The organism is Streptomyces sp. NPDC002588 (genome assembly GCF_040295925.1).
In the GTDB taxonomy this organism is placed as follows: Bacteria; Actinomycetota; Actinomycetes; order Streptomycetales; family Streptomycetaceae; genus Streptomyces.
The window spans coordinates 57,325-114,995 of record NZ_JBEOWF010000032.1 but is presented as its reverse complement, the minus strand read 5'-3'; the positions used below and the strand labels follow the sequence as shown (position 1 = coordinate 114,995).

The window sequence follows — 57,671 nt, the reverse complement described above, 5'->3', positions numbered from 1 at the left end:
CCGCAACGACCAGCCCGAAGCGGCGACCGACGCCGGCCTTCGATCCGCGTCGGCCAGCGCCGCCGCCGTCTGACCTCCGCATCCCGTCCCCAGCGCCCCGTCCGCCGACCGCCCGGCGGGCGGGGCGCACCACTTGCCACTTGTCGCCGGTACGTCGACTCCATATGCTCTGACCGTATAGCGGATCAACTGGTCCGCCTGATGGACCTCAGGGAGTTCTGGTGAAAGCAGCCGTCCTGACCACGACGGGCCGGATCGAGACGGTCACCGACTGGCCGGAGCCCGCCTGCGGTCCCCATGACGTCATCGTCGAGATGGACGGTGCCGGTCTGTGCGGCAGCGACCTGGCCGTCTTCCACGGTCGGCGCCTCCCGCCCGAGCTCCCCTGGATCCCGGGCCACGAGGGCTTCGGCCGTATCGCGGCGGTCGGCAGTGCGGTACGCGGCCGGCGCCCCGGCCAGACGGTGGTCATCGAGCCCAACTACGCCTGCCTGAAGTGCGCCGACTGCCTCACCGGTCTGACCTCGGCCTGCCCGCACCGGGCCATCGTCGGCCTGGACTTCCCCGGCGTCCTCGCCGAACGCGTCGCGCTCCCCGCGCACTTCGCCCACCCCGTCCCCGACGGCCTGAGCGGCGCCGACCTTGCCAGTACCGAGCCGTACGCCGTCGCCCGCGCAGCGGTACGCCGCAGCGGAGTCACCGCCGCGGACCGCTGTCTGGTCATCGGCGCCGGCGCGCAGGGCCTGCTGGTCTGCCTCATCCTGACCCGCCTGGGTATCCGGCCCCTTGTCACCGAACCCCACCCGCTGCGCCTCGATCACGCCGAACGCATCGGCGCGACACCCGACGACGGCCGCACGGGTTTCACCTACGTCTTCGAGACCTCGGGGTACGGACCCGCCCTGCGCCCCGCCGTGGACCGCGCCGCCCCCGGCGCCACGGTCGTGCTGGTCGGCCTCAACGGCGATCCGCTCCCGTTCACCACGAACGACGTGGTCCGCCGCCAGCTCGTACTACGCGGGTCCATGATCTACGACCACCCCGGCGACTTCACCGACGCGATCGCCGAACTGGCCTTGGATCGCCCGGGAGTTGTCATCGAGTCCCGCTTCCCGTTGGAAGAAGCCCAGGAAGCCTTCGCCGGTGCCACCGAACGCGCCGGAAAGACCTGGATCAGCATCGGCCAGGCATACGCGAACGCAAGCGGTAACGGGAGCGCGTATGCGTAAGTCCATCGCCACCGTCTCCCTCAGCGGCTCGCTGACCGAGAAGCTGTCCGCCGCCGCGCGGGCCGGCTTCGACGGCGTGGAGATCTTCGAGAACGACCTGCTCGCCAGCCCCCTCACCCCGGAGCAGATCCGTGACCGGGCAGCCGACCTCGGGCTCACGATCGATCTGTACCAGCCCTTCCGGGACTTCGAGGCCGTCCCCGACGACGTGCTCGCGGGCAACCTCCGCCGCGCCGGGCGCAAGTTCGACCTCATGCGACGGCTCGGCACCGACACGCTGCTGGTGTGTTCCAGCGTCTCCCCGCACGCCGTCGACGACGACACCCTGGCCGCCGCACAGCTGCGCCAACTCGCCGAGCGGGCCCACGCGTACGGCATCCGTGTCGCCTACGAGGCGCTCGCCTGGGGCCGGCACGTCAACACGTATGCCCACGCGTGGCGCATCGTCGAGCAGGCCGACCACCCGGCGCTCGGAGTCTGCCTGGACAGCTTCCACATCCTCGCCCGCGGCTCCGACGCCAAGGGCATCGAGGACATTCCCGGCGAGAAGATCTTCTACCTGCAGCTCGCCGACGCTCCGCTGATGGCCATGGACGTGCTCCAGTGGAGCCGTCACCACCGCTGCTTCCCCGGCCAGGGCGGCCTCGACGTCGCCTCCCTCGTACGCCACGCCGTGAACGCCGGATACCGGGGCCCGCTCTCCCTGGAAGTCTTCAACGACGTGTTCCGGCAGGCGGACGCCGGGCACACGGCCGCCGACGCGTTGCGCTCCCTCATCGCCCTGGAGGAGAGCGCGGGGATCGCGGACCTGCCGTCCCCCACCGTGCCGTCCGGTGTCGCCTTCGCCGAACTCGCCACCTCCGACCCGGAACCGGTCGCCGCGCTGCTGGGCGCCCTCGGCTTCGTACGCACTGGCCGGCACACGACGAAGCCCGTGGAACTGTGGGAACAGGGCGAGGCACGCATTCTGCTCAACAGCGGCACCGCCACCCGCCGCGAGGGCACGGCCCTGACGGCCATCGGCCTGGAGACCCCCGGCCCCGGCGCCGCCGTCCGGCGCGCCGAAGCCCTGCTCGCGCCCGCACTGCCGCGCCGGCGCACCGAGCACGACGTACCGCTGGACGCGGTCGCCGCACCCGACGGCACCGAACTATTCTTCTGCGCCACCGGCCGCCCCGGCCACCCCGACTGGACCCGCGACTTCCCGGCCGAACGAGCATCCGTACCGGCCGGCATCACCGGCATCGACCACATCGCGCTGACCCAGCCCTGGCACCAGTTCGACGAAGCGGTCCTCTTCCACCGCAGCGTTCTGGGCCTCCTCCCGCACGAGACCGTCGACGTGGCCGACCCGTACGGCCTGCTCCGCAGCCGCGCCCTGACCAGCGGCGTGTCCGGCGCCGGGGACGGACTGCGCCTCGTTCTCAACCTCGCGCCCACCTCGGTGAACCAGGGCAACCGGGCCCAGCACATCGCCTTCACCACCGGCGACATCACCGACACCGCCCGCCGCATCCGGGCCGCCGGCACCGAGCTGCTCTCCATCCCGGCCAACTACCACGACGACCTCGACGCCCGTTTCGAGTTCTCGCCCGGCGAGCTGGACACCTACCGCGACCTGGGCATCCTCTACGACCGCGACGAACAGGGCGGCGAGTTCCGCCACTTCTACACGGCGACCGTCGGCCGCATCTGCTTCGAGGTCGTCCAGCGCACCGGCGGCTACCGCGGCTACGGCGCCGCCAACGCCACCATTCGCCTCGCCGCCCAACGCGACCAGCGGCGATAGGAGGGCGGCGGAGCGATCGGGCGGCCACTGGCGGCTGCTCCGAAGGGTTTACGGGGCTCCCGCCCCGTCGGGGAGAGCCTGTTCAGCCCAGATGATCTTGCCTGTGCGGGTATGGCGGCTGCCCCAGCGTTGGGTGAGCTGGGCGACGAGCAGGAGACCGCGGCCGCCTTCGTCGAAGGCGCGGGCCCTGCGCATATGGGGAGCGGTGCTGCTGGAGTCCGAGACCTCGCAGATCAGCGTCGCGTCGCGGATCAGCCGTAGCTGAATGGGGGACCCGCCGTAGCGGATGGCGTTGGTGACCAGTTCGCTGACGACGAGTTCGGTGACGAAGGAGAGGTCCTCCAGCTGCCAGGTGGCCAGTTGCTCGCAGGCCAGCTTGCGGGCCTCGGCCACGAACTTCGGATCGGCGGGGACATCCCAGCCGGCGACCTGGTCGGCGTACAACGCGCGGGTCCGGGCCACGAGAAGGGCGACGTCGTCGGCGGGACGGTCCGGCAGCAGGCCTCGCAGGACCGCGTCGCAGGTCTCTTCCAAGGGATGGCCCTGGCCGGCGAGGGCCTGGCGCAGCAGGTCGAGTCCGTCGTCCATGTCCCGGTCGGGGGCCTGGACGAGACCATCGGTGTAGAGGGCGAGCACACTGCCCTCACGGACGTCGAACTCCGCGGTTTCGAAGGGCAGACCGCCCACGCCCAGTGGCGGCCCGATCGGCAGGTCCAGGAATTCGGCTTCGCCGTCCGGGGCGACCAGGACCGGGGGCGGGTGGCCGGCCCGGGCCATGGAGCAGCGTCGCGAGACGGGGTCGTAGACGGCGTACAGACAGGTGGCCCCGATCTCGCCCGGACCGTCCGCGGCCCCGGCGTCATCCGTCGTCGTCTCGGAGGCCATGCGCAGGACGATGTCGTCGAGCCGGGTGAGCAGCTCGTCCGGGGCCACGTCCACGTCGGCCAGGGTGCGTACGGCCGTGCGGAGCCGGCCCATAGTGGCGGACGCCTGCACGCCGTGACCGACGACGTCGCCCACCACCAGCCCCACTCTCGCTCCGGACAGGGGGATGACGTCGAACCAGTCACCACCGATTCCGGCGAGGGAACTGGCCGGCCGGTAGCGGGACGCGACCTCGACGGCCGTATGCCGGGACGCGTGGTGACGTAGGAGGCTGCGTTGCAGTTCGAGAGCGATGGCACGTTCGCGCGTGTAGCGGCGGGCGTTGTCGACGGACACCGCCGCGCGGGCCGCCAACTCCTCGGCCAGCAGCAGGTCGTCCTCGCCGAAGGGTTCCGGTGTGCGGTGGCGGACGAGGATCGACAGGCCGAGGGTGACACCGCGGGCGCGCAGCGGCACGGCCATCGCCGAGTGCATGCCGTAGGTGTCGATGCTGCGGGCCCGTTCCGGCGAGCCCGCGGCCCACTGGTACCGGGTGACGTCCTCCGCCGCATACAGCAGGGCCCGGCCGGTGGTCAGTACGCGGCCCTGCGGCGAGTGCTCGTCGTAGGTGTGCCTGCTGCCGAGCGGGACCACGGATTCGGGGCAGCCTTCCAGCACGGACCGCTGTGCGGTGCGGCGGAAGAGCAGCGGTCCGGCACCGGGCAGAGGGGCCTCTTCCTCGCCGGCCAGCGCGGAGTTCAGCAGGTCCACGATGACGAAGTCGGCGAAGTGATCCGTGCACACCTCGGCCAGTTCCTCGGCGGTGCGTGCCACGTCCAGGGTGGAGCCGATCCGGACGCTGGACTCGTTGAGCAGGCTCAGGCGTCGGCGGGCCAGGAACTGCTCCGTGCTGTCCATCGCCGCCAGGCACACACCCCGCACCTCGCCCACGTCGTCCGTGAGCGGGCTGAGGGACACGAGCCACGCGTGCTCCCGGGGCTCGCCGGGCGCGCGCAGCCATGCCTCGTACGGCATCGGCTCACCCGTGCGCAGCACCCGCAGGACCGCGTCGTCGAGCCCCTCGAAGCCCGGCAGCCGTCGCAGCCCGCGGCCCGCCTCCCCCACCCGTCGGCCCACCAGGTCCGACTCGGGTCTGCCCATCGCCGCTTCCATGGCGGAGTTCACGGACACCGCGAGCCCGTCCTGGTCGAAGAGCGCCATCGGAATGGGGAACTGCTCCAGAGCCCGCCGTCGTAGCTGTGCCGCCGGCTCCGGCACCGTGGCCGTCAGAAACCACTGGGTATCCCCGGCACGGTCCAGCAGCGGATGTGCGTCCAGCTCCAGCGCCACGCTGTGACCGTCCCGATGCCGTACGTGAAGGGGGCCGCGCCAGTCGCTCGCCTCGGCAAGGCAGGTGCGGGCCGAGGCCGGAACGGCACCGGTCAGCAGCGTGCCCACCTCGCGGCCCAGCATCTCCTCGGGCTCGTAGCCGAGCAGGCGACGGGCACCGGCGCTCCACGCGATGACCCGCCCTGCGGCATCCACCGCGGCCGAGGCGACACCGTGCTCGCCCATCGTTCCTTCTCTCTGCACGGCCGGAACCGCCGTCAGTGAGCTCACGGGCCGACTGCACGGTGCTCCGTTTCCCACTCCATTCTGCACCGGCCACTCCACGCACAACGCGCGAATGCATCAGGTAGCCGGTCCCAGAGCGTCGTTTTGGACCGGGGCCGGAGGTTCCCGGTGTTCCGGCATATCGGCGCCTGGGCAGCGCTCAGTGGTGACTGATGGTGATGCAGGCGGGCCTCGGTACGGGTACGGACGTGCCGGTGTCCGTGAGGTGGCCCGACCGTGGGTCGACTGCGAAGAGGTTCACCGTGCTGCTCGCCTGGTTCGCGACGAACAGCCATGTGCCGCTCGGATGGAAGGAGAAGCTCCACGGGGTGAGTCCCGCGCAGGGGATGCGCTGTACCAACGTGAGCAGGCCGGTCGCACGGTCCGCCGCGTAGACGACCAGGGTGTTCTCGCCGCGGTTGGAGGTGTAGACGAAGCGGCCGTCGCGGCTGATGGCCAGTTCTGCGGCGCTCGTGGTGCCGGTGTGCCCGGGCGCGTCGGTCGACAGGCTCTGGAGATGGGTCAGGACGCCGTCTTCGTGGCTCCATCGCAGGGCCTGGACGTCCGCGGACAGCTCGTTCAACAGGTAGACGATCCTGCCGCCCGGGTGGAAGACCACGCGCCGTGGCCCCGACCCCGGCGCCGTCGCGTAGGCGCTCGGGCCGTCGGACAGGGTTTGCGTGGCCCGGTCGAAGCGGTAGACGAAGACCCGGTCGGCGCCGAGGTCCGGGACCAGCGCGAACCTGCCGCTCGGGTCGATGACCACGTGGTGGGCGTGCGGCCCCGTCTGCCGCGGGTGGGGGCCGGAACCGGTGTCCTGCACCCGGGAGACCACGGCGCCGAGTCCGCCGTCCCTGCCGATCGGCACGGAGACGACGGTGCCGGCCGCGAAGTCCGCGGCCAGAAGCGTCTTCGACCGGTCGTCCACTCCCAGGTACGACAGTCCGCCGTTGACCGGCGTCGCCTGTGTCGCGATCTCGCCGAACTGCTCCAGCGCGCCGGAGGACTTGTCGACACGGAAGGCACGGACGGTCCCGCCGGATTCACCGCCGGTGGCGTACAGGACCGCCTTCCTCGGGTGGGCGACCATCCAGTTCGAGCCGGCCTGCGCCACCGGGCCGACCGACGTCAGGGTCGTGCTGGACGGGTCGAACCTCAGCGTGTGCACCTGGCCGAGGGTCCAGCTGCCGACGTGGAGTAGGCCGACCGCCCCACCCGGCGCGGCCTCGGACGGCGTGGCGGATAACAGCGGCAGCCCCGCCACGGCGGACGCCGCCATGGCTCCCAGCAGCGTTCTGCGGGACGGTGTTCCGGATCTTGAGTCGTTGCTCATCGAGCGCATCTCTCCGTCTCTGGGGTCACACTGTCACGCATATTGCTCACAATATTGCTGCCGCTGGCTCAGTACTCCGTCTTCTGCGACTCCAAGTAGCTCGTCAGGAACGCGTACTTGGCGTCGGTGTCGGCCGCCGCGCGGGGCGCGAAGGTGTCGCCGAGTTCCATCGAGAGCGGCCTCGTCGTGCGCAGGGCGGGCCAGGCCGGCAGGGAGCGGCTGTTGGGGTTGCCCGTGGCGGCGAAGTTCGCGACGTAGGAGGAGGTGATGTCGGCGATGGTGTGGTCCTCGTCGGTCCAGGGCCGGTCGGTGCCGTAGAGGTTGCCGAAGAGGTAGTACTTCTCGGCGCCGTGGTAGGCGCCGGCGCCGTTCGCGGGTTCGATCGGGTTGGTGGTGTCCGAGCCGGGCGGCGCGTGCGTCCACCAGTAGTTGTAGACCGGGCTGCGGCTGCCCGCGGCGTTCCTGAACTGGGTTCCCCACAGGAAGGTGGAGACCCGCTCCTCGTCCCGCGCGTAGGCGTTGTACTGCGCGGCCGCCTCCGTGTCGGTGGCCGCCTGATAGAGCGTGAGGAACTCCTCCGCCCGGTCGCCGAAGGTCGACGCCGCGAAGGCCCGGTAGGCGGCGGCTGTCATCGTCAGCGTGGGTGAGGCGCCGTTTTCGTCCTTGTTGTTGCCGGTCAGGACCGGTACGTCGTACTCGGCCCGGGACGTCATGGCGTCGGTGTACGTGGTCGGCAGGACGTAGCCGTCGAGGACGTTGCCGAAGTCGGTTCCGGCGGCCGGGGCCCCGGGGGCGTAGACCTTGGCGACGATCCCGTCCGCGGACAGGGCCCGCAGGTCGGACAGTGAGGACGCCCCCATGTAGGCGGTGAACGCTGAGCCGTTGGCCTCCGCCGTGGCGAGGGTGTCGTAGCCGCCCGCCACGCGGCCGAGCGCCGGGTCCTTGGTGTACTGCACGCCCGCCGCCAGCAGCGCCCGGTGGAACAGGCCCCGGGCCAGCTTCGAGATCATCAGGATGTTCACGAACGACGAGCCGTGCGACCAGCCGGCCAGGGTCACCCGGTCCGGGTCGCCGCCGAACGCGGCTATGTTGCGCCGGATCCACCGCAGTGCCGCCACCGTGTCCAGGACGCCCCAGTTGCCCGAGCCGCCGTGCCCCGACTCCGCGCTCAGTTCGGGATGGGCGAGGTTGCCGAACGCGCCCACCCGGTGGTTGAAGGTGACGACCACCGCACCCTTGGCGGCCAGGTTGGCGCCGTCGTAGACCGGCTGCGAGGCCCACATCGCGCTGTTGCGGCCGCCGTAGATCCACACGAAGACCGGGCGGCGCTCGCGTGAACTCGCCGCGCCCGTCCAGATGTTGAGGTTGAGGCAGTCCTCGCTCAGCGACGGCACCTTGTCGGCGGCGATGCCGGTGACCGGCTGGGGGCAGGCGGCGCCCCAGGTGTCGGCCGGGCGGACGCCCGTCCAGGACGGCGCGGGTCGCGGGGCGCGCCAGCGGTTCTCGCCCGCGGTCGAGGCGGCGTAGGGGATGCCCTTGTAGACGGTGATCCCGTCCAGGGCGGCCGGTACGCCGACGACCAAGCCCGACTGTGTCCTCACGGGGATGCTCCTGGGCGCGGCCGACGCCGGAGCTGCCGTCAGGCCGCCCAGCAGTGCCGCGCCCGCCGTCGCGCCGACGGCACCACCGAGGAAGCCGCGGCGGCCGAACCCGGCCGGTTCGTCCGGTGCTGCGTCGGCGGCCACGCGCGGGTGCCCGGTTCGGACAGGTTGGATGTCTCGCGTGCTCAAGTGAGTCTCCCGGTGGAAGAAGTTCGCGGTGCCAGGCGCAGTGCGACGACGGCGAGTACCGCGAGTGATGCGGCGACGAGCAAGGGGTGGGCGACCAGCCATGTCTGGACGCCTTCGAACGGGTCGGAGGGGGTCAGGGCCGCGCGCTCCAGCATCCAGGAGGCCGCGAACAGCAGGCCGAGGGCAGCCAGCGTGAGGCGGAACGCCGGGTAGCAGGCGGTGCGGGCCAGGACGAGCAGCGACGGCATGATCAGTGCGACGACGAGCAACTGGGTCAGTTCGATGCCGAGGTTGAAGCCGAGGAGTGTGGTGACGAGTGATCCCCGGTCCAGGCCGAGGTCGCCGATGAGCGAGGCGAACGCCAGCCCGTGGACGAGCCCGAAACCACCGGCGATGAGCACCTCGCCGCGCGCCACGAGGGGGCGTACGGCGTGGACTGCGGACACCCCGATCGAGAAGGCGATCAGCGTCTCCACCGGCCGGGACGGTACGTGGATCACTCCGGCCGCCGCCAGGGCGAGGGTGAGCGAGTGGCCCGCGGCGAACGCGGAGACCACGTGCACGACACGGACGACCACCCGCCGCCTCGACGCGCCGGCGGCGCGCCACCGACCTCCGGACGCCACCAGCGGGGCCGGGACCAGCAGCATGAGAAGGAACAGCAGGTGATCGGCTCCCTCGCCGACGTGCTCCGTGCCCAGGCCCACGGTGGTGACGAAGCCCCGCAGCCATGAGCCTTGCCCGGCAGGGACGTTCAGGCTCGTGGTGTCCCAGTCGAGGACCCCGAGGGTCTCGGCGTCGTCCGTCCTGAGGATGCCGCGGTCGAAGTCGTACCGGACGGTGGCGATGACCCGGTGGGTGACGAGTTCCTCGACGATGACGTCGTAGCGGAGGTCGAAGTCGGTGACACGGCCGTCGGGCGGGCGGATCTCCAGCGGGTAGACGAGATGGGCCGTCGCGTCGATCGTACGGACCGTCGGGGTGCCGAGCGTCACCGTCCAGGGGGTGCCGTCATCGCCTACGGCGGCGATGTGCCCGGCCGTGTAGGCGCCGAGGAACGACCGGTCGGTGCCGAGGACGCTCGCGGAGGTGAGTTCGCGGTGCACGGCGATGGCCAGCCGGTCGATCGGCAGCTGTACCTCCCCCTCGACCCGGTCGTCCCGGACGTCGAGGAGGACGGCGGAGGTGCTCATCGGGTGCGCGCCGGCCGGCGACGCGAGGCCGCCGACCAGCAGGAACGCCGTGAGTAGCAGGGTGGAGAGGAGACGGCGCACGGATGTCATCGGGAGGTCATTCCCAGCCGTAGTCGGCGGTCTCGTCCCGGAAGATCGTGTGTTGGTGGATCCCGTCGGTCGAGGCGCCGGGCTGGTTGGAGAACTCGACCCAGGCTGACGGTCCGTCAAGTCGTACGTAGGTCTGGCTGTTGTCCAGGGTCGTCCCGCCGCTCCAGCCGATGTACGTCTCGTCGTACTCCGAGACGTACTTGGCCAGCAGCCGTGCCGCCGCCTTCTCGTCCAGGTCGTCGACCCATGCCCTGAGCATCGCGGTGACCTTCGCCCGCTGCTTCTTGGTGAGGCTGCTGACCAGGACGCCTTCGGGCTGGGTGGGGAAGGGGCCGTCGTGGCCGGGGCCGAGGTAGAGGTCGTCGAAGCTGCCGTCGATCTCGGCGGCGGTCAACTCCTCGGCGGTGAGGGACTGGATCGCGGCGATCGTGGAGGTCCGCTTGTCCTCCAGCGGGGCGTAGTACAGGTTCTCCCAGTCGAACTCCATCGGCTCCACCGCGGTGAGCGTGGGCGAGATGCTCACGCTGCCGCCAGCGTACGTGAGGTTGTAGGCGGCGTGGTGACCGCCGTACTGGAGCGTGAACTGCCCTGACTTGCTGGGCGTTCCGAAGAAGGAGACGTAGTACCACTCCGAGCCGAAGTTGGCGCCGCCGCCTCCGCCGGGGGGACGGCCACCGCCGGTGGGTGTCGCGGTGGGGGTGCCTGTCGGAGTGCCTGTAGGGGTGCCGCCTCCCGGTCCGCCGGTGTCCGGGAGCGAGGCGAGATAGTCGTCGGCCTTGCGGATCTCGACGAGTTCCTCGTAGCCCTTCTTGCTGAGCGCGGCCTCCATGACCTTCAGGGCCGCGGCCTCCTGCGCGTCGGTGAGGTCGCCCAGCTTCAGGCCGTTGCGCTCGACGACGGGTGTCGGGAAGTTGGACCAGCCGGTCTTCTTCGCCGGGTCGTCGAAGTCGTAGAGGGCGGTGTCCTTCTGCTCGTCGGACAGCGTGGCGAGGAAGGCGTTCGCGGCGGCCACGACCTGAGCGGTGTTCGCGCCGCCGGCTCCGGTGCGCAGGGCGGACGCCGGGACCGGTTGCGGCTTCGTCAGCGCCGCCGACGACGACGCCGGGTCGACGGTGCCGCAACCGGCGGCGCCGAGACCGAGGCAGACGGCGAGCGCCACGGCACGGCGTACACGTAACCGCCCACGTTCCGGCGCGATCGGTACGGGCACGGGGTGGGGAACGGAGGACATGGGACTCCTGTGGGGGGTGTGGGTTCAGGTGCGGCCCCATGCTCCGCGAGCGATCTCAGACCCGGTCGGGAGCCGGTCCGGAATTCGATGAGAACCGGTACCAGGAACGAGAACCGGTGACCGGAATGCGAACCAGCGCCCGGAAGCGGTGTGCCATCATGCCCGGATGTCTGATCGTGTCCTCATCGCCGACGACGATCGCGCGGTCCGTGAATCCCTCGCGCGCGCACTGGAGTTGGAGGGATACGACGTCGCCACCGCCGCCGACGGGGTCGAGACGCTGACCCGGGTCCGCCGGGAGTCCTTCGACGTGCTGGTCGTCGACGTGATGATGCCCCATGTCGACGGCATCGCCGTGTGCCGCGTCCTGCGCGCCGACGGTGACCGCACCCCGGTCCTCATGCTCACCGCCCGGTCCCGGACCCCGGACCGGGCGGCCGGCCTCGACGCCGGTGCCGACGACTATCTGCCCAAGCCCTTCGCGGTGCCCGAACTGACGGCCCGGCTGCGGGCGTTGCTGCGCAGAGCCGCCCTGACACCGAAGCCGGTGCGGGAGCCCGAGGACACGGACTGGGGCGACACCGTTCTGCGTATGGCTTCGCTGCGGATCGCTCCGGCGGCCCGCCGTGTCTGGTGGGGCAAGGAGGAAGTGCGGCTCACTCGGACCGAGTTCGACCTGCTGGAACTCCTGGTGCGCAACGAGGGACTCGTGCTGGATCACCAGACGCTCTACCAACAGGTCTGGGGTCGCGACGCCGGCGTGGACGCCAAGAACCTGGCGGGCTACGTCGGATATCTGCGGCGCAAGCTCAGCGCGGCCGGAGCGCCTGAACTGATCCACACCGTGCGCGGCGTCGGGTACGCAGCACGGTCATGACCCTGCGTTCGCGGTTCGCGCTCGCCTTCGCCGCCATCGGTGCCGTGGTGGCCCTCCTGGTCGGAGCGCTGAGTTATCGCGCCGCCTCCGACCGGGTCATCGCCGAGATCGACCGGACCCTGCGGTCGGCCACGGTCGCCCTGGCGCACGCCAAGGAGCGCGGCGGGCAGCCACTGGTCTCCGAGGTGATCGCCCAGGTACCGGAGCTCTTTCCCGGCCCTGACCGTCCCGGTCCCGGGGACGAGCCGGAACGACGGATGATCCTGCAGTCAGTCGCCGTCGACGGAACCGCCGCCCGCCTCGGTGGCCCGGGCGTGCCACTACCGGTGTCCGACACCGGGCGGGCCCTGGCCGCCTCGGGCAGGGCCGGGGACACGGACATCGCCGAGGTGGTCGTGGCGGGCCGCACCTACCGTCGGCTGACCACCGCCCTGGGCGGGAGGCGGGGCGCGTTGCAGGTGGCGGTCCGGATCGACGAGACCCGTCGGGTCCTGAACGGTATGGCCATGGAGATCGCGGTGGTCAGCCTCGCGGTCATGTTGGTCGCGGCCGGCGCGGGTCTGCTGGTCGCGGGACACATCACCCGGCGCCTGGTACGGCTGGCCGAGGTCGCCGAAGAGGTCAGTGCCGACGGGCGAGCCGTGCTCGGACACACGGACCTGACGGGCGGGCAGGACGAAGTGGGCCGGCTGTCCACGTCGTTCGGCAGGATGCTCGGGCGGATCGCCGCCGCCCGTGACGCCCAGGAGAGACTGGTGCACGACGCCGCCCACGAACTGCGGACCCCTCTCACCAGCCTGCGCACCAACGCCGCCGTGCTGCGCCGCGTCGCCGAGCTCTCCCCACAGGCCCGCGACCGGCTCCTCGACGACGTCGAGGGCGAGACCAGCGAACTCGCGCACCTCGTGGAGGAACTCGTGGAGCTGGCGCTGGCCGGCGCACAGGAAGAGGCCGAGGAGGCCGTGGAACTCGCCGCGGTGGCCCGCCGTGTCGCGCGACGCGTGTACCGGCGCAGCGGTCGCCTGGTCCATGTCGACGCCGACGGCACCATGGTCCGTGGCCGCCCACAGGGCCTCGAACGCGCACTGGGCAACCTGATGGAGAACGCCGCCAAGTTCGACCCCGATGGCGACGATCCCATCGAGGTACGCATCCGCCGTGGCGCGGTCACCGTGTCCGACCGCGGACCGGGCATCGCCCCCGACGCCCTCCCCCGGGTGTTCGACCGCTTCTACCGCGCCGACACCGCTCGCGCCCTGCCCGGCTCCGGACTCGGCCTCGCCATCGTCCGCGACGTCGCCGAAGCCCACGGCGGCACGGTGACCGCGGGCCCTCGCCCCGGCGGCGGCGCCTGTATCGGCTTCACCGTGGCCGGGTCGCGCCTACTGCCCGGAGCCGAATGACCTTCTCGTGAAGGAACGTTGGCGCCTGAACTCAGTGAACGACCAGGTCGACGGTGAAACCAGGGTGGGCCGCCTGACGGAGGGTGTTCAGCCGGGCTGCCGTACCGGGAGCAGCACTGCCGAGGGATGCTCGGGGTCGTGGAAGACCTGCTGGTCCGCGGCGCGGAGAGTGGTGGCGGTGGCCCTTGGCTCGCCGGTGCCGGGGTTGCGGGCGTAGCGGGGGAAGGCGCCGCTGGAGACCTGGACCCTGATGCGGTGGCCGCGCCTGAAGCGGTGGGCGGTGGGCCACAGCCGGACGGCGGCGCGGGAGAGTTCGTCCGCGTCGGTGAGGCTGACCAGGCCGTCGCACAGGTTGGTCGAGCGGCCCTTCTCGTCGACGTCGCAGAGCCGTACGAAGACGTCGGCGTGGGGCCGGCTGGAACGGAACCAGATCTCGGCCTCGACCTCACCGATCACCTCCACGTCCTCCTCCAGGACGGGGGTGGTGTACGTGAGGACGTCCGGGCGGGCCTCCAGGCGGGAGTTGTCCACCCGGCCCCCGTCGCCTGGGGCGAATCGCACGCCGCCGCGGGCAGGGGTGGGGTCCGCCGGGTCGTAGCGATAGCCGTCGGGAGACGATTCTCCGGGCAACTGCGGTGACAGCGCGCCGGCCGCCTGGAGGTGGAAGCGTTGCGGAGCGTACCCGGCAGGCGGCCAGGAGGCGAAGCCCCGCCATTTCTCCTCGCCCATCACGTACAGGCGCACGGGTGCGCGCTCCGGCGGCTGCTCGCCCTGGGCGTGGGCGAGTCCGAACTCCAGAGTCTGCGCCGCGGCCTGGGCGAAGACACTCATAGCCGTGTGCGCCCACGGGCCGACCGTGAGCCGAGCCTCGCTACCCGCCGCGCGCAGAGCCTGGTAGTCGCGGAGCTGGCCGGGCAGGAAGATGTCGTACCAGCCGCCCACCGAACTGACCGGCACGCTCACCTCCGCCACCCGCGCCCGGTGGTCGACCCCGGCCCAGCGCGGGTGATCAGCGCCGTGGACGAGGATGTCCTGGAGGTACTGCGAGCGGCGGCCGAGCGCGGCGGTGTCGGCGTCGGCGAGCGGCAGGGTGAACTGGGCGCGGTGCGTCTTCCTCGCGCTGAGCAGCTGGCGGACCAGCGCCCCTCGGCGCTCCTGGCCCGCCACCATGACTCCCCAGCCGAACGGTGTCTCCAGCGAGAAGCCGTCCTCGCGGAGGAAGTCCAGCGAGAGCGCGGCCTCGGTCACCACCGGGATCATGGCCTTGACCTGCGGGGGCAGCCGGTCGGCCACGGCCCACTGCACGTAGCCGAGGTAGCTGCCGCCGGTGAGCACGATCGCATCGCCGCACCACGGCTGTTCCAGCAGCCAGTCGAGGGTGGCGAGACCGTCCTCGCGTTCGTGCCGGAACGGGTCGAAGTCGCCTTCGGAACCGAAGGTGCCGCGGGCGCTCTGGACGACCACCTGGAAGCCGCGTTCGGCCAGGGGCGGGGCCGACAGCGCCACTATCGGACCTCGGCGGCCGTACGGTGTGCGGATCAGGGCCGTGGGCAGGCCGTCGCCGCCCTTGCGCGGCGCCCACCGGTCGGCAAGCAGCACGGTCCCGTCGGGCATCGGCACCCTGAGGTTCCGCTGGACGACGACATCCCTGGTGAGCGGGGGCGTCAGCTTCAGGAGCCGCTGGACGAGGCGGCTGCCGTGTCCGGCCCGCCTTCCCGACCGCGTACGGCCGGTGGCTTCGCCCGCCGCTCGGGGACGGTCCTCGATGTCTGCCATGGTGTTCACTCCGCTTGAGCAGGGGATCCGGGGCGGTGCTCGGTGAGCATCGCGAGGGTGTCGGGCGGCCCCTGGACGGCGGTTCGCTGCATGTGGTGCAGCACACTGCGGATGCCGCCCAACTCCTCGCCGCCGCCCGCCCGGCCGGGGCCGCCGTGCACGGTGTGTGGGAGTGGCGAGCCGTGGCCGGTGGACTCCGCGGCGTCGGTGCGGTCGAGGAGATGCAGGCGACCGTGCCAGGGGGCCGCCCCGAGCAGGATCTCGCGGGCGAAGCCGGGGTCGTGCGTGACGACCGAAGCGACGAGGCTGCCCTCGCCTCGCGCGGCCAGGTCGACCGCGTGGGCGGCGGTTCCGTCGTACGGCAGCAGAGTGGTCACCGGGCCGAACGCCTCGACCTCGTGCGGCTCGGCCCGGTCGGGGTCGTCGCAGCGCAGCAGCAATGGGGGGAGGAAGGCGCCGCGTGTGCGGTCACCGTCCAGGACGTCGAACCGGTCGGGGTCTCCGTGGACGACGCGGGCCGCCGCTGTGAGCGTCTTGAGCGCGCGCAGTACTTCCTCCCGCTGCCCGAGCCCGGCCAGGGGGCCCATGGCGATCGTGGGATCGGCGGGATTGCCGACACGTATCCCGTCCAACTCCTCCGACACCGCTTCCTGTACGGCGTCGATGAGTCCGGCCGGCACGAGGGCGCGGCGGATCGCGGTGCACTTCTGCCCTGCCTTGACGGTCATCTCGGTGACCAGGGTCTTCGTGAACAGGTCGAACTCGGGGGTGCCGGGAGTGGCGTCGGGCCCCAGGACGGCGCAGTTCAGGGAATCGGCCTCGGCGTTGAAACGGACGGCGCGGCCGACAACCGCGGGGTGGCTGCGCAGAGTACGGGCCGTGGCTGCCGAGCCGGTGACGCTAAGGAGGTCCTGTCCGGCGAGTGCGTCGAGGATGCCGTCGGGCGGTGCGCAGACCAGCTGTACGGCGCCTTCGGGGAGGATGCCCGACTCGATGATGCGGCGGAACACCAGTTCCGTCAGATAGGCCGTCTGTCCCGCGGGTTTCACCACCGAGGGCAGGCCCGCCAGCAGGGCCGGCGCAAGCTTCTCCAGCATGCCCCACACGGGGAAGTTGAACGCGTTGATCTGAACGGCCGCGCCCAGCCTCGGTACATGGATGTGAAGTACGCCGAACGTGCCCTGCCTGCCGACCGGTTCCGTGTCGCCGTCGGGCAGGACATGGCCGTCCGGCAGTTCCTTGGCACCCTTGCTGCCGTAGACGAACAGCACCCCGATGCCGCCGTCGATGTCGAGGACGGAGTCGCGGCGAGTAGCTCCGGTGCGGGTCGACAGCGTGTGGAACTCGTCCGTGTGCGCGGTCAGGTGCTTGCCCAGCGACTTGAGCAGGCGGGCGCGCTGATGGAAGGTCAGCTCCCGCAGAGCGGGGCCGCCCACCTCACGCGCGTGACGCAGCGCGGCCACGGCGTCGACGGGGCGCCGTGAGAGCCGGGCCACCTCGGCTCCGGTCGCCGCGTCCAGCAGGGGGCGGCCCTCGTCGGGTGCCTCGTACCAGGCGCCGGCGAGGTAGCTGTGCAGTTTCGCAGGCATGGGAGGGCCCACCTTTCCGTGCTCTCGGGTTCAGCGGTCGATGCGCCTGAGGTCCCGCCGGTAGCGGGTGGCCGCGTCGACGTAGGTGCGTACGGCGTACTCCACCCAGGAGGGGTCGACTTCTGTCCCGCGCAGCCGGACCGGGACACCGAGGGCCATGGTCTTGGCCGGGATCTCGAAGTCCTCGGGCACGAGCGCGCAGGCGCCGACCACGGCCCCCTCGCGCACGGTGACCCGGTTGAGGACGACGGAGCCGGAGCCGATGAGGCAGCGACGCTCCACCGTGCAGCCCTCCAGGTGAGCGTTGTGTCCGACCACGCACTCGGGGCCGATCACGGTCGGCCACTGCTCGGTGGTGTGCAGGACGGTGCCGTCCTGGATGCTGGTGCGGGCGCCCACCTCGATGCGTCCGCCGAGGTCTCCGCGCAGTACGGCACCGGGCCAGACACTGGCTTCCGCGCCGATCCGCACGCTCCCGATCACGACGGCGTCGGGGTGGACGAAGGCACTGGGATGGATGTCCGGCTCGCAGGGCCCGAGGGCGTAGACCGGCATGGCTGCCACCTCGCTCGCGTCCTGGTCGGTCACTCGCCGACCCGACCCACACTCTACTGATAATTTTCGTGACGACAAGATATTGTCTAAAGACAGGAAAGGCTCAGCGGTCCGCTACCGGAATGCCCGGATACGCTGGTGAAGCCGGTGTCGCACGACGGCGTGACAGATCGGAATGTCCGGCAGCGAGGGAAGTGAAGAACCATGGTGGAGGGCGCTTCGCGCGGACCGGCCCGCAAGACTCGAGCCAGTAGAGGCACGGCGGAAGGCACACGGCCGGTGGTCAGTCGGCGCCGTGAGCTCGGTGACGTCAGCGCGCGCTCGCTGCTGATGACCATCCTCGGCGAGTACGTGCTCCCCCAAGGCCGCTCGGTGTGGACGTCGGCGCTGGTGGACGCGTTGGCCAAGTTCGGTGTCGAGGAGAAGTCGGCCCGCCAGGCGCTGGCCCGCACCGCCGCGGAGGGCTGGCTGGCTTCGGAGCGGGTGGGCCGCCGGGTGCGCTGGGCACTCACCCCTCCGGGCCGGCGGATGCTGACCGAGGGCGCGCAGCGCATATACGACTTCGGCAGCGGCGAGCGCGTCTGGGACGGCACCTGGCTGGTGGTCCTGGTCTCGGTGCCGGAGGCCAAGCGGGACTTGCGGCATCGGGTGCGCACCCGGCTGACCTGGGCAGGCTTCGGCTCCCCGGAGCCCGGCGTGTGGATCACCCCCCGCACCGACCGCGAGCCGGAGGCCCTCGGTGTCCTGAAGGAGCTCGGGCTCGCCGACGACGCGATGTCCTTCACGGCCACATACGGCGCCGTCGGCAGCGAGGCGGCCATGGTGGCCCGTGCCTGGGACCTCAGCGAAGTCGAGGAACGCTACGAGGAGTTCATCGACGAGTTCACGGGGCTGCGCCCCGCCGACGGCGACGCCGTCCTGCACGCCCAGACCATGCTGGTGCACGAGTGGCGCCGCTTCCCGTTCCTCGACCCTCGCCTGCCTCCGAAGCTGTTGCCCGCGGGCTGGAGCGGCGCCAAGGCAGCCGAACTCTTCCACAGCAGGCATGCCGAATGGAGCCCGGCGGCTTTGGAGCGGTGGAGCGAGCTGACCGAGGATCACGGACATGTCTGACACCGGTGCACGCGCGGCAGGGTGCGGGATCAGACCCCGAGGCCGGGAAAGACCTTGGCCGCGTTGCCGGACAGCACGGCCCGGACGGTGTCTGCCGGGAGGCCCAGCGCGCGCAGCGCGGCGACGTTGCGGGAGGCGCCGGGTACACCGGGCCAGTCGGTGCCGAAGATCCACCGGGTGGCCAGCCTCGGCAGGTCGAACCGGGCGTAGTACTCGGGCAGTTTGCGCGGCGGCAGTCCGGCCAGGTCCAGCCAGACGTTGGGCTTGGCCAGCGCGAGGAACGCCGCGGTGTCGTACCACCAGCCCCGCCCTCCGTGGGCGAAGACGAACTGCACGTCGGGGAAGTCCTCCACGGCATCGAGGAGGAGCTGTGGATCGCCGAACCGGGCGCGGGCGCCCGGGAAGCTGGAGGTGCCGGAGTGCACGACGACCGGGACGCCCCGCTCGCCGCAGAGCGCGTACAGCGGGTACAGCTCCTTGTCGGCCGGGTCGAAGCCGCCGTGCACCGGGTGCAGTTTGACGGCGACCGCGCCCAGGTCCAGCTGGCGTTCGGCCTCCGCCACCACCGGGTGGTGCAGGTGGGGGTTGACGTTGGCCACCAGCCGGAAGCGGACCGGGTTGTGCGCGAGGATGGGCAGCAGGTCGTCGATCGGCTGGATGCCGGTGGCGCGTGGGCTGTACTCGCAGAACAGCAGCGCCCGGTCCACCCCCTGTGCCTCCAGCAGGGCGTCCAGCCGCTCGGGGACGGGGTCGCCCCGCTGGTCGTAGGCATCGCGCCACGGGTGGTCGCCGCTGAAGCTGTCCGCCCACTCGAACCAGGCCGGCTTGAGCGTGGACAGCCGTGGGACGTGGACATGTGCGTCGACCACGGTCTCGCCGTCGATCACGGCGCCTCCTTCGCTCGTGTGCTCAACCGCGCGGGTCGTACCCGGCGACGAGTTCGGTGTCCGCGCCGGCCGGGCCGTGGCCCGCGGCGCCGCCCGGTGCGCCGATCGGCGCGTCCCGGCCCGGCAGGGGCTCGGTGAAGAACCGCCTATTGTCGGCGACGAAGTCCTTCAGCTCCAGCGGCACCCGGCGGTCCTGCGAGATCGCCTGCACCGGGCAGACGGGCTCGCAGTTGCCGCAGTCGATGCACTCCAGCGGATTGATGTAGAGTTTGCGGTCGCCTTCGTAGATGCAGTCGACGGGGCACTCCTCCATGCAGGAGCGGTCCGTGATGTCGATGCACGCTTCGGCGATGACGTAGGGCATGGGAGTTCGGTCCCCTTCGGTGCTACGCGACGGCCGGGGCCGTAGTCGGGACGTCGGTGGAGTGACCGGGGAACACCGGCTGCTCGGGATCGATGTGGTGCGCCGCGTTGTTGACGGCGGTCGCGGCCTCCCCGAAGCCGACCGCGATCAACCGCACCTTGCCGGGGTAGTCGTTGATGTCGCCCGCCGCGTAGATCCCCGGCACGGAGGTACGCATCGCAGGGTCGACCGGGATGTGCCGTCTGTTCTCGATGTCGATGCCCCAGGCGAGGAGCGGGCCGAGGTTCGCGGTGAAGCCCAGGGCGGCGATGATCCCCTGACAGGGAAGGTGGCGGGGCGGCGCGTCGTCGTGGGCCCGCCGGATGATCTCGACCGCCTCGACGTTCCGGCCGTCGCCGATCACCCGCGACAATTCGGCCTCGGTGATGATCTCCACGTCCGTGTCTCGTACGGCGGCCACGGTGGCCGGGTGCGCGCGGAACGCATCACGACGGTGGACCAGCGTCACGGAGGCTGCGATCGGGAGCAGGGTGAGCGCCCAGTCGAAGGCACTGTCGCCGCCACCGACGATCACGACGTCCTGGCCCGCGTAGTCGTCCGGCCGACGCACGAAGTACGCCAGCCCGGCACCCTCGTACCCGGCCGCGGCCGGCAGCGGGCGCGGGGTGAAGGTGCCGATGCCGCCGGCGATGAGCACGGCCTTGGCCCGTACCCGCGCGCCCTGGTGCGTGGTCACGACGAAGGTGCCCTCCGCGGTCCGGTCCAGCGTCTCGGCCCGGTGGCCGAGCAGGTGGTACGGGTCGTAGGGCGCCGCCTGTTCCAGGAGCCGGTCGACGAGTTCGCGCCCCCGGACCGCGGGGAATCCGGCGATGTCGAAGATCTGCTTCTCCGGGTACATGGCGTTGATCTGGCCGCCCGGCTCGGGCAGCGAGTCCAGCACGGTCACGGACAGGCCGCGGAAACCGGCGTAGTAGGCGGCGAAGAGACCGGTCGGGCCGGCTCCGACGATGAGCAGATCCGTGCGGTGATCCGCGGGGGGCGTGGACACGCACGTCCTCCTTGAGGGCGGGGAAAGTCAGTGGGAGAAGGGGAGTTGACGGTGACTGGGCAGAGGATCAGCTCGGTGCCGTCGGCGCGGACGGCGTCTCCGCCCAGGAGCCGTCGCGGGCCATCGCGCGCAGCACATTGCGGCGGATCTTGCCGGTGGGCGTGCGGGGCAGCTCGGGCAGCCCGATCACGCCGCGCGGGCGCTTGAAGGCGGCCAGGCCCTCGCGGCACCACGCCACGAGCGCCTCGGGATGGACCTCGTGGCCGGGCCTCGGCACCACGCAGGCGACCGGTTTGTCCAGGCCGTCCGCGTCGGGTACGCCGACCACGGCGACTTCGGCCACGTCCGGGTGGGCGAGGAGGCGTTCCTCCACCTCGGCGGGCGAGACCCAGATGCCGCCGGCCTTGAGCAGGTCGTTGGTGCGGCCCATGCAGGTGTAGGTGCCGTCGGTGTTGCGGACGTAGGTGTCGCCGGTGCGCACCCAGTCGCCGAGGAAGACCTGGCGGCTGGTCTCGGCCCGGCACCAGTAGCCGGTGGCGGCGGACTCCCCGCGCACGTACAGCTCGCCCGGGGTGTCGTCGCCCTCGACCACACGGCCCTCGACGTCACGCAGCTCGACCTTGTACCCGGGTACGGGTTCGCCGGAGGAGCCGGGGTGGACCCGGCCCGAGCGGTTGGAGATGAAGATGTGCAGCATCTCCGTGGAGCCGATGCCGTCGAGCACCTCCACGCCGAAACGCTGCAGCATTCCGTCGTACATGCGCGCGGGCAGTGCCTCACCGGCGGATACACCCATCCGTACGGTCGCGAAGGCGTCGTCCGGGATGTCGGTGCTCGCGAGGAGGGGCCCGAAGAAGCCGGGCACGCCGAACAGGACGGTGGCCCGGTCGCCGGCCGCCCGCTTCGCGAACAGCGTGGGGGACGGTCTGGAGGGTTCCAGCAGTGCCGTTCCGCCCGCCGCCAGCGGGAAGAACAGGGAGTTGCCGATGCCGTAGGCGAAGAAGAGCTTGGCCACGGACAGACAGCGGTCCTCGGGACCGAGACCCAGCACCCGCTGCCCGTACTTCTCGGCGACGAACTTGATGTCGATGTGCCGGTGCATGGCCGCCTTGGGCATGCCCGTGGTGCCCGAGGTGTAGAGCCACAGGGCGGGCGAGTCCGGCCAGGTCGGGTACGGCCCGTCGTCCGTGCCGACGCCGCCGTCCAGCAGCTGCTGCCAGGTGTGGCCCTCGACGTGACCCGGGAGTCCGGCCGTGTCATCCCCTGTGAGGACGGCGTGCTCGACCTCCGGGGCCTGCTGGAGCGCCGCCCTGACGACCGGTCCGAACTCGGCGGAGCCCAGCACGACCCGGCAGCGCGAGTCGGTCACCAGTTTGCCCAGTTCGGGGCCGGTGAGCATGGTCGAGGCGGGGAGGGCCACGGCGCCGATGCGGAAGGCGGCGAGGATGCCGGTGAAGAGCTCCACGTCGTCGGCCATGCACATCAGGACGCGTTCCTCGGGGCGTACTCCGAGAGCCCGCAGTCCGGCCGCCACCTGGCGCACCTCGGCCGCCAACTGGTCGTAGGTCAAGGCCTGGACAGGGGTGACGACGGCCGTGCGGGAGCCGTTGCCCTCCCGCACGTGCCGGCCGACCAGGTAGTCCGCCGCGTTGAACACTTCGGTCATGTGGCTCACGCACCCTTAGACGAGGCGGACGTACTCGTAGTCGAACGGTTTGCCGTTGATGCCGTTGACCGGCGGCGCGACCCAGTGGGCGATCTTCCCCCGCTCGTACACAGGCTGCATCAACGACCGTACGAAGGCGAGGTCCTCGGCGGTGGGCAGCCAGTGGTGGCGGCTCGCCTCCCAGGTCTGCTCGTCGACGATCGTGCCGTCCGGGGTGATGTGGTGCCCCGAGGCGATACCGACGCTCCGGTTGAAGCCGGGGTGCGGCAGCCTCAGCCGGAAGTCGATCCCGTGGTCGTCCAGGATCCGGTTCCAGCGCTTGAGGCCGTTCTCGCAGTCCGCGATGTACTCGTCACGCAGGTCCAGGTTGAGGGCGAGCAGCGCGGGGACCTCGTCCACCGCCCAGGTGCCGTCCCCGGCCGGCTTGTCCAACAGGACGCCGCTCTCCGTGAGTTGGTGGTCGTCCTTGCGGCGCTCCTCCTGCCAGCGGCCCTTGAGCCCGGCGGTGTAGTAGTTCGCCGCGTTCGTCGAGGTCTCGCCGCCGAAGAGGTCCAGGGACACCGTGTAGTGGAAGTTGATGTACTTCTGGATGATGTCGAGCGGGATGCCGCCACAGGCCGCGATGTCCAAGGTGTCGTGCTCGCGGACCAGTTGGGCGCTGCGGGTCACCACGCGGTCGATACCGGTGGTGCCGACCATCATGTGGTGGGCCTCCTCCTTCAGCATGAAGGTGCAGGTCCGCGAGAGCGGGTCGAAAGCGCTCTCCTTGAGCGAGCCGAGCTGGTATTTGCCGTCCCGGTCGGTGAAGTACGTGAACATGTAGAAGGCCAGCCAGTCGGCGGTCTCCTCGTTGAACGCCCCCAGGATGCGCGGCGCGTCGGGGCTGCCCGAGTTACGGAAAAGCAGAGCTTCGGCCTCCTCGCGACCCTCCCTGCCGAAATAGGCGTGCAGCAGGTAGACCATCGCCCACAGGTGCCGGCCTTCCTCGACGTTGACCTGGAAGAGGTTGCGCAGGTCGTACAGGCTCGGCGCGGACAGGCCCAGCAGGCGCTGCTGTTCGACGGAGGCCGGCTCGGTGTCTCCCTGGACGACGATCAGGCGCTGCAGGTCGGCGCGGTACTCGCCGGGCACCTGCTGCCAGACCGGCTCGCCCATGTGCTCGCCGAAGGCCACCCGGCGGTCGGGGGTGGGCTCGGCCAGGAAGATGCCCCACCGGTAGTCGGGCACGTCGACGTGGTCGAAGTGGGCCCAGCCGTCGCGGCCGACGGCTACGGCGGTGCGCAGATAGACGCCCTGGTTCTCCAGGGTCGGGCCCATCTCCCCCCACCAGTTGAGGAACTTGGGCTGCCAGCCCTCCAGGGCCCGTTGCAGTCGACGGTCGTCGGCGAGGGCGACGTTGTTGGGGATCCTGGAGTCGTAGTCGATCCTCGTGGGCATCGGGGTCACACTCGCTTCCGGTCGTAGACCGCCTTCTGACCGGTGCCGTAGCGGCGCAAGGCGCCTTCGGGGCCGGAGGCGTTGGGGCGTATGAAGATCCAGTTCTGCCAGGCGGTGAGTCGGCCGAAGATCTTGGTCTCGATGGTCTCCGGGCCGACGAACCGGTGGTTGGCCTCCATGCCGGTGAGCGCGTCCGGGCTCAGCGCGGCACGGCTCTCCAGGACGATGCGGATCTCGTCCTCCCAGTCGATGTCGTCGGGTGCGTCGGTGACGAGGCCGAGTTCGCGGGCCTGGGCGGGGCCCACGGGCTGCCCGGCCCCGCCGTGCAGCCAGTCGAGGTGGTCGTCCTGCTGGTAGAAGCGGGACTGGAGGCGGGTGAGGCCGTTGCCCATCGGGAAGGCGCCGAAGTTCGCCTCGGAGAGGGTGAGATGGGCGCGTGCGTCGCTGTCGGGGTCCTCGATCGGCGGGCCGTCCAGCATGTACTGCAGGTCGCAGGCGAGGGCCAGCTCCAGCAGCAGCCCGGCGAAGCAACTGCCCGGTTCGATCAGGGCGATGAGGCTGCGGCTGGTGACGTCGAGACGTTTGAGGGTGCGCTTGTAGTAGTGCAGGATCTCGTTGCCGAGCCAGTCCCGGTCACCCAACACGGCCTGCTCATGGGCCAGTACGCGTGCAGGGTCGCCCTCCGTGCGCAGGACCCAGGTCCCCAGCTCGGGCTCGTTCGTCCTCAACCGCAGGATCAGGTCGTCCAGTTCGCGGGTCATGGCCAGCAACCAGCCGTCGGCACCTTGGCCGTGCAGCGAGGTCGGGGCGTCCTCGTCGGGTCCTCGTACGGTGATCCGGACCAGGCCCAGCGGGCGGTCGTACTCCGCGCGCACGTGGCGGTAGGCGATGCCGTCCTCGGTGACCTCGCGCTCCAGCGGGGTCAGGGCGATGCCCCGGGCGTCCGCCGGGCGGGAGCCTCGTTCGGCGGCCTCCACCGCGCGCTGCTCGACGATCGTGCGGAAGTCGCGGCGCGGGACGACCTCGTCGACCAGCCGCCAGTCCACCGCCGTCTTGCCACGTATGCCGTCGCTGCGGGTGGCGAAGAGGTCGGCGAGGTCCTTGCGGACGCGGCGCTTGTCGGTGACCCGGGTCAGGCCGCCGGTGCCGGGGAGCACGCCGAGGAGCGGGACCTCGGGCAGGGCGACCGCCGAGGAGTTGTCGTCGATCAGCAGGATCCGGTCGCAGGCCAGGGCGAGTTCGTAACCGCCGCCCGCGCAGGAGCCGTTGACGGCGGCGATGAAGGTGATCCCCGAGTGTTCCGAGGCGTCCTCCATGCTGTTGCGGGTCTCGTTGGTGAACTTGCAGAAGTTCACCTTCCACTGGTGCGAGGAGCCGGCCAGCATCCGGATGTTCGCCCCGGCGCAGAAGACCTTCTCCTTGGCGCTGGTCAGCACCACCGAGCGCACCTCGGGGTGCTCGAACCGCAGCCGCTGGAGGGCGTCGTAGAGCTCGATGTCCACGCCCAGGTCGTAGGAGTTGAGCTTCAGCTCGTACCCGGGGACCAGGCCGCCCTGCTCGTCGACGTCCATCTCCAGCCACGCGACCGGACCGTCCGTACTCAGCTTCCAGTGCCGGTACGCGTCCGGGCTTCGGTCGAAGGACACCACCACCATGACGAGCTCCTCCTCGCGTCGGCGCGGATACCGACAGGGAAATCTTCTACAGAAGAACCTATATACGTCAAGGTTCTGTAGAACGTTGATGTGAGGGTTACCGGCGCTGTGGGCCGTACGCTGCGGCGCAACGGAAGTTGGCGGCATCGGACGTACTGCCGTGGCCCGTGTAGCGGGGAACGGAGGGCCAGCGGCACAGCGGCCGGGTGAGCTCCCCGTTGGCGCCCGCCAGGGTGTTCGGCGCCTTGCCCTCCTCGACCCACTTCACCAGCGCGGCGAGCGGATCGACCGGGGCGGCGCCGGGACCGCCGGAGCAGTGCGCGACGCCCGGGGCCATGAACAGCCGTGCGAACCGCTCGGTGCGGTCCAGCCCGCCCATCCTGGCGGCCACCCGCTGGTAGTAGTCGATCGTGCCCTGCGGGAAGATCAGCTGGTCGGCCCAGCCGTGCCATAGGACGAGCTTGCCGCCCCCGTCGCGGAAGGCGCGAAGGTCGGGGTCGTCGGTGCCGATCACGTCGTGGTACTCGGTCCGGGACCGGTCGAACCAGTCGGCGAAGCCGGCCGTGGTGACGGTGCGCCAGTCGAAGTCCGGGTTCTTGGCCAGCCAGTACGTGAACCAGTCGGCCGTGATCGGGAACGGCGCGGCCTGGCCGGTGGAGGTGCTGCCGGCGAGCCCGGCGAACGAGGTGCCCGGCGTCAGCCCGTACCAGAGGAAGGAGCCGTTCTTGCGGCGCGGCCCCTGCCAGATCTTCTTGACCACGGCCGCGTCCTCGGCGGTGACGGTGCCGCAGGGCGTCGTTGTACCGATCAGCTTCGACGGGTCGAAGCGGCAGGTACGGGGGTCGACGATCCCGTCCGTGACGCCGTCCTGGCCGTCGCAGGCGGCGACGACCGCCTTGTTGACCGCTTCGAAGGTGCAGGAGCTGACGACATGGCCGCTCTCCCGCATCACGACCTGGGGCCACAGCTCCGCCGGGATGAACCGGTCCCAGTTGATGGCGGGCGCCGCGGAGAGGATGCCGTCGTAGTCCTCGGGGTGGCGCTGGGCCTCCATCAGGCCCTGCCGGCCTCCGGTGGAACAGCCGTTCCAGTACGAGTGGTCGGGGGCCGTTCCGTAGTAGGCCCGCGTCACAGCCTTGCCCTTGACCGTCATCTCGTGCACCGAGCGCTCGGCGAAGTCGGTGATGAGGTCCTGCTTCATCCCGGTCGGCGACCACGCCCACGCGCCGGACAAGGGCGATCCGGTGTGGCCGGTGTCGGTGGCCGCCGCGGCGTAGCCCGCTCTCGCGGCGGCGTCGGGGGGCGTGAGGACACCCGCGTACCCACCGCCTCCAACGCCCTGGAAGCGTCCGTTCCAGCCGTGCGCCGGGAGGGAGACCGCGATGTTGACACTGCCGGGTACGAGCAGCCGTACGTGGCAGATGGCGTCCGTCTCCTCGGCGCCGGTGACGCGGGTGCCGTCGGCGAAGGTCAGCTCGGGCAGGCTCGCGCAGGATCTGACCGGTTCACCGGAGGCCGGGGAGGCCGCCTGGCCGGTCGGCGACATGGCCGTGAGACCGATCGTCAGGGCCAGGCCGGTCAGTAGGGCACTCAAGGAACGGCGGGTGGAACGGGCCGAACCCGCTGTGGATGTGGGGGGTGTCATCGCCTCTGCTTCCTTCTGGTCGCACGTTCGATGCCTGGTGGTACGCGTGTCGTGGTCAGCCCACGCCGAGGAGGCTGTGGGCCCGGTCCCGGTCCTGACGGAACTCCGCTGTGGAACTCCGGTGCACGATGCGGCCCTTCTGCATCACGGCCACCTCGTCGGCGAGGCGGAAGGCGAGGTGCAGGTCCTGCTCCACCAGTACGGCCGCTATGCCCTCGCCGCGCAGGCCCTCCAGCACGTCGGCGACCGCGTCGACGACCGCGGGGGCGAGACCGTCCGAGGGCTCGTCCAAGAGCAGCAGCCGGGGATTGCGCAGCAGCGCCCGGCCGATGGCCAGCATCTGCTGCTCCCCGCCGGAGAGTTGGTCCCCTCGGTTGCCGCGCCGCTCCGCGAGGCGGGGCATCAGCTCGTAGACGCGCTCCTGAGTCCAGGGGCCTCGTTCTCCCCTGACGGCCCTGGCCACGATGCTCAGGTTCTCCTCGACGGTGAGCGGGGCGAACACGCGGCGCCCCTGAGGCACGATCGCCACCCCGCTGCGGGCAACCCTGTGCGCGGCCTCTCCGGCAAGTTCACGGCCGTCCACGCGGATGCTGCCGGAGTACGGCTTGAGCATCCCCATCACCGTATGGACGAAGGTGGACTTGCCGACGCCGTTGCGGCCGAGCAGCGCCACGACAGCGCCGGCGGGGACGGTGAGGTCGACCCCGTCGAGCACGGTCGTACCCGCGTATCCCGCGCGCAGCCCACGCACGCTGAGCAGTTCGGTCATCGCGGTCCTCCTGTGTCGGCGAACAGGTCCTCGGTCCTGGCCGAGCCGAGATAGGCCCGCCGCACCGCCGCGTCGGCCCGGATCTCCTCCGGCGGCCCGGAGGCGAGGACCTTGCCCAGGTGCAGCACGGTGATCCGGTCGGCCAGCCGGAACACCACGTCCAGGTCGTGCTCGACGATGAGGACGGTCAGGTGCTCGGGAAGCTGTTCCAGGAGGGCCACGAACCGTTCGGTCTCGGCTGCGGACATCCCCGCGGTGGGTTCGTCGAACATCACCAGGGAGGGTTCGGCGGCAAGCACCATGGCGACCTCAAGCTGTCGCCGCTCGCCGTGGGACAGCGCGGCCGCCTTATCCCGCATACGTCCGGACAGCCCGACCGAGTCCAGATGGCGCCGCGCCTCTGCCTCAGCGCGCCGGAAGCGCCGCGTCGCCCGGTCGAACCGATGGGCCACCCCCTGGACCCGCTGCACCGCGAGGGCGACGTTGTCCAGCACCGAGCAGTCGAGGAACAGGCTGGAGTGCTGGAAGGTGCGCACCATGCCGCGCCGGGCCCGCTCCGCCTCCGGCAGTGACGTGACGTCCTGCCCGGCCAGCACGATGCCGCCGGCGGAGGCCCGGAGTGTCCCGGCCACGGTGGCGAACAGCGTGGACTTGCCGGCGCCGTTGGGGCCGATGAGTGCGTGCCGCTCACCCTGGGTGATCGTCAGGTCCACCTGGTCGACGGCGGTCAGCGAGCCGTAGAAGCGGGTCAGTCCGCGCAGTTCCAGGAGAGTGGTCACGACGGGTTCTCCTCCCGGCTCCGGCGACGAGCTCGGCCGAGGTTTCTCAGACGGGTCCCGATTCCCGGGCGAGCGCCGGTGAGGCCCGCCAGACCGCGCGGCAGCAGAAAGACGACGGCGACGAACACCGCGCCCAGCACCAGCGGGCCATGGCCGCCGATCGACGCGGAGAGGTTGTCGCGGACGTACAGGACGAGCGCCGCGCCGAGACACGGGCCCCACAGGCTGCCCGCGCCGCCGATGACCACGCTGAGCAGCGCCAGCGCCGCGACCTCGAACCCCATGTCCCCGGGCGAGACGAAGCGGGCCTGCTGCGCCCACAGGGCACCGCCCACTCCGGCGACGGCTCCCGCCAGACAGAAGACGCCGTACCGGGCGAGCGCGGGGCGGTAGCCGAGGGCCCGCATCCGGGCCTCGTTGTCCCGGATGCCCCGCAGCGTCCGGCCGTAGGGTGAACGGACCACCAGCGCGACCGCCGCGAACACCAGGACCGCCACGGCCAGCGCCCACCAGTACACGAAGCCCGCGACCATCAGCGGCGATCCGCCGAACAGGCTGATCGGAGGCATCCCGGCGAGGCCGTTGCTACCGCCCACCGCCGACCAGGTGTCGGCCACCTGGTGCACCGTCTCCCCGATCGCCAGCGTGAGCATGAGGAACACCAGTCCGCCCGCGCGGACGGCGACCCAGCCGGTGACCGCCGCCGCCAGCAGCCCCATGACAAGAGCAGCCAGCACCTGCACCATCGCGTCCGACGTGACATGGATGCCGACCAGTACCGCCGTGTAGGCACCGACTCCGAAGTACGCCGCCTGGCCCAGCGTGGGCAGGCCCGTGACGCCGGTCAGCAGGTCGGCGGCGAGGACGAGCACCGCGAACGCCAGCATCCGAGTCATGGCAGACACCGGGTAGGGGGCGAGCATCAGCGGGGCCGCCGCGAGCAGGACTACGACCGCGACGGCGGCCGCGGCCCTTCGGCGCTCCGGTCCCCTGTCACCGGTGCCGGGCCCACGTCCGCTCTCGTCGAACGGTTCGCGTACAGGGGTTGTATCGTGCGGCACGGGCGCACCGCCTTCCGCCGCCTTCACGGTCATGCGTGCACCGCCGTCCGTGCCGGGAGCAGACCCGCCGGGCGTACCAGCAGGACCAGGGCCATCGCCGCGAAGACCAGGAACGAGGCGTACTCGGGCAGCAGCGCCGTCCCGAGCGCCTGTACCTGTCCGATCAGTACGGCACCGAGCAGTGCGCCGCGGACCGACCCCAGGCCGCCGATCACCACCACGACCAGGGCGAGCAGCAGCACCTTCTCGTCCAGGCCGGGCTGGGCCCCCAGGATCGGCCCGGCCAGGACGCCGCCGACGGCGGCCAGCGCCGCGCCGGCCGCGAAGACCCCGACCAGTACCCGGCCGGTGTTGATGCCCAGCGCCGCCACCATCGCGCGGTCGGCGACGGTCGCGCGGATCACCGAGCCCAGCGGGCTGCGCTCGACGAGGAAGTAGACGGCCACCGCCAGCACCACGCCGAACCCGATCACGAGCAACCGGTAGACGGGGTACGTCTCGCCGAGCACCGTGACGCCTCCGCCGACCGGCGCGGGCGCGGCGATGGAGTGCACGTCGTTGCCGAAAGCGAGCGACAGGACCTCGGCGACCACGAGCGCCACACCGAGCGTCAGAAGGGCCTGGTCGAGATGGTGGGGGGTGGCCCGCGTCAGGCCGGCCAGCAGACCTCCGAGAAGGGCCCCGGCGGCCGCGGCGGCCACCACGGCCAGGACGAAGGCCGCCACGCCCGAGCCGTCGGACACGAGCGCCACCGCCACATAGGCGCCGACCAGGTAGACCGCGCCATGGGCGAGGTTCAGCACGTCCATCATGCCGAACACCAGGGACAGGCCGAGCGCGATGGCGAAGAGCAGGGAGCCCATCGCCAGCCCGTTGAGGACACTCACCAGATGCGTCGTCATACCGGGCGCGCTCAGTCGAGTTCGCGGACGACCGCGTTGACGGCGGTGTCTCCGTCGGCACGGACTTCGCGCAGGTAGTAGGTCTGCTCCGGGTTGTGGTCGGCGCCGAACTTCCAAGCGCCCCGGGGGCTGTCTATCGAGCCGACCGCGCCCAGCGCCTTCACCAGCGCGTCGCCGCTGTCGCCGCTCGCCTCGGCCAGCGCCTTGTCGAGCACGGCGGCGGTGTCGTAGCCCTGCACGGCGTAGACCGTCGGGGCCTTCCTCGCCGCTGCCTGGTAGTCGGCCACGAACTTCTTGTTGACCGGCGTGTCCAGCTCCGTCGAGTAGTGCAGGGAGGTCTTCACGCCGACCGCGGCCGTGCCCTGCGCGGCGAGCACGCCGCCCTCGGTGAGGAACCCGGTGCCGTACAGCGCCGTCTTGCCGGCGAGCCCGAACTGCTTGTACTGCTTGACGAAGCTCACCGCCTCCGCGCCCGCGTAGAAGGCGAAGACGGCCTCGGCACCGGACTCTCGGATCGCCGAGAGGTAGGGCTGGAAGTCCTGCGTCTTGCCGAAGGGCGTGTACTTCTCGCCCGCGACCTTGCCCCCGGCCGCCTCGAAGGTCTTGCGGAACCCCGTGACCATCTCCTTGCCGGCGGCGTAGTCGGCCGCGATGAGGTAGACGCTGCCCTTGGCCTCCTCGGCGACCGCCGGGCCCAGAGCGGCGGACACGTCACCATTGCTGAAACTCGTCCGCCACACGTACTCGGACTTGCGTGACCCGGTGATGTCATCTGCCCCCGCGTTCGCGACCAGCAGCGGCTTCTTCGACTCGTGGAAGAAGTCCCGCAGACCGAGCGCGGTGGCCGAGTTGACCACTCCGGCGACCGCGGTGACCTGGTCCTGCGTCACGAGCTTCTGGGCCGCGGGCACTCCGGTCTGTGGGCCTTCACCCTCATCGGCCGTCACGAGGTCGACCTCGCGTCCGCCGAGCTTGCCGTCGTGCTGGTCGAGATAGAGCCCGAAGCCCGCCTTCATGTCCTCGCCGAGCGGCGCGTAGACGCCCGACAACGGCACCAGCAACCCGATCTTGACCTTGCCGCCGGACCGGCCCTCTGCCGTTTCACTCCCGGTGGACTCGCCGAGGCTCGACCCGCAGCCCGCCAGCACCAGGGCGCTGACGGCGAGTCCGACGACACTTCTGGACAACGAGAACGCAGAGACAGCACCCATGGCAGCTCCTGAGGTGGGCCCGGGGCGAAAAGGTTGGGCCAGAATCTACAAGTTCTCAGCGCAACGTCAATACTCTGTAATAGATTGGGTTGGCATCGGCATGCCTCGGTCACCAGCAAAGTTCCTCAAGCCGGAGCTGTCGGAGACCTGACTGATCACAAGGAGACGGCCGACTGCGCGGACCCGGCGCAGAACCTGTTGGGGGCGGCGTTCGGGTCGGGGACCGGCCGGGAGCCCTTGGCGCCGAGAGGCCTACGAAGGGCCCGATCCGCATTCATCGAGCCCTCAGGCTTCACGCCGCCGGTTCGGTGACGCGACGGCGTCGTTCGCGTTGACGTTTCACTGCCTCACAGGGCAAACACCCAAGATCCGGACCACGTACGGGCCAATAGCGCGTCCACCGCAGTTCTGCACCGCATTAGCCCTGGTCACAGTCACGCCGTGGCTTCTGATCACGCCGTTGACCTGCAACAAGCTACCGAACAGAGCGAAAGGAAGGCATATTCGACCCGGATTCGACCCCGCCCCCTCCCCGCACGGCACCGACCAACCTTGATCTGCAACTCTGCGCATTCTGCCGCTGTACCAGACGTATGCAGCCAGGGAATCGCCACAAAGAATCTAAATCGCTCACTCGTTGTAAATCATCGATGCTGCAGCGACACGAGCTGTGGGCGAAGAACAGAAGGCACGGCGGCACCTTCCACTGAGGTCAAGCACCGAGGCGTATCCAGATCAACCCTCTGAACAGGCCTTTCGCATCGATCCTTCCGTGAGACGGAAGCCGTATTGCGCCCCCCTGACCCCCTTCCGGACGATGTCGCCATCACCCAACGACGGGAGCCGCAGCCATGCCGCACATGACGAGTTTCGCCAGGAACCAGTGGTACGTCGCCGCCTACAGCCACGAGGTCGGGCGGGAGGAACTGCTCGGCCGGACCATCCTCGGTGAGCCGCTCGTCTTCTACCGGACCGAGGCGGACGGCACGCCGGTCGCGCTGCACGACCGGTGTGTGCACCGCCGGTTCCCGCTGCACGAGAAGCCCAGCCGCCTCGACGGCGACCGCATCGTGTGCGGCTACCACGGGTTCACGTACGACACGACCGGCACCTGTGTGTACGTCCCGGGGCAGAAGCGCGTCCCGCGCACCGCGCGCGTCGCCTCCTACCCGGTCGTCGAGCAGGACTCCCTGGTGTGGGTGTGGATCGGCGACCCCGCCCTCGCCGACCCGCAGACCGTTCCGCGCGCCCGCCACCTCGACGCCCCCGGCTGGACCACCGTCCGCGGCATGGAACCCATCGACGCCGACTACGGTCTCCTCGTCGACAACCTCCTCGACCTCTCCCACGAGACGTATCTGCACGGCGGCTACATCGGCACCCCGGAGGTGGCCGAGACGCCGATCACCACGGAGGTCGACGAGGGCGCGGGGATCGTGCGGGTGAGCCGGCACATGGACGACGCCGAGTGCCCGCCGTTCTACGCCCGTTCGACCGGGATCGAGGGCCGGATCACCCGCTGGCAGGACATCGAGTACCACGCCCCGTGCCTGTACCTGCTGCACAGCCGGATCGCGCCGGTCGGCGTGCTGCCGGAGGCGGACGGCAGCGACCCGAACGGCTTCCACACCGAGATCACATACGCGATCACCCCGTCGTCCGACGGCAAGGTGTACGACTTCTGGATGGTCTCGCGGGACTGGGCGACGGACGACGACGAGGTCACCGAGTTCCTGCGGGCCAACAACCACACCGTCGTCATGCAGGACGTCGACGCGCTCAACCTGCTGCAGAGGACGCTCGGCACGGAGCGCACCGGCTACCAGGAGCTGAGCATCAACATCGACACCGGCGGCCTGGCCGCCCGCCGTATCCTCGCCCGGCTGGTCGAGGAGGGCGACAAGCCGGTGGAGCCGGCGCTGTGAGCAGGCTCGTTTCCGGGGTGCCGCGCGAGATCTACCGCATCGACTGGCTGCCGGGCACCGACGTGCTGCACGGCACCTGTCACTGCGGTGCCGAGCACAGCTCGCAGGACCCGGTGGAGATGTGGGAGTGGATGCTCGGCCACCCCGAAGGGCACCGGCCGCGACCGGAGTTGCGAGGAAGCACCTCATGAGTGACCTGTACGAAGCCGAACTCGTCGTCGAGCGGCGGGAGTCCGCGGCCGACGGCGTGCTCGCCCTCACCCTGCGCCACCCGCTCGGCGAGCCGCTCCCGGTCTGGGAGCCCGGCGCGCACGTCGATCTCGTCCTCGGTCCGGGGCTGGAGCGCCAGTACTCGCTGTGCGGCGACCCGGCGGACCGTACGGCGTGGCGGGTCGCGGTGTTGCGGGAACCGGCCGGGCGGGGCGGATCCGCCCATGTGCACGAGCAGTTGAGGCAGGGCGACAAGGTACGGGTGCGCGGCCCGCGCAACCACTTCCGGCTGCGCCCGGCCCCCCGGTACCGCTTCATCGCGGGCGGCATCGGCATCACCCCCGTCCTGCCGATGCTGGCGGCGGCCGAGGCCGCGGGCGCCGAGTGGACCCTGCTCTACGGCGGCCGCAGCCGCGATTCCATGGCGTTCACCGAGGAGTTGGCACGCTACGGCGACCGGGTCACCGTCGCCCCGCAGGACGAGACCGGACTGCTCGACCTCGGCCCGCTGCTGGACACGCTGCCCGAGGGGACGCTCGTCTACTGCTGCGGTCCCGGCCCGCTGCTCGACGCGGTGGAGGAGCGCTGCCCGGCCGGGGCGCTGCACGTCGAACGCTTCCAGGCGAAGGTCCGGCCCGCGGGCGAGGAAGCCGAGTTCGAGGTGGAGCTCGCGCAGAGTGGCCGTACGCTGACCGTCGCCCCCGGTGTCTCGGTACTGGAGGCGGTGCGCGGCGCCGGGATCGAGGTGCTGTTCTCCTGCGCCGAGGGCACCTGCGGCACCTGCGAGACCGACGTGCTGGAGGGCACCCCGGACCACCGGGACTCCGTGCTGACGGCCGAGGAGCGGGAGGCCGGGGAGACGATGATGATCTGTGTGTCCCGGTGCCGGGGACCGAAACTCGTACTCGACCTCTGAGCGCGAGGCCTCCGCACGGCGAGCGAACTGTCAACAATTTCGTCAGCCAAACCCATTGACCGCGCCGGACGACGGGATCTACGTTCCCTGCACGCCAGTTGAGCACTACTGTGCAAGATGCGCACAGCCTGTCGGAACACCGTTGTCTCTGCACAGGGGGAGCCATGCGTCGTCTGTTCGCCGGTCTCACGGCCGGAACCCTCCTGCTCGCCGCCGCGGCCTGTGGCTCGTCCGACGACTCCGGTTCGTCCGGCGGGAGTTCGTCGGCCGGTGGCGTCACGACCGTCGAACTCGGCCTCATCCCCATCGTCGACGTGGCGCCCGTCTACCTCGGCGTGAAACAGGGGTTCTACGAGAAGCACGGTCTGAAACTGTCGATCACCACCGCGCAGGGCGGCGCGGCGATCGTGCCGGGCGTGGTCAGCGGCCAGTTCCAGTTCGGCTTCAGCAACGTCACCTCGCTGATGGTCGCCCAGTCCAACAGCCTCCCCGTGAAAGCCGTTTCGAACGGCATCGCGTCGACGGGCTTACAAGGCAAGGACTTCGGGGCGATCACCGTGAAGAAGGGCAGCCCGATCAGGTCCGCGAAGGATCTGGAGGGCAAGAAGGTCGCCATCAACACCCTGAAGAACATCAACGAGACCGCGGTGCGGGAGTCGGTGCGCAAGGCGGGCGGCGACCCGGACAAGGTGAAGTTCGTGGAACTCGCCTTCGACCAGATGCCGGCCGCCCTGGACAGCGGGCAGATCGACGCGGCGATGGTGGTCGAGCCGGCGCTCGCCACCGTCAAGAGCCAGGGCGGCGTCGAGATCGCCTCGCCGCTGGTGGACGTGGCGCCGGACCTGACCGTCGCGCTGTACTTCACCTCCACGCAGTACGCACAGAAGAACCCCGGCGTGGTGAAGAAGTTCCAGGAGGCCACGGCGGAGTCCCTCGCGTACGCCGACTCCCACCCGGACGCGGTCCGGCAGATCGTCACCACATACACCAAGATCCCCGCCTCGGTGCTGGCCGGGGTCACCCTGCCGAAGTGGCCGGCGGAGGCGAACCGTTCGTCCATCGAGGCGCTGGAGAAGCTGGGCGAGCAGGACAAGCTCTTCAAGACGGCCCCGGACCTGGACAAGCTGCTCCCGTGAGGGGCTCGAACGCCGTCCTCGGCGCGGCCGGCCTCGCGGGCTTCCTCGCCCTGGGCGAGGCGGTGCCGCGGCTCGGCCTGGTCAAGGAGGCCTACTTCCCGCCCACGAGCCGCATCGCCCGCGCCCTCGCAGGGGAACTCGCCGACTCCGCCTTCTGGACGGCGCTCGGCGACACCCTCACCGGCTGGGCGCTGGGCCTCGCGATCGCGGTCGCCGGGGGGATCGCGGTGGGCGTGGTCGTCTCGGTCGTGCCGTATCTGCGCGAGGCCACGGCCTCCACGATCGAGTTCCTGCGCCCCGTCCCGTCGGTGGCCCTGATCCCGCTCGCCGTCCTCCTCTACGGCACCGAACTGCGCTCGGTCCTCCTGCTGGTCGTCTACGCCGCCTTCTGGCAGGTCCTCATCCAGGTCCTGTACGGCGCCCGGGACGTCGACCCGGTCGCCGAGGAGACGGCGCGGTCCTACGGTCTCGGCGCCTGGGCGCGGGTCCGGCACGTGCTGTGGCCGACCGCCCTGCCGTACGTCATGACCGGTGTGCGGCTCGCCGCCGCGGTCGCGCTGATCCTCGCCGTCACCGCCGAACTCGTCATCGGGGCACCGGGGTTGGGCGCGCGCATTGCGGTGGCCCAGACCTCGCAGGCGGTGCCCGACATGTACGCCCTGATCGTGGTCACCGGTGTCCTCGGGGTGCTGATCAACGTGGGCGCGCGGACGGTGGAGCGCCGTGCGCTGGCCTGGCACCAGTCGGTGCGCGGGGAGGTGACGGTGTGAGGCGGCTGCTCCTGCGGCTGGTGTTCGCCCTCGCCCTGCCGGCCGTGCTGGTCACGGTGTGGTGGCTGGCGTCCGACGGCAGCACCGCCGTGTACTGGCCACCGCTGCGGACGATCCTGAAGGCCTTCCCGGACGTGTGGACGCCCGAGCGGCTGCGCACGGACGTCCGGCCGAGCGTGCTGCGCCTCGCGGGCGGCTACGCGACGGCGGCCGTGGCCGGGATCGCGCTCGGCACGGTCATCGGCTCCTACCGGCGGGTGCGGGCGGTGTGCGAGCCGGTCCTGGAGTTCCTGCGCGCGGTGCCGCCCCCGGTGCTGGTCCCGGTGATCATGCTGTTCGCGGGGATCGGCGACACCATGAAGGTGGTCGTGATCGCGAGCGGCTGTGTGTGGCCGGTGCTGCTCAACACCGTCGAGGGCGTGCGGGCGGTGGACCAGGTGATGGCCGAGACGGCACGGTCGTACGGCATCACGGGGATGGCCCGGCTGAGGAGCGTGGTCCTGCCGTCCGCGAGCCCGCAGATCTTCGCGGGACTGCGGCAGGCGCTGTCCATCGGGATCATCCTGATGGTCATCAGCGAGATGTTCGCCGCGAGCAACGGGCTCGGCTTCACCATCGTGCAGTTCCAACGGGGCTTCGCCATCCCGGACATGTGGACCGGGATCCTGCTGCTCGGGCTGCTCGGTTTCGTGCTGTCGGTCCTCTTCCGGCTCCTCGAGCGGCGGGTGCTCGGCTGGTACCACGGTCTGCGCGCATCCACCCGGCGGTCCCCGTGACCCTCGTGAAAGGGCGGTCCATGCTGGAAGTACGCGGCCTGCGCAAGGTCTACGAGGGGTCCGGGCGCCGGGTCGAGGCGGTGCGCGACCTGACCTTCGACGTCGGGGCGGGTGAACTCGTCTGTCTCGTCGGCCCGTCGGGCTGCGGCAAGACGACCCTGCTGAAGTGCCTGGGCGGACTGCTGGCGCCGACCTCCGGCGAAGTCCTGCTCGAGGGACGGAAGGTGAGCGGTCCGCCGCCCGGGACGGCGTTCGTCTTCCAGGAGTACGGGCGCAGCCTCTTCCCCTGGATGCGGGTCGGCGCGAACGTCGAACTCCCGCTGAAACAGAAGCGGATGGACAAGGCGCGGCGGCGGGGACTGGTGGCCGACGCGCTGGAGTCGGTCGGTCTGGCGGACGCCGCCGGCGCGTATCCGTGGCAGTTGTCGGGCGGGATGCAGCAGCGGGTGGCGATCGCCCGGGCGCTCGCCTACGAGCCCCGGGTGCTGCTGATGGACGAGCCGTTCGCGGCGGTCGACGCGCAGACCCGCGCCGACCTGGAGGACCTCGTACGGGGGCTGTGGCGGCAGCGCGGGATCACCATCCTGTTCGTCACCCACGACATCGACGAGGCCGTCTATCTGGGTGAGCGGGTGATCGTGCTGTCCGCCTCGCCCACCGTCGTCCGGGAGCAGCTGAAGGTCGACCTGCCTGAGGAGCGCGACCAGCTGCACACCCGGGTCGCCCCGCGTTTCGCCGAGTTGCGCACCCATGTCTACGAGCAGATCCAGGCGGCGAAGCGGGGCACGGCGCCCGAGCCGCGGGACGCGGTGGTCAAGGACTTCCGGAAGGCGTAGGGGGGCACCGACCAGGGCGCCGTCGGCGACCTGAACGCCGACGGTGCCCGGTCAGGCCCTGGGGGCGGGAACCACGCTGAGGTGGCCGGCGCCGCGCCGCGGGGCGCGGGGTCTGCGGGGTGCGGATGCCGGGCGGGGCTCGCGCAGCACCATGGTCAGCCGCGTGTACCCCATGTCCTGGAGAGTTCTCGGGGTGTCGCCGACGATACGGCACTCCGTGGCGCCCCGGCGCGGGTCGGGGTGGTGCAGCGGGCGGACCGCGCCGTCGTGCTCCACGGCGCCTTCGCCGACCGCGCGGATCCAGTGCGGCAGGCCCTGCCGGTAGGCGGCCTCCATGATCGGGTCCTGGGCGATCTCACGGCGGATCGCCTGCAGCCCGGCGTCGTGGCCGTGCCGCTCCACGGCGGCGGCGAAGCAGGCGAGCATCGGCAGGCACCAGCTGGACTCGTGGTCGCCGAGGACGGCGCTCGCGTCCGGATGGAACAGCACGAACCGGAGGAAGTTGTCCCCCGGCAGAGCCGTCGGATGGGGGCTCACGTCCCGGAAAAGTGTCTCGAAAGCGGTGTTGGCGAGGACCACGTCCCAGCGGTGGTCGAGGACGACGGACGGGAAGGGAACTGCCTCCAAGTAGGCCGCGTAGTCCTGGAAATAAGCCTGGGCCTCGGGACTGTCGGGGACGGGCCGCGGTGCGGACCGCTGCCCTCCTGCCTGATATGCCATCGGGAGGTCACCCCTCTTGCCTGTGCCGCCTTCACGCGGCGACCCGATCCTGCGGCCCGGACGCCAGGCATGTCAACTATCGTGGCATTCCGCGCTCGTTGACGGCTGAAATAGGCCACAGTTGTGGCGAGACCTGGATGTGAGTTCGAAACACCCGCTACTCTCCACGCAGTTCACGACGATCCCCTGTGCCGGTGAGAGGGACGTGAGAGACCTAGGAGACCTGTCGGTGTCGGATGGCTTCGAGGTTCCGGGCGCCACGGCGACGGTACTGCTGTCGGCCGTAGTCATCCGTGTCGCCGCACTCGCCGACCGGCTCGGCGTGCCGCACTCGGAGGTCTTCGACACCGGGCGGCTGTCCGTCGCCTCGGGTGTCCCGGAGTCCGTGGTCAAGGCCCTGCTGGGCGGCCGCCCAGCAGGCGAACCGGATGTCCAGGCCCGCTTCCTGCAGCGCCTGGACCTGCTGCGCCGCACCCGGCTCAAGGCGAACGGCCGCAAGTACACCCAGCAGGAGATCGCCGACGGCGCCGGCATGTCCCGGCAGCAGGCGGGCGCCCTGATCAACGGCGACCGCCGCCCCACGATGGAGCACTGCGACGCCATCCAGCGCTTCTTCCGCGTCCACGCCGGCTTCCTGACGGCCGAGGACCCCGAAGCACTCGCGGGCGCCCTCCAGCACACCGAGCAGGAGCTGCTGCAGAAACTCGCCGCCCGGGAGGCGGCCGCGCAGTCCTCGGACCCGCTGGAGCGGCTGCTGCAGGACCACGGCGTGCGCGGAATCGCCTGGCGGGCGGCACAGCTGCCCACCGACCAGCACCGGGACAAGGTCGCCGAGTGGCTGGACATGCTTCTGGAGAGCGTGAAGCGGCCCGAGTCGTGATCCGGGGGAGAACTGTGGGCACTGCCAGGGAAATGCGCCGCCTCAGCGGCGCACTCGTCGCCGAGCTCAGCCTGTCGGCCCCCGCCGCGCCGGCCGAGCTGTACACCGCCCTGTGCTCCGGGATGAGCAGACGCCGGGGCCGCCCCGTCCACTTCCGCATGGCCCCCTTCCCCGCCGACACGGCGAGCGGACTGTGGCTCGACATGGCCGACCAGGACCTCGTCGTCATCGAGGAACGCACCGCGCCCGACCACCAGTTGGTGATCCTCGGGCACGAGCTGTGGCACATGAACGCGGGCCACAGCGGCCACCACGTCGAGGGCGCCTCGGTCGCGGCCCGTTTACTCACCGACGGCGCCGACCTCCGCGCGACGGTCCGCAGCGTCGCCGCGCGCACCCGCTTCGACCTCTCCGACGAGAAGGACGCCGAGAGCTTCGGCCTGCTGCTGGCCAGCAAGTGCCGTGCCTGGCTTGCGGGTTCGTCACCACGCGGCCGCGGCCGGGACCACCTCGCGGGCCGCATCGAGGCCTCGCTGGGCTATCTCGGCCCCCAGAGCTGACCGGCGCGAGCCGACCGGCGCCGGCCGGACGCCCCTCGCAGGGACGTCCACGCTCAGGTCGCGCTGCGTTCGCTCGCCTCCCGGAGTTCCGCCACGGCCCCCTCCGGCGCGTCCGGGTACGCGCCCGGGCGGCCCTCGCGCAGGAGAGCGCGCCAATGGTCGCGGCTCCAGTCGGCCGGGGCGGTGGTGGACGTGAACTCCTCGACCAGGGCCAGGAACCGGGCGGGGTCGGTGTGGAACGGGAAGTGACCGGCGCCCTCGAAGATCTCCAGCCGGCTGCCCGGCATCGCCTCGTGGGCGCCGTACGCGTGCCGGACCGGCACCACACTGTCCCGGTCGCCCCACAGCAGCATGGTGGGCATCCCGGCGGTCAGATAACAGCGGTCGAGCATGGTCACCACCTGCCCGCGCCAGTCGACGACCGCCCGCAGGGTGCGGATGAAGGCGTTGCGGGAGGTGTCGTCGGGCAGCGCGTCCACGAGGTGCAGCAGGTCGGGTGCGTCCTGGCCCAGATCGGTGTTCAGGATTTTCATCAGGCGGATGGCGAGTCCCACCTGGAGCCGCATCCCCGGCAACCGGAGGGCGGACAGCGCCAGATGGGCGCCGGGCAGCGAGACCAGCCGCAGGGCGGGGTTGACCTCGCGGCCGACTCCGCCGGCGCCGACCAGGATGAGCCGCTCGGTGCGTTCGGGGAACTGGTAGGCGAACTGCATCGCCACTCCCCCGCCGAGCGAGTGCCCCACCAGCGTCGCCGACTCGATGCCGAGCGTGGTGAGCAGGTCGCGCACCCCGTTGGCGTACGCCGCGACCGAGTAGTCGGCGCGCGGTTTGTCGGAGGCGCCGTGGCCGAGCAGATCGGGGGCGATGACGGTGTGGGTGCGCGCGAGGCCGGGGATCAGCTCCGCCCAGGTCTCCGAGGAGTCCCCGATGCCGTGGATGAGGACCAGCGCCGGGCCCCGGCCGGCCATACGGAAGGCGCGCCGGTAGCCGTGCACGACCCGGTACCGCAGCTGCGGCCCGGGGTCGGCCACCGGACGCAGCCGCGCGGCGCGCGCCCGGCGCGCCTCGGGGAAGTCGACCACCCGCTCGCCTCCCGTGTCCTGTGTCCCGCTGTCTGGATTCTTGCCGTCCCGCGGCCCCCGGTACCTGGCCGAAAGCGCTTCAGTCCAGCGTAGGGGCCCTTGTCCCCAGGGGATTTCGGGGAGGTTTCACCTCCGCTAAGCGGGCGAACCGGCGGCCGGCCCGGCCGGATTGTCAGTGGTGGGCGGCAAGCTGGGAGGTGCGCCGTCACGGGGCGGCGCACGCGCCGGCCGCGGCGCGTGGGAGACGACGCCGACACGGGGAGAGCCGACCGATGCCCACTGCCGTACTGACCGACCGCGAGCGCACCGCCGTCCAGGCCTATCTGCGGCTGCTGCACACCGTGCGGGCCGCCTTCGGCGACGAGTTCGGGGAAACGGGCGGTGACACCTCCGGTCCACCGCACGACGGACTGCCTCCGACGGTCCCGCCCGCCGTGCTGGCCGAGGCGGACCGGGCCCTGGCGGAGGCGGGCCTCCTGGGCCACGAGGCGGAGTTCTTCGAGCTGCTGGGCAGCTGGTGCCCGACGCCCTGAGGCGAGGGCGCGGATTCAGGCGTGGTGGACGGTGACCGCCGTGGCCACCAGACCGCCGCGGACGGTCCAGCGGCCGTCGAAGTGACCGAGCCGGTGGCCGCCGACCACCGGTCCGGGGACGAGGAGGCGGGCGCGGAAGGTGCCGTCGGCCCGCCCGGCGGGGCCGGCCACGACGTCGATGTCGGCCTCGCTGAAGTCCAGCCACTTCCGGGTGAGGGGGAACCACGCCTTGTAGACGGACTCCTTGGCGCTGAACAGCAGCCGGTCCCAGTGCACGTCGGGCCGGTCGCCGCCGAGCCGGCCCAGCCGCTCCACCTCGGCGGGCAGCGCGACGCTGGAGAGGACCCCGTCCGGGAGCGGCGCGTGGGGTTCCGCGTCGATGCCGAGGGAGGCCAGGTCGGCGGCGCGGACCAGCGCCGCGGCGCAGTAGCCCTCGCAGTGGGTCATGCTGCCGGTCAGCCCGGCAGGCCACCGCGGGGCGCCGCGCTCGCCGGGCAGCACCGCCTGCGCGGACACACCGAGCTTCTCCATCGCGCGCCGGGCACAGGAGCGTACGACGGTGAACTCACGGCGCCGTTTCGCGACCGCGCGTGTCACCAGGGCCTCCTCCTCGGGGTACAGGGGGCCGGCGCCGAACTCGCGCATCCCCTCCTCCCCGAAGGCCTCGACGGCCACCACGGACTCCGGCAGCAGTTCCCCGATCATCGGTGGAAGCCTCCCTTCGCCGGCGTCCCGCTCTCCGGGTCCGCGGGCAGGATGCGGCGCAGCCGGCCCGGTGGCGTCGACCGGGTGCGCCACTCGCGCGGGTAGCCCACCGACACCTCCTCGAAGCGGACGCCCTCGTGCCAGGTGGTCCGCGGGATGTGCAGATGGCCGTAGACCATGGCGGCGACCGGGAAGCGGCGGTGCCAGTCCGCGGTCAGCCCGGTGCCGCACCACATGGCGAACTCGGGATGCCACAGTACGTCCATCGGGTGGCGGTGCAGCGGATAGTGGTTGACGGGGACGACGGGCAGGCCGGCGGGGAGTTCGGCGAGCCTGCGTTCGGTCTCGGCGACCCGGGCCCGGCACCAGGCCTCGCGGGTCGGATAGGGGTCGGGGTGCAGCAGGTACTCGTCGTTGCAGACGATGCCGGTCCCCTCCGCGTACGCCAGCCCCTCCGCCTTGGTGGCGCAGCCCGCCGGGAGGAACGAGTAGTCGTACAACAGGAACAACGGCGCGACGGCGACCGGGCCGCCCGGGCCCTCCCAGACCGGGTAGGGGTCCTCGGGGGTGACCACGCCCAGGTCGCGGCAGACCTCGACGAGATGCTCGTAGCGGGCGACGCCGCGCAGGGTGACGGCGTCCTTGGGGTGGGTCCACAGTTCGTGGTTGCCGGGGGCCCAGACGACCTTGCGGAAGCGGCTCGCGAGGGTCTTCAGCGCCCACCGGATGTCCGCCACGTTCTCCGAGACGTCCCCGGCCACCAGGAGCCAGTCCTCGTCCGTCTCCGGCGCCATGCGCTCGACCAGGGCGCGGTTCTCGGGATAGCTGATGTGGAGATCACTGATGGCGAGCAACCGACCCGCTCCACCGGCCGTCGACGTCACCCTGTGCCCCCGTTCCCGAACTCGCGAAGGTCACCACGACAACACATTCACGTGCCCGGGACAAGGCAGAACCCGGTCGCCGACGGTCGGTTCACTACCCCAGCTCTCGACATTCGTGAACAAGATCAGAAAATCCGTAACACGGGCGTTGCACGCGGGACCCCCGGGAAGCCGTATGATCGCCCCAACACCACCGCCATGGATGCCCCTTCAGCAGGGCGGTTTGGTGACCCTCCATTCCCCCTGCCCGGGCCGGGCCTGCTTTGCCCTGCCCGCGAACCGTGAAAGGCGGCCTCGCATGGTCTCTCGCGTACGCGTCTGGCTCAACCGCACGTACGCGGAGAACGTCTTCTTCGTGGATCAGCTGCGACGAAATCCGAGCGATCGCGCGGTCGAGATCCATGCGACGCACGGCGACGCCGACTCTCCCGTCCTGGCCTCCGCCGACACCGCCGAACTCGAGCCGGAGGGCCTGTCCCCCGCCGCCTACGTCGAATACGCCCTGGACCAGTGCCAGCGCCGCGGCATCGACGTGTTCGTGCCCCGGCTGCAGCAGGCGGCGATCGTGGCGCACCGCGCGGACTTCGAGGCGATCGGGACGGCCCTGCTGGCGCCGACGCCCGAGGCCGTTGCCGTGTTCGAGGACAAGGTGACCGCCTACGAGGCGGTGCAGGCGATCGATGTGCCAGTGCCGCCGTGGTACCGGGTCCGTACCGCCGACGAACTCGTCGTCGCCGTCGAGGAGTTGGAGGAGGCCGGGCACAGGGCGTGCTTCAAGCCGGCGTCCGGCGCGGGCGGGGTGGGCTTCCGGGTGATCACGCGCTCCCCGTTCTCGCTCATGCACCTCAGCGGCTTCCCGACGCCGTACGTCCAGCTGGACCTGGTCGTCGAGGCGCTGAAGCAGGCCGAGGAAGGCGTGGACTGGCTGGTGATGCCCCGTCTGGAGCAGCCGGAGGTGTCCGTGGACTGCCTCACCGGCCCCGACAACCGCCTGCGGATGGCGATCGGCCGCACCAAGAACGGCCGCCGCCGCGGCTTCACCCTGCACGAGCAGTGGCTCGAGCCGGCCCGGCGCATCGCCGAGGGCTTCGGACTGCACTACCTGTCCAACATCCAGTTCCGTATGTTCGGCGACCAGCCGGTCCTGATGGACGTCAACACGCGTCCGGCCGGCGGGCTGCACCAGCTGTCCCTGTGCGGGGTCAACGCCCCCTGGGCCGCGGTGCAGTTGGCACTCGGCGAGGACCCGGGCGAGGTCGTGCCGCCGTTCCTCGGCCAGGACTACACGGTGGTGTCGGGGCCGCGGCCGCTGCGGGCGGTCTCGGTGCCGCACCAGCGGCTCGAGGAGACGGAGCCCCTGCTGCCGGCCGTTCCCGCCCCCGCCGACTCCGTCGAGGTGAGGTCGGCCGGAGCGGCGCAGGCCCTGCCGCTGTAGGTCACCCGCGAGAAGTACTCGTCTCACCGGTATGGACCAATCTCGCCCTTCTTCTTGACAGGCGGATTGGTCCATACCAACTTTGTTTGCGCACCCCTTTGCATCTTCTGCACTCCCGAACGCCCCCACCTCTTCAGGGAGATCGCGTGCGCACCACACTTCTCCGGCGTTCCAGACGCCGTCTCCTCGCCCTCCTCGCAGCCGCCGCACTCGCCGTCACCGGGGCGATCGCCCTGCCCGGCACGGCACAGGCCGCCAACGTCCTCACCAATCCCGGCTTCGAGTCGGGCAGCCTCTCCCCCTGGTCCTGCACCGGGAACCTCGGCTCCGTCGTCTCCTCACCCGTGCACGCCGGTTCCAAGGCCCTCGCGGGGGCGGTGAGTTCGAGCGACAACGCCCAGTGCAGCCAGACCGTCTCCGTGCAGCCGAACACCGCGTACACCCTGAGCGGCTGGGTCCGGGGCTCCTACGTCTACCTCGGCGTCGACGGCGGCGCCTCGACCTGGACGACGTCGCCGTCGGCGTACAGCCAGCTGTCGGTGGCCTTCACGACCGGTGCCTCGCAGACCAGCGCCACGATCTATGTGCACGGCTGGTACGCCCAGGGCACCTACTACGCCGACGACATCGGCCTGGACGGCCCGGGCGGCGGCGGAGGCGGCTCGGACACCCAGGCGCCGAGCGCGCCCACCGGCCTGACCTCCACCGGCAAGACGTCCTCGAGCGTGTCGCTGTCCTGGAACGCCTCGAGCGACAACGTGGGCGTCACGGCGTACGACGTCTACAGCGGATCCGCGCGGGTGCTCAGCGTCTCCGGGACCTCGGGCACGGTGAGCGGGCTCTCCCCGAGCACCGGTTACACCTTCTCGGTGAAGGCACGCGACGCCGCCGGCAACACCTCGGGCTCCTCGAACCAGGTGTCCGTGACGACGAACGCCGGCAGCGGCCAGACCGCCTTCAAGCAGGCCGCGCCCTATCTCTACGAAGGATGGGGCGACCCGCCGAACGTGAGCACGGTGATGAGCGCGACCGGCGTCAAGTGGTTCACCATGGCGTTCATGCTGGACGGCGGCGGCTGCAACCCCATGTGGGACAGCACCCGTCCGCTGACGGGCGGCGTCGACCAGAGCGTGATCAACCAGGTCCGTTCGGCGGGCGGTGACGTCGTACCCTCGTTCGGCGGATGGCAGGGCAGCAAACTCGGCGCCGGCTGTTCCTCCGCGAGCGCGCTCGCGGGCGCGCTGCAGAAGGTGATCGACGCCTACTCGCTCAAGGCGATCGACATGGACATCGAGAACACGGACGAGTTCGAGAACGAAGCCGTGCAGGCACGGATCCTCACCGCGCTCAAGACGGTGAAGGCCGACAACCCGGGCCTGAAGACCATCGTCACCTTCGGAACGTCGACCACCGGTCCGACGTACTACGGCAACCGCCTCATCGAGCAGGCCAAGTCGCTCGGCGCCGACATCGACGTCTTCACCATCATGCCGTTCGACTTCGGCGGCGGCTCGGACATGTACGGCAGCACCGTGAACGCGACGGAGGGGTTGAAGACCAAGCTGAAGTCCACCTTCGGCTGGGACGACGCCACCGCCTACGCCCACATCGGCATCTCCGGCATGAACGGCCTGTCCGACCAGCAGGAGAACACCACCCCGGCGATCTGGACGCAGATCCGCGACTGGGCCAACTCCCACCACATCGCCCGGCTCGCCTACTGGGCCGTCAACCGCGACCGGTCCTGCCCCGGCGGAGGTGTGGTGAGCAACTGCTCGGGCATCAGCCAGAGCACCTGGCAGTTCACCTCCATCACGGCGGGCTTCACCGGCTGAACGGCCGGAACCGACCGCGAAGTCCCCCGGATCCGGATCCGGGGGACTTTTTTTCCGCAGGGGTGTATCAGGGCCCCGGCCGCGTGCTCATAAGGGTGTAGCCGTGAGGGCCACCGGGGATCAACGGGGGCACGGGGGAGTACGGGGGACCCCGGTGGGCCCGCGGCACAGCACAGTGGTTACAGCGATCCATGGGGAAGCACCGAGGGATCGACGGGGAAGGCCGGGGACCGACGGGGGTTCTCCGGTCACGGGGGATGGGGTGGGCGGCCGTTGTCACGGGGAGCGGCCGCCCACTCCTCTTTTTTGCGTCCCGCACCGGACCCGCTCTTGCCGCATCAGAAGCGGCCCGCTCCCCGGTACAGCTCCAGTTCGCCGTCGAGCTCCACCGCCAGCACCGTGGCGTACGGGTCGAGGTCGGCCTCGGCCGGCGGGTCGATCCACAGCACACCGACCGCCTCGTGCAGCCCGCCCACCACCCGGTGGCCGAGTTCCGTGCCGGTACCCAGGACGGTGACCCTGCGGACCGGCGTCACCAGACCGCGCACCCCGATCTCCGCGCGCGGGATGTCGAACAGAGTGAGATAGAGGGTGCGTCCGTCGGCGGACAGGGTGCTGGGCCCGTAGTGGTGCCCGGCCGGCAGCCCCCGTACCGTCCCGTACACCGCGTCCGCGTGCTTGCGGATCCACTCCCCCAGCCCCTCCAGGCGCTCGACCTGCGGCTGCGGGATCGTGCCGTCCTCCATCGGGCCGACGTCGAGCAGCAGATTGCCTCCGCCACCGATGGTCTCGGTGAAGTAACGCACCAGCTGGGCCAACGACTTGTGGTTGTGGTCGTGGTGCTGGTAGCCCCAGGAGTCGTTGATCGTCAGGCACAGCTCCCAGGGGCCGTCCGGCGGCACGATGGGGGCTCCCTGCTCGGGGGTGGCGTAGTCGCCCTCGCTGAGCATGCGCGCGTTGAACACGACGTGCGGCGAGTACGACCGGATGAGCGCGGCGAGTTCGGGGATGCGCCACTGCTCCTCGCTGCGGTCCCACTCGCCGTCGAACCACATCAGATCGGGCCGGTAGCGGGAGGCCAACTCCCGGATCTGACCGTCCCGGTAGGCGATGAACCGCTCCCAGGCCTCCAGGTCCTCGTCCTCCGCGGAGCACTCGGAGTAGCGGTTGTCCTCCATCTCCGGCGGACGGCCCGGCTTGCGGGTGGTGGCGTAGTCGGGGTGGTTCCAGTCGGAGTGGGAGTAGTAGAAACCGACCTTGAGACCCTTCTCCCGCACGGCGTCGACATAGCCGGTGAGGTAGTCCTTGCCGAGGTTGAGGTCCCCGAACTCGGTGTCCCACAGCGCGACACCGTCGTGATGACGGGTCGTCAGGACCGCGTACCGGGCACCCGCCCGGGCGAACAGGTCCGCCCAGGCCTTCGGGTCGTAGTGGGCGCCGGTGAACCGGTCGAGCTGGGACATGTACCGGTCGTGCGGCACGATGTCGTCGTAGAACGACCAGGACTCCTGGACGCCGTCGACGGCGTAGATCCCCCAGTGAACGAAGATCCCCAACTTGGCGTCGGTGAACCAGGGCTGCATGGGCACGGCTGAACTCCTCGGCGGGACGGGCGACTTCGGACGCGAGAGAGGAAGAGGAGGCAGTGGAGGTAGAGGAGGAACGCGGGCGGGCACGGCGGACCGTGCCCGCCCGCGAAGGGCCGGGCCCTACCGGCCGCGCCGCAGACGCAGCGTCAGGACCTGGAAGGGGCGCAGGGACACCGCGACGCCGCCGTCGCCGGTGACCACCGCCGTCTCCCCCTCGAGGGGCCGCTCCAGCAGGTCGGTGACCTCGGCGCCGGCCAGCGCGAACCCGGCGCGCAGCACGCCCTGGGCGCGGCCGCCGCGGGACTCGTACAGCCGCACCACCACATCGCCCGACCGGTCGTCGGCCAGCTTGACCGCCTCCACGGTCACGCCGTCGCCGTCCACCGAGACCACCGGCTGCGCGGCGCCCGCCGACTCCGCGACGCGCAGCGGCAGGTTGAGGGCGTAGCCCTCGGCGACCGCGTCCCCGATCGTGGCGCCCGGCAGCAGGGAGTACGTGAACCGGTGCCGGCCCTGGTCGGCCTCGGGGTCCGGGATGCGCGGGGCGCGCACCAGGCTGAGGGCGACCGTGGTCGTCGTACCGCCGTCCTCACGGACCGTACGGGAGACGTCGTGGCCGTACGTCGAGTCGTTGAGGACCGCGACGCCGTAGCCGGGCTCGGCGATGTGCACCCAGCGGTGGCCGGAGACCTCGAAACGGGCCGACTCCCAGCTGGTGTTGGTGTGCGTGGGGCGCTGGACGTGCCCGAACTGGATCTCGGCGGAGGAGTGCGCGGCCCGGACGTCGACCGGGAAGGCCGCCTTGAGGATCTTCTCTGCCTCGTGCCAGTCGATCTCGGTCTCGATGTCGACACGGGGGCTGCCGGCCCGGACCGTGATCCTCTGGGTGAGGGTCGAGCCCTTCCCGAAGGAACGGGACACGCGGATCGAGCCGAGCAGCGGGTCGTCCTCGACGACGGTGACCGAGTCCGGGTCCAGGAGGTCGGTGAAGCGGTTCTTGTAGTGCTTGTCGATGTCCCAGGCGTCCCAGTAGTTGGGCAGGTCGGTGTGCAGACGGAGCAGGTTGCCCTGGCCGGCGAGGACCTCGCGGTTCGCCCGGATGTCGTATACGGAAGACAGTGTGCCGTCTTCCGCCACCTGCACACGGACCAGTCCGTTGTCGAGGATCCGGCCGTCGGAGACCGTCACCGGCTGCGGCGAGGCGGCCGTGGCGGAGGCTTCGGCGGAGACGGCTAGGGGCGCGCTGCCGCTCGCGGGCACCTCGACGTACGCCGGTGCGCCCGCGGAGGTGCGGATCACCTCGGCGCGGCCGTAGGGGCTGGTGTTGAACACCCGGGTCCCGCCCGCGCCGAGCGCCGCGACCGCCTCGGCCGTCAGCGCCTCCAGTTCACCGGCGACGCGCGCGTACTCGGCCTCGGCCTCGCGGTGCACCCAGGCGATCGACGAGCCCGGCAGGATGTCGTGGAACTGGTGCAGCAGCACCGTCTTCCACAGCCGGTCCAGCTTCTCGTACGGGTAGGCGTAGCCGGGCGCGTGCAGGGCGGCCGTCGTCGCCCACAACTCGGCCTCCCGCAGCCTGTGTTCGCTGCGCCGGTTGCCCTGCTTGGTGCGGGCCTGGGAGGTGTAGGTGGCGCGGTGCAGCTCCAGGTAGAGCTCGCCGACCCAGACGGGGGCGTCCGGGTACTCCTCGCGGGCCTTGGCGAAGAACTGGTCCGGGTGCTCGACGACGACCTTGGGCGAACCCTCCAGGTCGGCGAGCCTGCGCGCCCGCTCCATGATCTCGCGAGTGGGGCCGCCACCCCCGTCGCCCCAGCCGAACGGGGCGAGGGAGCGCGTACCGCCGCCCTTCTCGGAGTAGTTGCGGACCGCGCGGTCCATCTCCTCGCCGCTGAAGCGGGCGTTGTAGGTGTCGACGGGCGGGAAGTGGGTGAAGATGCGGGTGCCGTCGATGCCCTCCCACCAGAAGGTGTGGTGGGGGAACTTGTTGGTCTGGTTCCAGGAGATCTTCTGGGTGAGGAACCAGTCGTTGCCGGCGAGCTTGGCGAGCTGCGGGTAGGCGGCGGTGTAACCGAAGGAGTCCGGCAGCCAGACGCCCTTCGTCTCCACGCCGAAGTGCTCGATGAAGAACCGCTTGCCGTGGATCAGCTGGCGGGCGATGGCCTCGCCGCCGGGCAGGTTGCCGTCGGCCTCCACCCACATGCCGCCGACCGGCGCCCACTGGCCCTTCTTCACCGACTCCTGGATCCGGGCCCACACGTGCGGGTAGTTGTCGCGCACCCACTCGTACTGCTGCGCCTGGGAGCAGGCGAAGATGAAGTCCTCGTACTCGTCGGCCAGCGAGGTGACGTTGGAGAAGGTGCGGGACGTCTTGCGCTTGGTCTCGCGGATCGGCCACAGCCAGGCGGAGTCGATGTGCGCGTGTCCGACGCCGGAGACGGTGTGGGCGCTGGCGTGCGCAGGGCGGGCCAGGACGGGGGCCAGTACCTCGCGGACGGCGGCGGCGCTGCCGGAGATGTCGTCCAGGTCCAGGGCGTCCATGGCCCGGTCCAGGGCATGCATGATCTCGTGGCGGCGCGGCTCGTGCTCGCCGAGGTGGACCATGAGCTCGCGCAGCACCTGGAGGTCCAGGTCGAGGTGCCAGACCTGCTCGTCGAGGACGGCGAGGTCCGCGCGGCGGAATGTATACAGTGGACGGTCGCCTGCCGTCAGTACATCGCCGAGCGGTGTCGGCTCCGCGAAGTCGTTCGCCAGGATGTCCGGGTTGGAGGCCGCCTCGACCAGGTAGTCGATCTGCTCGCCGCCCACCACCGGGTTGCCGATCGGCACGTACTGGTTGAGCGGGTTGACCGCCTTCAGCGGCGTCCCGTCGGTCAGGTGGACCAGGGCCTCGGCCTGGTTGCCGGGCCAGTCCCCCACGAACCCGAGGTCGATGACGGCCTCGACGCGCCGCCCCGCCCACTCGGCGGGCACCTGTCCGCGCATCCGGAACCAGGTCGTGCCCCACGGCGGACCCCAGGGGGTGTCCATCGCGAAGGGCGCGTACGGCGCGGCGGCGGCCTCCTCGAACGGAACCGGCTCCCCCGGCGCCTGCCACGCCTCGACCTCGAAGGGGACGGTGGCCGCGTAGATCGCGGGCTTGACGCGCTGGTTGTGGACGCGCTCGACGCGCTCCTCGATGCGGCGGCGTTCGTCGTGCATGAAAGTTCTCCAGGGAGGGAGAGGGCGAGCTTGAGGGAGAGAGCGGTTGTCAGGGAGGGCGGTTGTCAGGGAGGGAAAGCCGGGGAAAGCGCTTTCTGGGCGGTCGCTACTTAAGGTACGCCAGACCGGGATGGACCTCGGTGTAGCCCTCGACCAGCTTGCGGGCGACGTTCACGGAATCGACCAGCGGGTGCAGCGCGAAGGCCTTGACCGCGGCGGCCCGGGAACCGGACCCGGCGGCCGCCAGCACCTCGCGCTCCACCGCCTTGACCGCGCACACCAGTCCGGTGGCGTGGCCGGGCAGCGGATCGACCGCGACGGGGTGGGCGCCGTTGGCGTCGACGAGGCACGGGACCTCGATCACGGCGTCCGCGTCGAGCGCCGACAGGGTGCCCTGGTTGCGCACGTTGAGGATGAGTGTGGTGCGCTCGTCGCGGGCGATGGCCCGCATCAGCGCGAGGGCCACCTTCTCGTAGCCGCCGGAGAGGTCGTCGGCTTCGCGCTCGCCGGCGCCCGCCGTCTCCCGGTTCTCCGACATGTAGGTGGCCTCGCGCTCGGCGCGGGTGCGGTCCCAGGCGGTCAGGGCGGCCGCGCCGGGGTCGCGCATCTCCTCGTAGAAGCGGTCCTGCTGCTCGCGCAGGAACGCGCCGCGGGTCTTCTCGGCCTGCTGGTAGGCGCGGACGGCCTCGCGGTTGAAGTAGTAGTAGTGCAGGTACTCGTTCGGGATCGCGCCGAGCGACTGGAGCCAGTCGACGCCGAACAGCTTGCCCTCCTCGAAGGAGCCGAGCAGGTCGGGGTCGGCGAGCAGCCTCGGCAGCTCGTCCCGGCCCGCGACGCGCAGGCCGCGGACCCAGCCGAGGTGGTTGAGGCCCACGTAGTCGATCCACGCGTCCTTCGGGTTCGCGCCGAGCACCCGCGCGATACGGCGGCCGAGACCGACCGGCGAGTCGCAGATGCCGATGACACGGTCGCCGAGGTGGCGGGACATGGCCTCGGTGACCAGGCCGGCCGGGTTGGTGAAGTTGATCAGCCAGGCGTCGGGGGCGAGGCGGGCGACGCGCCGTGCGATGTCCACCGCGACCGGGACCGTCCGCAGACCGTAGGCGATACCGCCCGCACCGACCGTCTCCTGGCCGAGGACGCCCTCCGCCAGGGCGACCCGCTCGTCGTTCGCGCGGCCCTCGAGGCCGCCGACGCGGATCGCGGAGAAGATGAAGTCGGCGCCGCGCAGGGCCTCGTCGAGGTCGGTCGTGGCGGTCACGGTGGGGGCACCGGGGACGTCGGCGGCCTGTTCGGCCAGTACCCGGGCCACTGCATACAGTCGACTGTCGTCGAGATCGTGCAGAACGACCTCCGTGACCCGCCCCTCGCCCCGGTCGCCCAGCAGCGCCCCGTAAACGAGCGGCACCCGGAACCCTCCGCCGCCCAGAATCGTCAGCTTCACGCTTGCACCTTTCCTGCCACGATCACCTCGACGCCCGCCTCCTCCAGGGAGGACCGGGTCACCGGGTCGACCGGCGCGTTCGTCACCACCACGTCCAGGTCCTCGGGACCACAGACCTTCGCCATCCCCGTACCCGGGAACTTCGCCGCGTCGGCGAGCAGCACGACCTTCTCGCTCGCCTTGATCATGGCGCGCTTGACCGGCACCTCGACGACCGTCGTGTCCATCGCCTGCCCGCCCGGGCGCACTCCACTGGTGCCGAGGAAGAGCCAGTCGGCATGCAGCTGCCGCAGATTGTCCTCGGTGAGGAAGCCGACCAGGGAGCGGTACTCACGGCGGACCATCCCGCCGAGCAGCACCAGCTCGATGCCCTCGTCGTCGGCGAGCTCCTCGTAGACCACCAGGTTGCTGGTGATCACGGTGAGCCGCCGGCCGTGCAGACAGCGGGCCAGCCGGTAGGCGGTGGTGCCGATGTCCAGCAGCACCGACTGACCGTCCTGCACCAGGGCCGCCGCGCGCGCGGCTATGGCGTCCTTCTCGGTCACCCGCACCTCGGCGACCTCGGCGAAGGGCTGGTCGCCCTCGTCGACGACGGCACCGCCGTGGACCCGGGTGAGCAGCCCGTCCTCCTCGAGTTTGACCAGGTCGCGCCTGATCGTGGCGGGGCTCACGCCCAGCTGCTCGGAGAGATCGGTCACGGCCGCGGGGCCACCGGAGCGCAGAGCCCGCAGGATGAGTTGATGTCGTCGTTCTGCCAGCACGCCGCGAACACTACTCGTCATCTTCAATCATTTCTATGCTCAGTTCTGCTCGGGTATTGACCAACGGCGACGATCGGCGCACGATTCCGGTCACCGAATTGAAGAGTTTTGACGATCTACCCCCACGCTCCCCCCACGCACCCGACATCCCGAACCCGAACCCGAACCCGAACCCGACGAGAGGACGTTCCCGTGGACGACGACCGGCCCGATGTGCTGCTGACCGGGCTGCTCTTCTACGATCTCGTCCTCACGGGGCTGGGCGGGCCGCCCACTCCGGGTGAGGAGATCTGGACGTCCGGCATGGGCTGCGGCCCGGGCGGGATCGCCAACCTCGCGGTGGCCGCCTCCCGCTTCGGCCTCAGAACCTCCCTGGCCACGGTCTTCGGTGACGACTTCTACGGCACCTACTGCCACGAGATCATCGGCGGCAGGGAGGGCGTCGACCTCTCGCTGTCCCGCGTCGCCGAGAACTGGCCCACCCCCGTCACGGTCGCCCTCGCGCACGGCAACGACCGCGCGCTGGTCACCCACGGCCAGGAGCCGCCTTACTCTCAGGACGTGCTGGTGGGCGACCCGCCCGAGGCGCGCACCGCCCTGGTCCACCTCGAGGCCGAGCCGCGCGCGTGGCTCGCGAAGGCGGCGGCGAACGGCACGCAGATCTACGCCGACGTCGGCTGGGACCCCACCCAGGAGTGGTCCACCGACCTGCTCGAGCAGCTCGCCCTGTGCCACGCCTTCCTGCCCAACGAGACCGAGGCGATGGCCTACACCCGCACCGACAGCGCGGTCGCGGCCCTCGGCACGCTCGCCGAACTGGTGCCTGTGGCGGTGGTCACCCAGGGCGGCGACGGCGCGATCGCGGTCGATCAGACGACCGGCGAGTACGCGGAGGTTCCGGCCCTTGACATCGATGTCCTGGACGCCACGGGCGCCGGTGACGTCTTCGGCGCCGGCTTCGTCGCGGCCTCGCTCGGCGGGTGGCCGCTGGAGGAACGGCTGCGGTTCGCCGTCCTGTCCGCCGGCCTGTCCGTCCGCCACCACGGCGGGGCGCTCGCGGCGCCCGGCTGGTACGGCGTCGACCGCTGGTGGCGGTCGGTGACCGATCCCGAGCTGAAGCGGGCCTACGGCTTCCTCGCCGACCGCATCCCGGCGGACGTCGGGCCGCCCGTGCGGTACGCGCCGGTCACCCCGCCCGCCCCGCGGCCCTGACCGTCCCACGATTCATCCCCCTTTGCTTGCCCCTGGTTGTACAACCCGTCTGCGAAGACGCGAACAGATCCGAAAGGCGGTGGGAGCGTTGCGGCTCTCACGAAGAGGCCTCCTGCGCGCCGGACTGGCCGGTACGGCCGCCACGGCGCTCGGCGGCCTGACGTCCGGCTGTGCCGTTCCGACCGGTTCGACCGGCCGGAACATGGTCCTGTGGTACTGGGACGGCGGCCTGGGCGACACGGTCGTCGAGAAGGCCAAGGCCCGGTACGGCAGCTCGGTCGACCTCAAGGCCATCAAGATCGGCGGCTACTACCGCTCGAAACTGATCACCACGATGGCCGGCCGTGCCCACGTCCCCGACGTGGCGGGCCTCAAGGGCGAGGACATGGCGTCCTACCTGCCCAACGCGGACCAGTTCGTGGACCTGCGCACACTCGGCGCGGAGAAGTACAAGAGCCGGTACCTGGACTGGAAGTGGAACCAGGGCATCGCCGACGACGGCACGATGATCGGCTTCCCCATCGACTGCGGCCCGGTCGCACACCTGTACCAGTACGACGTCTTCCGCAAGGCGGGGCTGCCGTACGAACCGGCCGACGTGTCACGGGAGTTGAACACCTGGGAGAAGTTCTTCGCGGCCGGTGAGCAGCTGAAGCAGCGGATCCCGGGAACCTATCTGCTGACCGATGTCCAGTCCGTCTTCGAGAACGTCGTGCAGCAGGGCAGCAGACGGTACGTCGACAAGGACCGGCACTTCATCGGCGACCAGGAGCACGTGCGCGGCGCGTGGGCGCTCGCCGTGGAGGCCAAGCGCCGCCGGATCGTCTCGGACCTCGTCACCGGCACCCCCGACCAGCTGTCGGCGATCCAGGACGGCAAGCTGCCCAGCCAGCTCGGCGCCTCCTGGGCGACCAACGACCTCAAGAACGGGGTCCCGAAGACCAAGGGCCGCTGGCGGGTGGCCGACATGCCGGTACGGCCCGCCAACAACGGCGGTTCCTTCCTGTCGATCACCAAGGCGTGCCGGGAGCCCGAGCAGGCCTTCCAGATCATCAGCTGGATGCTGGACGCGGCCAACCAGGCGCAGGGCTACGTCGACGCGGGCCTGTTCCCGTCCACCCCCGCCTCCTACAGCCTGAAGCAACTGCGCGAGCCCGACGAGTTCTTCGGCGGCCAGGTCACCATGGACGTCTTCGGGCCCGCCGCGCAGAAGATCGTGGTCGCCTACAACAGCCCGTACGACGTGGCGCTCGGCCAGCCGATCAAGGACGAGATCAAGAACGTCGGCGTCCTCGGCAAGAACCCCGACCAGGCCTGGAAGGACGCCATGAGCAAGTGCCGGCGGATCGCGGACCACCTGGGGGTGAGCCACTGATGGCCACCGCCCTGGAGAAGCCCACGGTCACCGTGGAGCGGAGCTCGACTCCCCCGCCCCGCAAGGGATTCCGCAAGTACTGGCATCTGTACGCGGCGATCTCGCCGTTCTATCTGCTGTTCCTCTGTTTCGGTCTGATACCCGTCGGCTTCTCGCTGTATCTGTCCTTCCACCGCTGGGACGGGCTCGGCTCGATGGAGTGGGCCGGTCTGTCGCAGTACAAGTACCTGCTGAGCGACAGCGACTTCTGGAGCTCGATCGGCAACACGATCATCATCTGGGCGCTGGCCACCTTCCCCATGCTCTTCCTGGCGATGGTGACGGCCGTGATGCTCAACTCGGCGGTCCGTTTCAAGAACGCCTACCGCCTTGCGTTCTTCCTGCCGAACGTGACCTCGGTCGTGGCGGTCGCGATCATCTTCGGCTCGGTGTTCTCCACCAACTTCGGCCTGGTGAACGCCCTGTTGCAGGCCGTGGGGCTGGACCAGGTGGCCTGGCTGAACACGCCGTGGGGCATCAAGGTCGCCATCGCGACGCTGATGACGTGGCAGTGGACCGGCTACAACGCGATCATCTTCCTGGCCGGACTGCAGACGATCCCCGGTGAACTGTATGAAGCGGCCCGGATGGACGGCGCCGGCCCGGTGCAGACGTTCTTCCGGGTGACGCTGCCGCTGATGCGGCCGGTGCTGCTGTTCGTGCTCGTCATCTCCACGGTCACCGGTCTGCAGAGCTTCTCCGAGCCGCAGGTGCTGCTGCAGAACACCTCCAACGACTCGACGTTCTCCGGCGGTCCGGACCACGCCGGCCGGACCATGGTCCTGTACTTCTTCCAGCAGACCTTCGACAACAACGACTTCGGCTACGGCGCCGCCGTGGCGTGGGGCATCTTCCTCGTCGTCGTCCTCTTCTCGATCATCAACTGGCGCCTGGTGCAGCGCCGGGGCGAAGACTAGGGAGGCCTCACCACCATGGCATCCATCAAGGGTTCCCGGCGTCGCGGCGTCGCCCTGCACGCG

General features: G+C 70.8%; 50 protein-coding genes (2 of these 50 only partly in view). 22 read left to right on the top strand and 28 right to left on the bottom strand.

The window, feature by feature from the left end:
* The 3 genes from shiA to ABT057_RS31890 form a co-directional block, all read left to right on the top strand.
* Window positions 1-73: the final stretch of a shikimate transporter gene (gene shiA / locus ABT057_RS31900; protein ID WP_352347112.1), read on the top strand. Its footprint begins 1,295 nt before the window's first position; the window shows 73 of its 1,368 coding nt (coding positions 1,296-1,368); the start codon falls outside the window, past its left edge; it ends in the stop codon at window positions 71-73.
* Between the two features lie 148 nt (window positions 74-221).
* The gene (locus ABT057_RS31895) at window positions 222-1,229 is read left to right on the top strand and encodes a zinc-dependent alcohol dehydrogenase (RefSeq protein WP_352347111.1); all 1,008 of its coding nucleotides are present in this window, start codon (window positions 222-224) and stop codon (window positions 1,227-1,229) included.
* On the top strand, window positions 1,222-3,018 hold the full coding sequence (locus ABT057_RS31890) for a bifunctional sugar phosphate isomerase/epimerase/4-hydroxyphenylpyruvate dioxygenase family protein (RefSeq protein ID WP_352347110.1): 1,797 nt from the start codon (window positions 1,222-1,224) through the stop codon (window positions 3,016-3,018). Before ABT057_RS31895 ends, ABT057_RS31890 begins: the two co-directional genes overlap by 8 nt.
* Before the next feature lie 48 nt (window positions 3,019-3,066).
* Here the strand turns inward: ABT057_RS31890 and ABT057_RS31885 are convergent, their stop codons facing one another.
* From ABT057_RS31885 to ABT057_RS31865, 5 genes are all read right to left on the bottom strand, one after another.
* The gene (locus ABT057_RS31885; RefSeq protein WP_352347109.1) at window positions 3,067-5,457 is read right to left on the bottom strand and encodes a SpoIIE family protein phosphatase; all 2,391 of its coding nucleotides are present in this window, start codon (window positions 5,455-5,457) and stop codon (window positions 3,067-3,069) included.
* Window positions 5,458-5,656: 199 nt separating this feature from the next.
* Complete coding sequence (locus ABT057_RS31880; protein ID WP_352347108.1) at window positions 5,657-6,829, bottom strand: lactonase family protein; 1,173 nt, start codon at window positions 6,827-6,829, stop codon at window positions 5,657-5,659.
* A gap of 68 nt (window positions 6,830-6,897) precedes the next feature.
* Window positions 6,898-8,574: a carboxylesterase/lipase family protein gene (locus ABT057_RS31875; protein WP_352347107.1), complete on the bottom strand. Its 1,677-nt coding sequence runs from the start codon at window positions 8,572-8,574 to the stop codon at window positions 6,898-6,900.
* A 41-nt stretch (window positions 8,575-8,615) separates the two neighbouring features.
* Window positions 8,616-9,902: a HupE/UreJ family protein gene (locus ABT057_RS31870; RefSeq protein ID WP_352347106.1), complete on the bottom strand. Its 1,287-nt coding sequence runs from the start codon at window positions 9,900-9,902 to the stop codon at window positions 8,616-8,618.
* A gap of 7 nt (window positions 9,903-9,909) precedes the next feature.
* Entirely contained in the window at window positions 9,910-11,133 is a 1,224-nt protein-coding gene (locus tag ABT057_RS31865; RefSeq protein WP_352347105.1) for a DUF3500 domain-containing protein, read from the bottom strand.
* A 166-nt stretch (window positions 11,134-11,299) separates the two neighbouring features.
* On the opposite strand from ABT057_RS31865, the gene ABT057_RS31860 reads away from it, so the two are divergent.
* A complete protein-coding gene (locus ABT057_RS31860) occupies window positions 11,300-12,010 on the top strand; it encodes a response regulator transcription factor (RefSeq protein ID WP_352347104.1) in 711 nt (236 codons plus the stop codon).
* Window positions 12,007-13,413 carry a sensor histidine kinase gene (locus ABT057_RS31855; protein WP_352347103.1) on the top strand — a complete coding sequence of 469 codons (1,407 nt, stop codon included), beginning with the start codon at window positions 12,007-12,009 and terminating at the stop codon, window positions 13,411-13,413. Before ABT057_RS31860 ends, ABT057_RS31855 begins: the two co-directional genes overlap by 4 nt.
* Window positions 13,414-13,500: 87 nt before the next feature.
* On the opposite strand, the gene ABT057_RS31850 is transcribed toward ABT057_RS31855, so the two are convergent.
* From ABT057_RS31850 to ABT057_RS31840, 3 genes are read right to left on the bottom strand one after another with little or no spacing between them, the layout of a single operon-like run.
* Window positions 13,501-15,189, bottom strand: coding sequence for a CocE/NonD family hydrolase (locus ABT057_RS31850; RefSeq protein WP_352347102.1), 1,689 nt, complete (start codon window positions 15,187-15,189; stop codon window positions 13,501-13,503).
* 5 nt (window positions 15,190-15,194) lie between these two features.
* Window positions 15,195-16,778 (bottom strand): phenylacetic acid degradation bifunctional protein PaaZ, encoded by a 1,584-nt coding sequence (gene paaZ / locus ABT057_RS31845; RefSeq protein ID WP_352347101.1) that lies wholly within the window; start codon window positions 16,776-16,778, stop codon window positions 15,195-15,197.
* Between the two features lie 30 nt (window positions 16,779-16,808).
* The gene (locus tag ABT057_RS31840; protein ID WP_352347100.1) at window positions 16,809-17,366 is read right to left on the bottom strand and encodes a gamma carbonic anhydrase family protein; all 558 of its coding nucleotides are present in this window, start codon (window positions 17,364-17,366) and stop codon (window positions 16,809-16,811) included.
* Window positions 17,367-17,612: 246 nt separating this feature from the next.
* On the opposite strand from ABT057_RS31840, the gene ABT057_RS31835 reads away from it, so the two are divergent.
* Window positions 17,613-18,446 (top strand): PaaX family transcriptional regulator, encoded by an 834-nt coding sequence (locus ABT057_RS31835; protein ID WP_352347099.1) that lies wholly within the window; start codon window positions 17,613-17,615, stop codon window positions 18,444-18,446.
* 29 nt (window positions 18,447-18,475) lie between these two features.
* On the opposite strand, the gene ABT057_RS31830 is transcribed toward ABT057_RS31835, so the two are convergent.
* From ABT057_RS31830 to ABT057_RS31775, 12 genes are all read right to left on the bottom strand, one after another.
* On the bottom strand, window positions 18,476-19,333 hold the full coding sequence (locus ABT057_RS31830; protein ID WP_352347098.1) for an amidohydrolase family protein: 858 nt from the start codon (window positions 19,331-19,333) through the stop codon (window positions 18,476-18,478).
* A gap of 22 nt (window positions 19,334-19,355) precedes the next feature.
* On the bottom strand, window positions 19,356-19,697 hold the full coding sequence (gene fdxA, locus ABT057_RS31825; RefSeq protein WP_352347097.1) for a ferredoxin: 342 nt from the start codon (window positions 19,695-19,697) through the stop codon (window positions 19,356-19,358).
* A 22-nt stretch (window positions 19,698-19,719) separates the two neighbouring features.
* Entirely contained in the window at window positions 19,720-20,745 is a 1,026-nt protein-coding gene (locus tag ABT057_RS31820; protein WP_352347096.1) for an NAD(P)/FAD-dependent oxidoreductase, read from the bottom strand.
* Window positions 20,746-20,812: 67 nt separating this feature from the next.
* The gene (locus ABT057_RS31815; RefSeq protein WP_352347095.1) at window positions 20,813-22,411 is read right to left on the bottom strand and encodes a benzoate-CoA ligase family protein; all 1,599 of its coding nucleotides are present in this window, start codon (window positions 22,409-22,411) and stop codon (window positions 20,813-20,815) included.
* Window positions 22,412-22,426: 15 nt separating this feature from the next.
* Window positions 22,427-23,848, bottom strand: a complete 1,422-nt coding sequence (gene boxB / locus ABT057_RS31810) for a benzoyl-CoA 2,3-epoxidase subunit BoxB (protein WP_352347094.1) — start codon at window positions 23,846-23,848, stop codon at window positions 22,427-22,429.
* A gap of 5 nt (window positions 23,849-23,853) precedes the next feature.
* A complete protein-coding gene (gene boxC, locus ABT057_RS31805; protein WP_352347093.1) occupies window positions 23,854-25,503 on the bottom strand; it encodes a 2,3-epoxybenzoyl-CoA dihydrolase in 1,650 nt (549 codons plus the stop codon).
* 97 nt (window positions 25,504-25,600) lie between these two features.
* Window positions 25,601-27,097 (bottom strand): tannase/feruloyl esterase family alpha/beta hydrolase, encoded by a 1,497-nt coding sequence (locus ABT057_RS31800; RefSeq protein WP_352347092.1) that lies wholly within the window; start codon window positions 27,095-27,097, stop codon window positions 25,601-25,603.
* 106 nt (window positions 27,098-27,203) lie between these two features.
* Window positions 27,204-27,908, bottom strand: a complete 705-nt coding sequence (locus ABT057_RS31795) for an ABC transporter ATP-binding protein (RefSeq protein WP_502974000.1) — start codon at window positions 27,906-27,908, stop codon at window positions 27,204-27,206.
* A gap of 5 nt (window positions 27,909-27,913) precedes the next feature.
* Window positions 27,914-28,696 carry an ABC transporter ATP-binding protein gene (locus ABT057_RS31790; protein WP_352347090.1) on the bottom strand — a complete coding sequence of 261 codons (783 nt, stop codon included), beginning with the start codon at window positions 28,694-28,696 and terminating at the stop codon, window positions 27,914-27,916.
* Window positions 28,693-29,757, bottom strand: a complete 1,065-nt coding sequence (locus ABT057_RS31785; RefSeq protein ID WP_352347089.1) for a branched-chain amino acid ABC transporter permease — start codon at window positions 29,755-29,757, stop codon at window positions 28,693-28,695. The genes ABT057_RS31790 and ABT057_RS31785 overlap by 4 nt, the downstream gene beginning before the upstream one ends.
* A 29-nt stretch (window positions 29,758-29,786) precedes the next feature.
* Window positions 29,787-30,659: a branched-chain amino acid ABC transporter permease gene (locus ABT057_RS31780; RefSeq protein ID WP_352347088.1), complete on the bottom strand. Its 873-nt coding sequence runs from the start codon at window positions 30,657-30,659 to the stop codon at window positions 29,787-29,789.
* Window positions 30,660-30,670: 11 nt separating this feature from the next.
* The gene (locus ABT057_RS31775) at window positions 30,671-31,870 is read right to left on the bottom strand and encodes an ABC transporter substrate-binding protein (protein WP_352347087.1); all 1,200 of its coding nucleotides are present in this window, start codon (window positions 31,868-31,870) and stop codon (window positions 30,671-30,673) included.
* Window positions 31,871-32,721: 851 nt separating this feature from the next.
* Between ABT057_RS31775 and ABT057_RS31770 the strand changes: the two genes are divergently transcribed.
* The 7 genes from ABT057_RS31770 to ABT057_RS31740 all read left to right on the top strand — a co-directional run bounded on the left by ABT057_RS31770 (window position 32,722) and on the right by ABT057_RS31740 (window position 38,439).
* The gene (locus tag ABT057_RS31770) at window positions 32,722-33,795 is read left to right on the top strand and encodes an aromatic ring-hydroxylating dioxygenase subunit alpha (RefSeq protein WP_352347086.1); all 1,074 of its coding nucleotides are present in this window, start codon (window positions 32,722-32,724) and stop codon (window positions 33,793-33,795) included.
* Window positions 33,792-33,986, top strand: coding sequence for a hypothetical protein (locus ABT057_RS31765; RefSeq protein WP_352347085.1), 195 nt, complete (start codon window positions 33,792-33,794; stop codon window positions 33,984-33,986). Before ABT057_RS31770 ends, ABT057_RS31765 begins: the two co-directional genes overlap by 4 nt.
* Window positions 33,983-34,921, top strand: a complete 939-nt coding sequence (locus tag ABT057_RS31760) for a PDR/VanB family oxidoreductase (RefSeq protein WP_352347084.1) — start codon at window positions 33,983-33,985, stop codon at window positions 34,919-34,921. The genes ABT057_RS31765 and ABT057_RS31760 overlap by 4 nt, the downstream gene beginning before the upstream one ends.
* Window positions 34,922-35,085: 164 nt before the next feature.
* A complete protein-coding gene (locus tag ABT057_RS31755) occupies window positions 35,086-36,057 on the top strand; it encodes an ABC transporter substrate-binding protein (protein ID WP_352347083.1) in 972 nt (323 codons plus the stop codon).
* Complete coding sequence (locus ABT057_RS31750; RefSeq protein ID WP_352347082.1) at window positions 36,054-36,827, top strand: ABC transporter permease; 774 nt, start codon at window positions 36,054-36,056, stop codon at window positions 36,825-36,827. The genes ABT057_RS31755 and ABT057_RS31750 overlap by 4 nt, the downstream gene beginning before the upstream one ends.
* Entirely contained in the window at window positions 36,824-37,603 is a 780-nt protein-coding gene (locus ABT057_RS31745; RefSeq protein ID WP_352347081.1) for an ABC transporter permease, read from the top strand. The genes ABT057_RS31750 and ABT057_RS31745 overlap by 4 nt, the downstream gene beginning before the upstream one ends.
* Before the next feature lie 20 nt (window positions 37,604-37,623).
* Complete coding sequence (locus ABT057_RS31740) at window positions 37,624-38,439, top strand: ABC transporter ATP-binding protein (protein WP_352347080.1); 816 nt, start codon at window positions 37,624-37,626, stop codon at window positions 38,437-38,439.
* A 51-nt stretch (window positions 38,440-38,490) separates the two neighbouring features.
* On the opposite strand, the gene ABT057_RS31735 is transcribed toward ABT057_RS31740, so the two are convergent.
* Complete coding sequence (locus ABT057_RS31735; protein ID WP_352347079.1) at window positions 38,491-39,159, bottom strand: MmyB family transcriptional regulator; 669 nt, start codon at window positions 39,157-39,159, stop codon at window positions 38,491-38,493.
* Between the two features lie 229 nt (window positions 39,160-39,388).
* Between ABT057_RS31735 and ABT057_RS31730 the strand changes: the two genes are divergently transcribed.
* Window positions 39,389-40,039 carry a helix-turn-helix domain-containing protein gene (locus ABT057_RS31730; RefSeq protein ID WP_352347078.1) on the top strand — a complete coding sequence of 217 codons (651 nt, stop codon included), beginning with the start codon at window positions 39,389-39,391 and terminating at the stop codon, window positions 40,037-40,039.
* A gap of 32 nt (window positions 40,040-40,071) precedes the next feature.
* The gene (locus ABT057_RS31725; RefSeq protein WP_352347077.1) at window positions 40,072-40,599 is read left to right on the top strand and encodes a toxin-antitoxin system, toxin component; all 528 of its coding nucleotides are present in this window, start codon (window positions 40,072-40,074) and stop codon (window positions 40,597-40,599) included.
* A 53-nt stretch (window positions 40,600-40,652) separates the two neighbouring features.
* On the opposite strand, the gene ABT057_RS31720 is transcribed toward ABT057_RS31725, so the two are convergent.
* The gene (locus ABT057_RS31720) at window positions 40,653-41,681 is read right to left on the bottom strand and encodes an alpha/beta fold hydrolase (RefSeq protein ID WP_352347076.1); all 1,029 of its coding nucleotides are present in this window, start codon (window positions 41,679-41,681) and stop codon (window positions 40,653-40,655) included.
* 272 nt (window positions 41,682-41,953) lie between these two features.
* On the opposite strand from ABT057_RS31720, the gene ABT057_RS31715 reads away from it, so the two are divergent.
* Window positions 41,954-42,214 carry a hypothetical protein gene (locus ABT057_RS31715; protein WP_352347075.1) on the top strand — a complete coding sequence of 87 codons (261 nt, stop codon included), beginning with the start codon at window positions 41,954-41,956 and terminating at the stop codon, window positions 42,212-42,214.
* 15 nt (window positions 42,215-42,229) lie between these two features.
* Here the strand turns inward: ABT057_RS31715 and ABT057_RS31710 are convergent, their stop codons facing one another.
* Both ABT057_RS31710 and ABT057_RS31705 read right to left on the bottom strand, forming a co-directional pair.
* Window positions 42,230-42,919: a 4'-phosphopantetheinyl transferase family protein gene (locus ABT057_RS31710; protein ID WP_352347074.1), complete on the bottom strand. Its 690-nt coding sequence runs from the start codon at window positions 42,917-42,919 to the stop codon at window positions 42,230-42,232.
* Window positions 42,916-43,803, bottom strand: a complete 888-nt coding sequence (locus ABT057_RS31705) for a metallophosphoesterase family protein (protein ID WP_352347073.1) — start codon at window positions 43,801-43,803, stop codon at window positions 42,916-42,918. The genes ABT057_RS31710 and ABT057_RS31705 overlap by 4 nt, the downstream gene beginning before the upstream one ends.
* Before the next feature lie 298 nt (window positions 43,804-44,101).
* On the opposite strand from ABT057_RS31705, the gene ABT057_RS31700 reads away from it, so the two are divergent.
* Window positions 44,102-45,238 carry an ATP-grasp domain-containing protein gene (locus tag ABT057_RS31700; protein WP_352347072.1) on the top strand — a complete coding sequence of 379 codons (1,137 nt, stop codon included), beginning with the start codon at window positions 44,102-44,104 and terminating at the stop codon, window positions 45,236-45,238.
* A gap of 146 nt (window positions 45,239-45,384) precedes the next feature.
* Window positions 45,385-47,073: a carbohydrate binding domain-containing protein gene (locus tag ABT057_RS31695; RefSeq protein WP_352347071.1), complete on the top strand. Its 1,689-nt coding sequence runs from the start codon at window positions 45,385-45,387 to the stop codon at window positions 47,071-47,073.
* 338 nt (window positions 47,074-47,411) lie between these two features.
* On the opposite strand, the gene ABT057_RS31690 is transcribed toward ABT057_RS31695, so the two are convergent.
* From ABT057_RS31690 to ABT057_RS31675, 4 genes are all read right to left on the bottom strand, one after another.
* Window positions 47,412-48,662, bottom strand: a complete 1,251-nt coding sequence (locus tag ABT057_RS31690) for an alpha-L-fucosidase (RefSeq protein ID WP_352347070.1) — start codon at window positions 48,660-48,662, stop codon at window positions 47,412-47,414.
* Between the two features lie 120 nt (window positions 48,663-48,782).
* Entirely contained in the window at window positions 48,783-51,860 is a 3,078-nt protein-coding gene (locus ABT057_RS31685; protein WP_352347069.1) for an alpha-mannosidase, read from the bottom strand.
* A gap of 106 nt (window positions 51,861-51,966) precedes the next feature.
* Window positions 51,967-53,304, bottom strand: a complete 1,338-nt coding sequence (locus ABT057_RS31680; RefSeq protein WP_352347068.1) for a 6-phospho-beta-glucosidase — start codon at window positions 53,302-53,304, stop codon at window positions 51,967-51,969.
* Window positions 53,301-54,065, bottom strand: a complete 765-nt coding sequence (locus ABT057_RS31675; protein ID WP_352347128.1) for a DeoR/GlpR family DNA-binding transcription regulator — start codon at window positions 54,063-54,065, stop codon at window positions 53,301-53,303. Before ABT057_RS31675 ends, ABT057_RS31680 begins: the two co-directional genes overlap by 4 nt.
* A 192-nt stretch (window positions 54,066-54,257) precedes the next feature.
* On the opposite strand from ABT057_RS31675, the gene ABT057_RS31670 reads away from it, so the two are divergent.
* The 4 genes from ABT057_RS31670 to ABT057_RS31655 all read left to right on the top strand — a co-directional run.
* Window positions 54,258-55,277, top strand: a complete 1,020-nt coding sequence (locus ABT057_RS31670) for a carbohydrate kinase family protein (RefSeq protein ID WP_352347067.1) — start codon at window positions 54,258-54,260, stop codon at window positions 55,275-55,277.
* A gap of 88 nt (window positions 55,278-55,365) precedes the next feature.
* Window positions 55,366-56,652: an ABC transporter substrate-binding protein gene (locus tag ABT057_RS31665; RefSeq protein ID WP_352347066.1), complete on the top strand. Its 1,287-nt coding sequence runs from the start codon at window positions 55,366-55,368 to the stop codon at window positions 56,650-56,652.
* A complete protein-coding gene (locus tag ABT057_RS31660; protein WP_352347065.1) occupies window positions 56,652-57,608 on the top strand; it encodes a carbohydrate ABC transporter permease in 957 nt (318 codons plus the stop codon). Before ABT057_RS31665 ends, ABT057_RS31660 begins: the two co-directional genes overlap by 1 nt.
* Before the next feature lie 15 nt (window positions 57,609-57,623).
* Window positions 57,624-57,671, top strand: partial view of a carbohydrate ABC transporter permease gene (locus ABT057_RS31655; RefSeq protein ID WP_352347064.1) — the beginning only. Its footprint extends 789 nt past the window's final position; 48 of the gene's 837 nt are visible here — the first part of the coding sequence; its start codon is at window positions 57,624-57,626; the stop codon falls past the right edge of the window.

Bases quoted from the DNA above. Each gene is read 5' to 3' on its own strand.
- ABT057_RS31890 (WP_352347110.1), top strand. From the start codon at position 1,222: ATGCGTAAGTCCATCGCCACCGTCTCCCTCAGCGGCTCGCTGACCGAG.
- ABT057_RS31885 (WP_352347109.1), bottom strand. From the start codon at position 5,457: ATGGGCGAGCACGGTGTCGCCTCGGCCGCGGTGGATGCCGCAGGGCGG.
- ABT057_RS31880 (WP_352347108.1), bottom strand. From the start codon at position 6,829: ATGAGCAACGACTCAAGATCCGGAACACCGTCCCGCAGAACGCTGCTG.
- ABT057_RS31870 (WP_352347106.1), bottom strand. From the start codon at position 9,902: ATGACATCCGTGCGCCGTCTCCTCTCCACCCTGCTACTCACGGCGTTC.
- ABT057_RS31865 (WP_352347105.1), bottom strand. From the start codon at position 11,133: ATGTCCTCCGTTCCCCACCCCGTGCCCGTACCGATCGCGCCGGAACGT.
- ABT057_RS31860 (WP_352347104.1), top strand. From the start codon at position 11,300: ATGTCTGATCGTGTCCTCATCGCCGACGACGATCGCGCGGTCCGTGAA.
- ABT057_RS31855 (WP_352347103.1), top strand. From the start codon at position 12,007: ATGACCCTGCGTTCGCGGTTCGCGCTCGCCTTCGCCGCCATCGGTGCC.
- ABT057_RS31850 (WP_352347102.1), bottom strand. From the start codon at position 15,189: ATGGCAGACATCGAGGACCGTCCCCGAGCGGCGGGCGAAGCCACCGGC.
- paaZ (WP_352347101.1), bottom strand. From the start codon at position 16,778: ATGCCTGCGAAACTGCACAGCTACCTCGCCGGCGCCTGGTACGAGGCA.
- fdxA (WP_352347097.1), bottom strand. From the start codon at position 19,697: ATGCCCTACGTCATCGCCGAAGCGTGCATCGACATCACGGACCGCTCC.
- ABT057_RS31815 (WP_352347095.1), bottom strand. From the start codon at position 22,411: ATGACCGAAGTGTTCAACGCGGCGGACTACCTGGTCGGCCGGCACGTG.
- boxB (WP_352347094.1), bottom strand. From the start codon at position 23,848: ATGCCCACGAGGATCGACTACGACTCCAGGATCCCCAACAACGTCGCC.
- boxC (WP_352347093.1), bottom strand. From the start codon at position 25,503: ATGGTGGTGGTGTCCTTCGACCGAAGCCCGGACGCGTACCGGCACTGG.
- ABT057_RS31780 (WP_352347088.1), bottom strand. From the start codon at position 30,659: ATGACGACGCATCTGGTGAGTGTCCTCAACGGGCTGGCGATGGGCTCC.
- ABT057_RS31775 (WP_352347087.1), bottom strand. From the start codon at position 31,870: ATGGGTGCTGTCTCTGCGTTCTCGTTGTCCAGAAGTGTCGTCGGACTC.
- ABT057_RS31770 (WP_352347086.1), top strand. From the start codon at position 32,722: ATGCCGCACATGACGAGTTTCGCCAGGAACCAGTGGTACGTCGCCGCC.
- ABT057_RS31760 (WP_352347084.1), top strand. From the start codon at position 33,983: ATGAGTGACCTGTACGAAGCCGAACTCGTCGTCGAGCGGCGGGAGTCC.
- ABT057_RS31755 (WP_352347083.1), top strand. From the start codon at position 35,086: ATGCGTCGTCTGTTCGCCGGTCTCACGGCCGGAACCCTCCTGCTCGCC.
- ABT057_RS31740 (WP_352347080.1), top strand. From the start codon at position 37,624: ATGCTGGAAGTACGCGGCCTGCGCAAGGTCTACGAGGGGTCCGGGCGC.
- ABT057_RS31735 (WP_352347079.1), bottom strand. From the start codon at position 39,159: ATGGCATATCAGGCAGGAGGGCAGCGGTCCGCACCGCGGCCCGTCCCC.
- ABT057_RS31725 (WP_352347077.1), top strand. From the start codon at position 40,072: ATGCGCCGCCTCAGCGGCGCACTCGTCGCCGAGCTCAGCCTGTCGGCC.
- ABT057_RS31715 (WP_352347075.1), top strand. From the start codon at position 41,954: ATGCCCACTGCCGTACTGACCGACCGCGAGCGCACCGCCGTCCAGGCC.
- ABT057_RS31710 (WP_352347074.1), bottom strand. From the start codon at position 42,919: ATGATCGGGGAACTGCTGCCGGAGTCCGTGGTGGCCGTCGAGGCCTTC.
- ABT057_RS31700 (WP_352347072.1), top strand. From the start codon at position 44,102: ATGGTCTCTCGCGTACGCGTCTGGCTCAACCGCACGTACGCGGAGAAC.
- ABT057_RS31685 (WP_352347069.1), bottom strand. From the start codon at position 51,860: ATGCACGACGAACGCCGCCGCATCGAGGAGCGCGTCGAGCGCGTCCAC.
- ABT057_RS31660 (WP_352347065.1), top strand. From the start codon at position 56,652: ATGGCCACCGCCCTGGAGAAGCCCACGGTCACCGTGGAGCGGAGCTCG.